This is a genomic window from Thermococcus paralvinellae, assembly GCF_000517445.1.
GTDB lineage: Archaea > Methanobacteriota_B > Thermococci > Thermococcales > Thermococcaceae > Thermococcus_B > Thermococcus_B paralvinellae.
Genome location: NZ_CP006965.1, coordinates 57,267 through 114,937 on the forward strand (window position 1 = coordinate 57,267; position 57,671 = coordinate 114,937).

Here is a 57,671-nt window from a genome sequence, read left to right on the forward strand (position 1 = left end):
ATTAGAGATGTGGACAAAAAAAGCTTGGAAGAACTTTTAAGTGATTATCAAGATTTGGTTGAGAGGGCCAAAAAGGGCATTCTCAAGGAGAAAGACTTTGTTGGAGGGACTTTTACAGTGACAAACCTTGGCATGTTTGGAATTGATTCTTTCACCCCAATAATTAATCCTCCACAGATAGCAATTTTAGGACTTAACAGAATTGTGAAAAAACCTGTAATAAAAGATGGGGAGATTAAGATTTGCAACGTCATGAATCTATCTTTAAGTTTTGATCATAGGGCAATAGATGGAGCTCCAGCGGCTAGATTTCTACAAAAGGTTAAGCACTACCTGGAAAACCCAGAGGAAGTGTTTGAAGTTGAATGAGTGGAAAAGATATGTCATAGAAATTGGTATGGGAATTGATCAGCATGGCCAAGACTCAACAAAGGCCGCTATAAAAGCAGTTAAAGACGCTATAAGTAGAGTTTGTACAGTTGGATTGCTTGAGTTGTTTGAGCTTGATTTTGAAAGAGATGTAAGAGTCGAGGTTATTATAGGCGGTCCATATCCAGAAAAAGTCGATGTTGAAAAAGTTCGTAAGGCTATTCCACTAAAATGTGAGAAGGTCATTAACGTTGTTAATGGCGGATTAAAAGGCCCAGGGATAGCCCTTGAAGAGTTTGGAGATAAGACGAACGAGATGTTAATAGCAGTAGCATTTATTACGATTTATGTAAGGGGAGAGCACAAATGAAAAAAGCGACCGTTGGGATTATTGCAAATCCGGAATCTGGAAGAGATATAAGAAGATTAATTGCTCATGCAAGTGTTTTTGACAACATGGAAAAGGTGAGCATAGTTAAAAGATTATTAATGATACTTCAAAGCTTTGGTGTTGAAAAAGTCTTAGCTATGCCAGAGACATTTGGGATTGTTCCAGCGGCAATGCACTTAATAGAAGAGCATTTGAATTTGGAAGTTGAGTTTCTTCCTATAAAGGTCTTTGGAACTTGGAGGGACACTTATGAAGCAACAAAGCTAATGAAAGATAAAGTGAGTGTCATAATTGTTATTGGAGGGGATGGGACTAATAGAGTAGTAGCAAAAGTCTGTGGGGATACACCAATAATGCCAATCTCAACAGGAACTAACAACGTTTTCCCATACATGATAGAAGCAACAATAGCAGCTGAAGCAGTTGTAGCAATAGCTACGGGTATCGTAAAGCCTGAGGAAGGAACTTACAAAGCTAAAAGGGTCGAAATTTTTGAAGAGGGTGAGCTAAAAGATATAGCGTTGATAGACGCTGCTGCAACCACACACTCTTTTGTTGGTTCGAGAGCTGTTTGGAAGCCTGAATATCTAAAGGAAATTGTTGTGAGCATATGTTCGCCTTCAAATATTGGACTAAGCTCAATTCCGGGGATAATAAAAGAGATACGTGAAGATGAGGATTTGGGTTTATATGCTGAGCTTGGAGAGGGAAAGAAGATAAGGGCACCAATAGCTCCTGGAGTTTTAAGAGAAGTTAGTATTAAGAGCTATAGAACCTTAGAGCTCGGAGAAGAAGTTGAAATAAAAACTACACCCTCTTTATTTGCTTTGGATGGTGAGAGAGAAGCTGAAGTAAAGGGAGAAGTTACAGCAAGAGTTACGAGAAATGGACCGAGGGTTATAGATTATCAGAAGACACTGAAGATTGCAGCTGAGAGGGGATTCTTTGACGGCTAACTTTCTAGAATCTCATTTATTTCCTTTTCAATTTCTTTTTCATCTATTTTAGGTGGCACTTTGAAGTTCCATTCGTCTTTCGAGTACTTTTCTTTGAGAAGAATATTGGCAATGTTGAGTTCCTCCTTTCTTGGCTCATCAAAATAGTAATCACTCATGAGTATTTTTGAATAGCTGGAGATTAAGGCATTCATAATTTCATCAACACTAACATTTCCAAGAAATGATGAAAGGTTGGCAACCCGGTATTTTACGGGATCTATTGACGGTTTAATAGTTTTTGGAATTTTCAAAAGAAGGTAAAGCATTTTTAAGTCTGAATTTACCAAAATTGAACCATGCAAAAACAATACAGCCCATTTTATGCTTGCTGCAGTGCCAGAAACTTTTCTTTCGTTCACTACGATGTCATTAGTGTTCCTCACATATGCATTAACTCCTAGCTTTTTTAGAGCAAGCAACGTGCCTTTTAGGAGTTCATTATAAAGATAAGAGATTGGGAACTTAACGTCTCTTTTTATTACCAAAGAATAATTGACACAGCCAATATCATGATAAACAGTTCCTCCTCCGCTGAAGCGTCGAACTATCGGGATTTTTCTCTCCCTAGCCACTAAAAGATTGATGTCTTCCTCGGGATTTCTAAAGTACCCTAAAATCAGAGCTTTTTCATTTTTCCATATCCTTAACGTATCATCAACTAAATCCTTTGACCTAGCTCTCGCTAAAGCTTCTTCAAAAGCCAAGTTTAGATAGGGATTCTTTGGAGTTTCATAAGTGAGTATTCTTAGCATGTTTTAGAGTTTGGGAGTTGTGGGTTAAATAGTTTGATGATCTCAGTTATGATAAATCAAAGCCTTAAAAGTGAAAATTTAGAATTCTCGAAAATGTAAACCATAAGGTTTTTAAAACTGCACTATTGTATAGAGAGATGGAGTGCGGGGGTTGCCGAGCCTGGTCAAAGGCGGTGGACTCAAGATCCACTCCCGTAGGGGTTCCGGGGTTCAAATCCCCGCCCCCGCACCACAACAAACTCTCAAACTCTTCTGAGAAAAATTTACTCTAATTAGCAGTTTTTCTGATATCTCCTTCGATAATCCTCTTCATCCAAGAGCCTTTGAAGAACCACAGCAACGCTACCCCAGAAGCTATAAAGTTACTCAATCCCATGCCCAAGAAAACACCTTTTGAAGACATGAAGATGTGGTATCCTAAAATATAGCTTAAAGGAATTCTAAGCCCCCAAAGCCTTAGAATTCCCAATATCATGCTCTTCTTTGTATGCCCTGAACTCCTAAAGACATTATCAACAACCATGAAAATGCCGTTGAAAAACGGCACTGAAATGAGGAAGTACTTCAGCACTATTGCGCTCTCCGATATTACCGCGGGATCATTTAGGAATACCCTAAAAACTTGAACCCTAAAAATCCCAATTAAAAGAATCGCAATGCTGGCAAGAGTAAAGTTAACCATCATGGTCCTTTCAGCGATTTTCTTTGCCCTCCCATACTTCTCTGCCCCAATATTTTGGGCAATCATCGTTCCCATTGCCATTGAAATTCCTCTTGAAATGCTCGTCAGAAAGTTCACCAAACGGGTTGTTATGGTGTAAGCGGCGTAAGTAACGTCTCCAAATCCAAAGATAATTCTAGTTAAAATTACAAATCCAAAGCTGTTGGCTGAGGATCCTATGCTTGAAGGCAGACCCACTCTGAATATTTTTGCGTAGAAGCTCCAGTCTGGTTTTAAATCTTCTTTTGTTAGGTGAATGCCCACTTTTCCAGCTAACAGAAGGTATGCTCCAATTATTGAGCCGGTAGTGTTTGAGATTATTGTAGCTAATGCAGCTCCCGCTACACCAAGTTCTGGGAAGCCGAACAAGCCGAAAATTAAGAGGGGGTCAAGAACTATATTCAAACCCACTGTGAAAAAGCTTATCTTAACAGGAGTTTTCGTGTCTCCAGTTGCTCTCATGAGGAAGCTGAATGACATGAAACTGAAGGCAAATGGTATTCCAGCAAAGATTATCCTCGTGTAGCTTAAGGAATACGGATATACGTTTTCGGTAACCTTCATGAACCTCAAGGCATAGGGGACTATCAGGTAGCCAACAACAGCGACGATGGAAGCAAAGATAAACATTAGCGAATACAGTGCTCCAGCAGCTCTTTCAGCTTTCTTGTATTCTTCTGCTCCTATGTACTGTCCCACAAATGCAAATCCCGCTGTTGCAAAGCCCATTCCGAGGCTCATGAGTGTTCCAATTAGAGGCCATGCAACACCCGGGGCAGATAGTGCTTCTCTCCCAATTCTGCCTAACCAAAAAGTGTCTGTTATATTATAAAGCACTTGGATTATGTTGTTCACTATTAAAGGCCAAGCTAGTCTAAAAAGGGTCTTTTCTATATTGCCTTCAACGATTTCTTGTCTCATCTTGTGTATTTTTGGTGCCGTCATTATTACTCAAATGACTATCGAAATGTTAAGATATAAGCTTTGTGGAACTTGAAAGTGGTAAAGTGATAGTATGGAAAAGCACGTCAATACTGCACTAAATGTTATATAGCAGAATCCAGAGAGAATCAAAATGTGGAAAAAAGAGAACAAAAATCAGAAGAGGTCTTCTTCGTCCTTAAAGATTTGCCTTCTTGCAGCCTCGAGCATTATCTTGCGCTCTTCTTGTGCAACGACCTTTCTGATTAATTCAACGGCATCTGGGTTGGCTGAGATGCTGTCAATTCCAAGTCTGACAAGGATTCTTGCCATCTTTGGATCACTTCCTGCCTGTCCACAGATGCTTGTCTCAACGCCGTACTTCTTACAGACCTTAATGACGTGCTTGATGAGCTTAAGCACAGCTGGGTGTGTCTCATCGTAGAGCTTTGCAACTCTCTCGTTGTCTCTATCAAGAGCGAGTGTGTACTGGGTGAGGTCGTTTGTACCGAAGCTTATGAAATCAATTCCCTCCTTGATAAGGTCCTCAATGATTATTGCAGCTGCTGGAACCTCAATCATGACACCAAAGGCAACATCCTTGTGTGGCTCAAGGCCGACTTCTCTTGCAATCCTCTTTGCTTCTCTGATCTGGTATGGATGGCTGACGAGTGGGAGCATTACACCGACGTTGTTGTAGCCTTCCTCAACGACCTTCTTGATTGCAGTGAACTCTGCCTTAAGGAGCTCTGGCTGGTCGAGGCTTCTTCTAATTCCTCTCCATCCGAGCATTGGGTTTCTCTCGTCTGGCTCGTCTTCTCCACCTGGCATCTCCTTGAACTCGTTTGTTGGAGCATCTAATGTTCTATACCAGACTGGTCTTGGATAGAATGCAGCTGCAACTGTTCTGATGCCATCAGCGAGCTTCTCAACGAGCTCGTCGAACTTTCCTTCCTTGATGAACTTGATTGGGTGCTGTCCGATTGTGAGGATCATGTGTTCAGCTCTAAGCAGTCCAACACCGTCTGCACCTGTTGCAGCAGCTCTCTCAGCGACCTCCGGCATTGAAACATTGACCTTGACCATTGTTCCTGTGACGAGTGGAGCGCCTGCAACGACAACCTTTCCTTCGGCCTTCTCTTCTTTCTCCTTCTTGACAAGGCTCTTGACGATTCCCTTGTAAACGAGACCTCTTGTACCATCAACTGTGACGTAATCACCAGTCTTGAGTTTCTTGGTCGCCTCCTTTGTACCAACAACACATGGAATTCCAAGCTCTCTTGAAACGATTGCAGCGTGGCTTGTTCTTCCACCTTCATCTGTTACAATTGCAGCAGCTCTCTTCATTGCTGGAACCATATCTGGGTTTGTCATGGTTGTAACAAGAATGTCTCCTTCTTTGACCTTGTCGATCTCACTGGCATCAAAGATTACGACAACTTTACCTGCACCAATTCCGGGTGAAGCGCCGAGACCCTTGAGAATAACCTCTGCCTCTTCAACTTCCTCAACTTCTTCTCCGCTGACTTCTTCTTTGAGTGTTGTAATTGGTCTTGATTGGACAATGTAGAGCTTTCCATCATCCTTGTCATAAGCCCACTCGATGTCCTGTGGCCATCCGTAGTGCTCCTCAATCTTTGCACCAATCTTAGCGACTTCAATTATCTGTTCGTCTGTGAGGACTTGCTTCTCAACCCACTCTGGGCCGAGGTACTCAGCAACCTTAACGTAAACGGTTCCTTTTTTAGTCTCTGGGTTTCTAACAACCATAACTTCCTTCTTTGCGATGAACTTCTCCTTAATCTTCCATGTTCCCTTCTCGACGATGTACTCGTCTGGTGTAACTGAACCGCTAACGACAGCTTCACCAAGTCCCCAAGAAGCGTTAATCATAATCTCATTTCTGTTGTTTGTAACTGGGTTAGCTGTGAACATAACACCGCTCTTCTCGCTGTTGACCATCTTCTGAACCACTGCTGAGAGGTAAACCTTCATGTGATCAAATCCTTGCTTCTCTCTATAGAAGGTAGCTCTTGCAGTCCAGAGTGAAGCCCAACACTTCTTAACTTTATCAATAACGTCATCAGCACCGAGAACGTCTAAGTATGTCTCCTGCTGACCAGCGAATGAAGCCTCAGGTAAGTCTTCAGCGGTAGCTGATGATCTGACAGCAACGTAAACCTCATCCTTACCAAATCTTTGACTAAGCTCTTTGTAAGCTTCTCTAATTTCCTTTTCAATTTCTTCTGGCATTGGAAGTGAAATGATCTTCTCTCTAATCTTGGCGGTGTTTTCTTGTAATTGCTTTGAGTCGTCAACGTTGGTCTTGCTGATTATGTCCATAATCCACTCTTGGAGTGTTCTTCCATCTTCGACCTTAACATTTTCAACAAAGTACTTGTATGCCTCAGCTGTAACACAGAACCCTGGTGGAACTGGAATTCCAGCCCTTGTCATTTCTCCAAGGTTTGCACCCTTTCCACCAACAAGTGGCACATCTTCCTTGCTCAGTTCCTCAAACCACTTTATGAATTTGTACGCCATTTCAATCCCTCCTTTTTAGAATAACCGATGGTGATATATGGAAGAAGCTATTTAAAATTAACTGTTCAGATGTGGCTTTTGGGTTTATAAAACAGCCGAGTAAGTTTCCTCTTGCAAAAACAAAACCAAAAAATTTTGGTTAAAAGACTAAAAAGGATGAAGTTCTAAAATGTTCTCGAGTATATTTAATGCACGTTCAAACCCATAGCTGTACTCTAATGCTCTTAATATGTCAAGAGTAGCTTGTAGAGGTCTCGGCTCTTTTTGCAAGTCATAGGTTTCTTCAATTATTTTGAGCATCTGCTCTTCTTTGTCTTTCATGCCAGCAACATGATATACAAAAAGAACATTTGCGTAGGTTGCTCTTGAGTATCCATAACCGCTCTCTCCTTTGAATCTTCCGTTTTCTTCTTGCCATGTTGATATCCACTCAGCGGCTTTCTTAATTGCTGGCAAAACTCTTTCATCCCCACTAAGTTGATAATATCTTGCTAATCCAAAGGCTGTAACAATAGTTCCACCCAGACTTTTCTTCCAGCTTCCATCATCTCTCTGCTCTTCAAGAATCTTTTCAACCAAGTTGTTTGTTGTGGTCTCATTTAGGACTCCAAGTTCGTAGAGAATTGGCAGCATCTGGGCCTCAGCAAATAAGTCTCCTTTCTTGTCTTTTGGTGTAGTCATTATATAGTCTCCCTTTATTCTACTTTTTAGATAGCTAAGGGTTTTATCTTTCCCCTCAAAAGGCAAATCTTTGAGAGGCTCCATCGTGAACGCTGTGTATAACGTGAAATCGTTTGGAGGAATACCTTCGGGAAAGCCTCCATTGTCTAACTGTTTGTATGCCAGCCAATTGAGTAACCATTCATATCTTTTCTTCAACTCATCATTGCTGGTTTTTTGGTAAAGATACGCATACAACTGGGCAATTCTTGCATTTAGGAAGAAGTCGGCTTTGTATCCATTGTCAAAGTCTGCATAGTTATATCCAGTCCAGAACTTCTCCAAAAAGTTAACAATTGCTGAATATTCTCCTGTATAGTTGAGTGGGTTTAGGTCATAGGGCTTTAGTGGTGGGTTTGGAATGAACTTGTAGATTTCGGAGTTTCCATTAACAAAGAGAGTTTTAAAATGTGTATCATAGGCTATGTATTCCATTAGGCCATATTTGATTAAACCTAAGCTTCTCATTCTCCTATCCGAATAAACATAGGTTGCATTGTACTTTTCCATGAGCTTATACACTCTTTCTCTCTGTACTGTTCCAAACATCGTTACAACGTCATTATATGCTTGTATGGCCTCTCTTGGATCGGGTGCTTTTTCAAAAAATCCTTGATAGACCTTCTTCCACATAACAATGTCCTTTCTGTGAGTGTTTCCAATTAGGAGATAACCGACATCCCACCATGTCAGGAATACTGCGTCTGGAGGTGTATTTTCCTTAATCCACTCGAAGGCTTCTCTATCCTTCACCGTTGGGGGGATTATGTATTTATATGAGGAATATGCTCCCTGAGCAATTGGAACAAGTATGAGTGCAGCAATAATCAACGCTCTTGTTTTCTTGCTCAAAACAATTCTCTTAAACAGCTCAGCACCTTTTCCACTTGCATCTTTGATTACAGCATTCAGCCAAGTGTTTAGATTTGGAAGGAACTCATCGTAGAAAAATTCAGCAGCCATAATTGAAAGTGGCAAGGAAGCGTATGGATCCCTGAACCTAAATGCTGTAGCTCCGGCAATCATGAAAGTCCAGGCCCAGAGTACAATTCCCTGTCTTATGGGATCGCTTTTAAGGTATTTTTTAGTTGCAAGTACCCCAAAGATTAACTGAACGACACCGATCCATTTAAGGTATCCCAGGGCTGTAACTTCCTCTTTTGGCATTCTCAGCAGGAGACCAGCGATAAAGTGGTTTATTGGGGGGATGAAGTATAGTACTACACCTATCAGCACAGCCAAGGCAAAGTAGTGGAGGTTTTTCTTTATCCAAGGAATTAGATGAATAAAGAGCATTATTACAGCAACTGCAACGAAGAAGACCCAACCTCTGTGGGTGACCATGTAAATTGGCAATAAAACCAATAATCCTATTATATATTTATAGTCCCAGCTTTTGAGAAATCTCACAAGAAGTATCATTCCGGTTATGAAAATCACAAGTCCAAGGTTTTCTGGGATATAGAGGCTTGTTCTATATACAAAATTTGGAGCAAAGGCTAGAAAAGTCGTGGCTAGGAGGGCTTTTTTGTTACTCCCAAAAATCTCCTTTGAGAGCAGATAGAAAAGACCTACACTTATCGTGCCATAAACTGCTGGAAGGATGAAGAACACATACTCAGTTGGAAAGAGCTTGTACACAAGGGCTCCGACTATATGGAAGAGAGGAGGATAGCTGTATGCTTTAAGCCCAAGGAGCGAGCCAATATCTTTTGAAATCACACCTATTCCTTCGTTGACGATCCTCAGGGTTATATCCCTATGTAGATATTCGTCATATACTGCCAGTAAGAGAGTCCTGTGAGGTATGAGCCTTATTATGAATGAGATTAGGAGCAATAGAATGAGGTATATTTTTTCCTTCTTCACTTCTTACACCCCTAACTCTTTTAACATAAAGTTTGCTTTATTAAATTGGTGGTGATATGAAATCCTTAAAACTCTTTAGCTTGGCGTTCTTTTCTTATCTCCTTCTAATGCTCTGCTCTCATTTAGCTCTTAAAGAGTATTCTGCTTCTCTAAATATGCTTCCGCTTTCCCTTGCAGTAATACTTATCTTTTACTGCTGTTTCGTGGTTGGATATCTTAGACCTTTATATTTGCCAAGTGAAGCTGTGTGGATTGCGATATTTTTGCTGGCAGTATATTTTGCACGATATGTTGTGTTGGCCCCAACTGCTGTAGTGTTTTTGTATATCCTTCTCAAATACGAGCCAGAGTTTTTTAAGAAGTTCTCTTGGTTTGTCTTTTTGCTAGGTGTTGGCGTCGTTAGTTCCACTTATCTCTTTGTTGGGGTTCCTTTATTTGAGTATCCCATTAGATTTGAACTAACGGAGGTGCTTACATTATCTTCATATCTGTTCTTAACGGCGATAGCCTTCGAGCAGAGGGGAAGAATTAGAAGCTTGTACTTCTTTGTATCTTCTATCTTGCTGTTCATGTCAACTTTTCGTTCTCTCTTGATTCTCGTGTTTTTGGCTTATGTAATCCCTTATTATCTATCTGGAAAAATTAGGATGCGGGAGATATTTCTAGGGGTTCTTGTTGGAATAGCTGTTTTAATTTTAAGCGGTAATCTTGAGAGTCTTTTGATAAGAGTGGGCTTTACCCTTCTTATTTTTGAAAATCTTGTTAAAATTTCACTTCCCTTTGGATTTTATCATGGTTCCTTACTTCTTAGCTATTCTCCCGGTAGGAAAATAGCATTTATGTTCACCCTCGCTAGAAATATATACTCGTCTTTTATTTTTGGACAAGCTGTTGCTGATTTTGGGATATTTGGAGTAGTTGAAGCCTATCTTTTGGGGGCTATACTTAAACGCTCTGAGAATGATTTGAGCTCTTTGACAGTTGTTCTGTCTCTTTTAATTTATCTCATCGAGGTAGGAATTGATGCTTTTGTTTTGGCTATTATGCTGTTTTTTGGCACAATTTATGTGGAGAAAATTGACAAGCTTGGTCCCCAATTCTTTTAATATGTGAAGTTGAATTTAGTAACTGGTGGTACTGTGAAGTCTCTAAAGCTCTTTAGCTTGGCATTTTTCACTTATATCATGCTCACTCTTTATGTCAATGTGTTTCTTAAGGATAAATTATATGCCGCTGAGCTAGACATATCCAGAATATGGACTGCTTCACTGGTTGCAATTTTATTCTTTGTTTTTCTTGTAGCTGGATATCTAAAGCCTGTTGAGCTTCCTGCTTGGGCTTACTGGTTGATACTTTTTGTGCTGTCTTTTGCTCTCCTGCCCTATGGTGTCATTGCAGTGGCGTTTATCTTCTTGTTCTCAATGAAATACAATCCGTTTGAAAAGCATGCGCACATTTGGTTGATTTTTTCAATAATTCTGATAGTTTCCATTTATCTGTTTAAAGGAGTCCCGCTTTTTAACTGGAATTTAAGATTTGAATTAAGCAAGATCCTTGTGTTTTTAGCTTTTCTAAGTGGGGTCTCGCTAGTTTATGTGAATTGGGATATTAGATTTAAAACTCTGGCTTTTTTGGTTCTTGAAATGTTGTTTTTCCTTGGAACCTTTAGATCGCTTATGCTCCTTATATTCCTAATGTACATTCTACCTTTTTATTTTGAAGAAAGGCTTACATTGGATAAAATCTGCCTCGCTATTCCAGTGTTTTTACTAATTCTTTACCTCAGCGGGAGCTTGGAGGGGTTATTAGTTAGAATTGGCTTTACGTTTTTAATTTTTCATAACTTAGTCCATGTGTCCATGCCCTTTGGATTTTTCCATGGGAAGCTTTTGTTTCACAGCGATCCAAGATGGAGGGTTGCTTTTATGTTTACCCTAAAGAATTGTTACACCTACTTCCTTTTCGGTCAGCCAATAGCAGATTTTGGGATTTTTGGAATAGTGGAAGCTTATTTCTTAGGAACATTACTTAAATTATCCGAAAGAAACGTCAAAACGGCAGTAATTGTTCTTGCAACTCTAATCTATGCCATTGAAAGTGGAATTGATGCATTTCTGCTTTCAGTCTTAGTTCTATTTGGTGCACTTTACTCTAAGACAAATATCGAAACATTAAAATAATTATTTTTGCTAAATTATTTTTGGTGATTTAAGATGAATCCCGTTGAAGAGGCCTTAAAAATTAAAGAACAGATTATAGCGTGGCGTAGAGATTTCCACATGTATCCGGAGCTCAAATATGAAGAGGAGAGAACTTCTAAGATTGTCGAAGAACATTTGAAAGAGTGGGGTTATAAGATTAAGCGCGTCGGGACAGGAATAATAGCCGATATTGGAGAGGATGATAAAAGAATAGCTCTTAGAGCAGATATGGACGCTCTGCCAGTTCAAGAGGAAAATGACGTCCCCTACAAGTCTAAAGTCCCAGGAAAGATGCATGCTTGTGGACACGACGCTCACACTGCCATGCTCTTGGGAGCTGCAAAAATCATAGCTGAACATGAAGACAAACTCCAAAATGGTGTTAGGTTGATATTCCAGCCAGCTGAAGAAGGAGGTAATGGAGCTTTAAATATGATTGAAGCTGGTGCTCTAGAAGGAGTTGATGCAATCTTTGGAATACATGTATGGATGGACTTGCCAAGCGGAGTTTTTGGAATTAGGGAGGGACCAGTCTTAGCAGGGGCTGGAACATTCAGCATTAAAATAAAAGGGAAAGGTGGTCACGGAGCTGCACCTCATGAGACTGTTGATCCTATTCCAATTGCTGCCCAAGCAATTTTAGCATTCCAAACAATTGTAAGCAGAAATCTCAATCCAATTGAGACGGGTGTTGTGAGTGTGTGCGCAGTCCAAGGGGGCACTGCTTTTAACGTTATTCCAGAAGAGGTCGAAATGAAAGGCACTCATCGCTTTTTCAGTGAGGAGGTTAGGAAGTTAATAGAGATAAGGATGGACGAAATTTTGAGAGGTTTAACTTCAGCTCATGGAGCAACATATGAGCTTGACATCAAAGAGCTTGTTCCACCGACGATAAATCATCCAAGAATGACGGAATTCGTGAGAAAAGTAGCTTTAAAATATGATATGAGGGTTGGAGAGGTTGCCAAATCTATGGGTGCAGAGGATTTCGCATATTATCTCCAAAAAGTTCCTGGAGTTTTCATACAATTGGGAATTAGAAACGAAAGGAAGGGTGTAATCTATCCACACCATCATCCAAAATTCGATGTTGACGAAGATGTTCTTCATTTAGGAACTGCGCTAGAAATTGCATTGGCTTTTGAATTTTCAAATTTATAAGGTTTATTTGGCTACTTTTTTGTTTAGTTTTTTGTTTTATTGTCTAAAATTTAAATTTTTTAAATTAAAGCTTGATTGCTAACAAAGTTTGTCAAATATACATGAATGTTTTACATTGATCGTTAAAGTATAATATATGAACTTTGCTCACAGAAACTTTTATATCTACGATATGGGTAGTATACTACTGAACAATTATATATGGAGGTGTCCCAAATGAATAAAAAGATATTAGGCATCCTTATAGTAGTCCTAATGGTTCTTTCAGTAGTCCCAATGGTTACAGTGGGTGCAATGAATACAACTAACGGGAATGAAAATTTATTAGTCCCAAAAGTTACTCACACAATCGAAAAAGTCCAAATAAATACTAAGCAACATCCACTACTTCCTCAAGAAGACATAAAGCCTGAAAACAAAATTGATCAAAAATTCCTAGAAATGCTGACTAATAAAAGCAAGCAGGAAACCCTTGCTGAGATTGGTGGGAAGAAGGTTATTCCCTCATTAATCATCAGTAAAGAAGAAGTTGAGCTACCATTTAAAGTTATCGGGTCTCGTAACATTGCTGGATATACGGTTTACTGGGTTCTAGTACCAGTTGAACAAAATACCATAATGTTACTGAATAAAGTTGCATCTAATGATGCAGTGCTCCAGATATTGCCAGCTAGCGTTGCTGAACCGGTAGGATTATTTAAGGAACCAGATGAGAAGCCCCAAAAAATTGAGAACTTTATACCTCTCCCCAATATACAAAGAACCCGGTACATTAAGGGTTATAATGTTCTGTCATTTGACAAAAATGCTCTCTTGAAAGAGAGTAGACTTGTAAATGTTAAGAGAGAAGGTGTAGCGTTTCCAAAAAACTTTGAACCTGCAGATATATTTGCAGTGTATCATCATAAAGCATTGCAGACATGGAAAGAACTCAATATTACTGGTGAAGGAGTAAGTGTTGCAGTACTTGATAGCGGTGTAGACTTTGGAAACCCTGACTTATTAGATGCATATGCTGTTGACCCAGTTAGCGGATGGCCAATAGCCTTTGACAGTAGTTCTCTGAATGCATATATGTTACTGAACTTGACTTTCATAAACTTTGCAACATTGTTGGGTGTTGATTACAAACCGTTTTATATTTACTCATGGTATGCCGACACATCATTTGAAGTTTCACCATTGACAATTAGTGGAAACATTACCATCGGATATAAGGGCAACTATACAGCAGTGTTTACAACGTTTGACCTAGCTAACATATTGGATGACAAGGAGAGGGCAATGTTTATCCAAGAAGTCATTGACTGGATTGGAGGAGCTGAAAGAGTGCTTCTCGTCGATGATGATGAAGGCACTTGGGGCAATGGAAACTTTGACTATTACCTTCCAGATGTTGAGGACTTTTATAAGAAGGCTCTTGATTCATTAAACATCACATATGACACAATTACTGTGCCATTTGGAAGTGATGGCCCGAGCTTAGATATTCTCCGGAACTATGACCTCGTAATATGGGTTACTGGAGGCTCATTTGAGCCTGGCCATGTTCTTACAGATAACGATGTCAACACTCTGGAGCAGTTCTTGGACAATGGTGGAAAGCTATGGCTTATCAGCCAAGATTACATCTATTCGAGAGGCATAGATGAGTTCGCCAGCGAGTACCTTCACGTTACGGATTACTATGCCTTAGACATTCCAGCACCAACATTCATTGTAACTAACGAGGGCATGTACCATGCAGGTCCAATTTATCATGGCATGTATCTAAGTCCGACTGATGGATTCATTGACATGATTATACCTGACAATGAAAGTGAAGTTCTTGCAGTTGGTATAGAAGCACTTGCGTACTCTGATTATGGTATCCTGCCATTCATAAAGCTTCCACTGAATGAGTCTCTCGAATATCCAACACAGAGTGGCAAGTTCTATATTGGTCCACACCCTGATTTAGCTCTATGGTTTGACTGGTTCGGTGCATTTGTTCTAGTAGCAGATCCAGAAGGGAAGTATGACACAGTCTATGTCGATTTCTCAAGTCCATATGTCATTGACTTTACTGATGATGATCCTCACACTAAAGACAATCCAGTCATTACATTAGACTTCTGGGATTCTCTTAATGGAACCTTTGGTAGCGACGGTTATCCAGACCTTTCAGGGGGCATGATTTACTACATTGCTGATGGAAACAGCACAATACCATATGCTGATGTTATATATAATGTCTGGAACATGGCCGACTATGGCATACAGCTTCCAGTTCCAGAGGAGGGTAAATTAGTTGCATTCATGATTGGAACTGCTTATACAGGAGGAGGTTATCATGGAACCCTCTGTGCAGCTGCAGTCGCCGCAAGGGGTAGAACTTTGGGCATAACATACGGAAATGCTCCGGGTTCAAAAATAATAGCCATTGGAAGCATCTACACAGGGATGGACAATTGGATTGATGAAGTATTCTTTGCCGTGGAGGGGTATGATGGCATTCCATACACTGGAGATGAAGCTCTTGTTGCCAGTAACAGCTATGGAATATCAAGTATAATAAACAAGGGAACTTCATGGAATGACGTGTTCTTAAGCTTTATAACCCAATATTATGCACCCTACACAACATTCCTCTTTGCTGCTGGAAATGGCGGTCCAGGATATGGTACAGTGACAACCCCAGGAGCATCTCCAGGAGTAATAACAGTTGGTGCTGCAGTTGAGTTTGGATATAGATTTATGTACGGATATGACGAAGGTCCATATGGTGGACCATTGGCAAACTATGGGGATGTCGTTGACTTCTCAAACAGAGGACCAAACGTTCTTGGACAGCCAAAGCCTGACGTCCTAGCAGTTGGTGCATTCGCTCATGGTAGTATTCCAGTGAACTGGATGACTTGGTGGGTATACTACCTATTTTATGGGAACTACTTTGGTGGATACTATGCATCTGAGCTGTGGGCAGGAACAAGCCTGGCGACTCCAATGGCTGCTGGTGTAACAGCACTTGTTTATCAGGCATATACTGAGGCACATGGTACTTATCCAACAAATGAGCTTGTAAAGACTATCTTAAAGAGCTCTGCCGATAATGTCAACGCCGATGTCTTCAGTCAAGGCGCTGGATTCCTTAACGCATACAGGGCTGTTAAGCTTGCTATGGGACTTGATGGCCTCATGGTCACTCCGAGTGAGGAATACACAGTAACAATTCCAGGAAGCGAGTTCTCTTGGGAGTTCACAATTTACAACGTCAATGCTTCAGCTGAAAAGAGTGCAAATGTCTCCGTTGAAGTATTCCAGAAAATTGACGAAGTAGAACTAGACACATACGCAGGCATGATAACAAGGATTGACCAATACATTCCAGAAGATGCTGATTTGATGAAGATAACCTTGTACTATCCATTCGATAGCTTTGATCCACTGATGAATTATTGGCCAGCAACATACGCTTGGTTCAGAGTTTATGACTGGACTGATGTTGATGGGGATGGTACAGTAGATGCCTATTGGGGGCTCTATGGAAACGAAACTAATTTGATTCATCAGGCCTACACATTTGGTACCTCCGCGTCACTGCTTCTCGGAAATCCAAAGACCAAGTATCATGATGGAATGTTCCTGTGGGTTAGAGAAGCAGGTGCTGGAGCAAAAATTAAGATTGAGTTCTACAAGAGGGTTCCATGGAACTGGGCAACAATTGATAAAAACAGTGTAACCCTAGCTCCAAGCAGTAGCGAGAACGTGACTGTTACAATAAGTGTTCCCGCCGATGCATTTGGAGTGTATGAAGCCGCGCTTTACGTTGCTTACGATAATACTGAGACTGTAGTTCCGCTCAGCGTTATTGTGGCAGCCTCAGAGCCAAACTTTGATTATGTTCCAAGTGACTACACGGGACTCTATGACAACGGCTATGTGTATGGATACTTCGACTGGTTCTGGAGGTATGAGAGCGGCGACTGGAGGCTTTATTATGTGAATGTTCCAGAGGTCGATAACGGAACATATCTTGTGACATCTGTTACTTGGGAGGGTTACCCACAGGACATCAATGTTCACATCTTAGGACCCAAGGATGGAGACTTTGTAGAACTTGCTAGAGGTATGGATGGATACATGGGAGCGGGAATGTTCAAGTTCATGACATCAAACGGGCCGCAGGGAGAGATTGTCGGAACAAAGGCATACAAACCAGGACTGTATGCGATATGGTTACACAATGTGTTATATGATGGAAAAGAAGCACAAAGAAAGATTAAAGAAATTAAAGTTGGCACTGTCAAAGTTACACCGGAAGTGCTCACTATTAACACATCAAAGGCTTTAAGTGGCGAACTCTCTCTGTCCCTCGAGAACAATATTGAGCTAACCCCGAACATCAATGTTTATGGACTCATAATGCCCGAGATACACAATGCAACCATAGCACCTCCAACTGGAGACTATGATGTGTACGAAGTTTATGTTGAGGATTCAGCAATGCTTAGTGTAGTCCTAGAGAGTATATATGACGATGTAGGTGGACTTGACCTAGACCTCTTTGTGTTCTATGATTACATAGACATGTATAGCTATAGCAGCCTCGTTGCATATTCGGCAGGACCAACAGCAGATGAAAGTGTGTCAATAACATTCCCTGTTCCGGGACACTACTACATAGTTGTTGAGTCTTACTCGAATCCAGTTCCAGGCAGTACTTATGACCTCAAGATATACAACTATGAAAAGAGCGACACCATAAAGATAAAGGACATTATAGTAAACAATACCATATACAACATAACCCTTGAATATGAGCTTCCAGAATCTGGTGAGTACTCTGGAATTGTAACAATAGGATTCGAGAACAACCCAGCAGTTATAGTAGTTCCAATAAATGTTGAAGAAGTTAAACCTGGAAGTACTAAGGGATACGACCTTGTAGTATATCCACTGACCTTAGAAACTCCGTACGATGTTCCGTATGTCAACATGACTTACAACGTCAGCACAATATTCTACATTGAGGGTAAATGGAGTGCAGAGAGAGTTAAAGCATATGTATACTGGAATGGTTATGTTGTGGATATCGTAGACATACCATTTGTAGAGCCGAATACCTACTACAAGCTGACATTTAGTATTCCAATAATGGACGATAGTCTCCAGAGAATTTGGGTTGAACTAAAGTCTGACAATGATATGGCAGAGTACAACAACTATGCTGGTACATTCTGCTTATTGCCAGTAACTCCAGACAAGCTCAGTGATTATGGTAAGGTTATTGGAGGTTACGCAATAGGTAGATACGCTCGCTGGGATGTACCAAAGACTGAGGGTGACCTAAATACCATTACAATTTACAGTGACGGTGAGAGTTATCCTGGATATGTTAGGACAGTGCTTGCACTATCACCATTGATTGACAATGAAAGCATACAAGTTGACTTCACATGGTTGAAGAGTATCCACCTTATCTCATTTAAAAATAAAAAGGACTTGATTGTTATTGACAGCGAAGGAAACGAGGTGTTCAATCCATTCGCTCTTAGAGAAGTTAGATACGCCTTGAACTATCTTATCAACAGGGAGGCAATGGTAAAAGAGGGCTTTGGAGGCAATGCTACCGCACTGTTTGGTCCGATATATCCAGCTCAGATAGAGTTCCACAAAGCTCAAGAAGTTTACACTGTCCTTAATCTGACTTCAGAGAGTTCTGTCGACTTAGCTGTTCAAATAATTGACATGGCTATGGCTAACGTAGCAGAACAGTACAGTTTGAACCTTACCAAGGTTAACGGTACCTGGTACTTCAATGATGAACCAATAGTAATCCGGAGCGCAGGCTGGGAGCCGGTCGACTATTACGTAAAAGAGGCACTAAGAAAGGCAGGATTTGAAGTTGTTGACAACTGGTCAAACTGGGACTATCACATTGAGAGCTGGGGATGGGGACTGACAATGCCGCTCTGGATAACAGAAGCAGTCTTCTATGATCCATCATGGGAAGACTACATACCAGAGGTTACAGTTGCAAACGTCACAGATCTTATCAGCAAACTTGATTTGATATACTACAACTCATCAGAGAAACTTGACGAGATAAAAGACTTTACAATTGAAGATATCTTGGAATTGCTCATGTATGGGGAAATCCCAGTGAACATTACAAAGAGAGATTATGGGCATGCAGCAATTTGGTTCACATGGCCATATGAAGTTACATACTACACAATCCAAAATGAAGATCAGAGATCTGATTTGGAGAAGATTGCACTGCTACTTGGAATTCTTGAGTCACCAAATGTGTTCCTTGTCCAAGAGTTTGACACGCCATATCAGTCAAGCTATAAGGTCGTTACACTTGAAGATGGGGTACTCGTGAGCATGGATTATGCATACTGGAGACCAGTAGTAATCAGGGTATCCTTCAAGGAGAAACCACAGGAGGAACTAGAGCAGGAAGTTGTTAAGATGATTAATAATATCTTAGAAGAGCTTCAAAAAGGTGTTGAAGTTTCTGAAGAATCCCAAGAGGACGTAGCAGTTGCAGAGAGTGAAACTACTGGAGATCAAGTTGTTGCGAAAATAATTCAGGAAGCTGGTGGGGATGCAAATGTTACAGTGGATGTAGATGTCGCAAGAGAGACAGGAACCAAGGAAGTGAAAGTTACAGCTGAAGTTAATGGGGATCATGGCACAGTCGTTACATTGGCTATAGTGCTTCCTGAGGAAGTTACGAAGTATGAAGTCCATGTGCAGGATGCAGATTTACTCGATGAGCCCTATGCAGTCTACGACCAAGGCAAAACAATAGTCATTGTCACAGTAAAACTCCATTCACCTGCCATTATAGAGGTTACAGGTGTGACAGAATACCCAGAGGAGATTATTGGAACCTATGTCGTGATTTGGGACATGTTATACACAAGATATACCCACAAATTCGATGAGCTCTACAACGAGAGCATTAAGCTTGGCATTGACAATGAAACAATTCAGGAGGCACTATACTATAAGCAACTCGCGGAGCAGTATTACGAACAGGCATCAAGCTTTGGTAGCCCACTCAGTAATCCAATAAGGTCATTAGCACCGATAAGAAAAGCATACCTTAACATCAAGAAGGCAGTAGAAATTCTAGAAAAGGCTATAGAAGAAGCCGAGAGTTCTTGAATCCTTTCTTTTCCCCTCTTTTGACTTTTTCTATCCTATATCATTTGATAGCATGTTTTTTGACTAACGAAAACTTTATATTAAGTTCTACTAATAAAAGTTTAAAACACTACATGGAGGTGTGGTAATGCCAGCAACTTTTGCCCTTGTAATATTAGGTGTCTTCCTCTTGTTGATGCTTGTTTTGAGCGTTAAAGTTATCAGGCCATATCAGAAAGGTCTTGTTGAAAGGCTTGGGAAGTTCAACAGAATCTTAGAGCCAGGAATACACTTTATTATACCCTTTATGGAAAGAGTAAGGATAATAGACATGAGAGAGCACGTCATTGATGTTCCGCCGCAAGAGGTTATCTGTAAGGATAACGTTGTTGTTACAGTTGATGCTGTTGTGTATTATCAAATATTGGATCCCGTAAAGGCTGCATACAACGTCAGCGACTTTCTCTTAGCTATCATAAAACTTGCACAAACAAACTTGAGAGCAATAATTGGTGAGATGGAGCTTGATGAGACGCTAAGCGGAAGAGATATCATAAACGCTCGCTTGAGAGAAGAGTTAGATAAAATCACTGATCGTTGGGGTGTTAAGATTACAAGAGTTGAAATCCAAAGAATTGATCCACCAAGGGACATACAAGAGGCCATGGCTAAGCAGATGACTGCTGAGAGAGAAAAGAGGGCTATGATATTGTTGGCTGAAGGTAAGAAGGAGAGTGCAATCAAGCAAGCTGAGGGTGAAAAACAGGCGAGAATTTTGAGAGCAGAAGGTATAAAGCAGGAACAAATCCTAATTGCCGAAGGTCAGGCTGAAGCTATAAAGAAAGTTCTTGAGGCCTTGAAATTAGCTGATGAAAAGTATCTCACGCTTCAATATATTGAGAGGCTTCCGGAGCTGGCCAAGTACGGCAACTTAATAGTCCCATATGATACAGAAGCATTAATTGGCTTGTTAAGAGTCCTTCAAAAAGTTAGCAAGACAAAGCTACCAGAGCCAAAAGAAAATCCACCTGAGGATTCATCAGAAAATACTCCAATGGAAACAGAAAATGATAAAACTGATGAAAAATTAAAGAAAGTCTGGGAGTGATGTGTGATGGACTATTTCCCTATTTTACTTTTAATTTTGGGCTTGTTGATCATAGTCCTTGACATGATGGTTGCAGCGTTTATAACACCGATTGGTATAGCATTTGCTGTTCTTGGTTTATTGCTTGGGTTTGGTGTAAATTTCAACGTAGCTTTTGTTATATCATTAGTTGCTGCTGTCATTAGTTACCAGCTCTTTGCTAGGTTAATAAAGAAAGAGACTGTAGATATTGGAAAGCCCAAATACACCTTTGAGCTTAAAGGAAAAAAAGGTAAAGTGAAAAAGATTAAAGGAGATGAAGTCTGGGTTGAGCTTGAAGGGGAAGAATGGCTCGCTAAACCTCTCGATAATATTAAAGAAGGAGATGACGTTGTTGTGGTTGATGTTGACGGTGTAAAGCTCATAGTTAGAAAAGCTTGATTAGATTTTTAAATCTCTTGTTCCTTTTCTATTAAGGTGGCTCAAATGAAAATATACGTGAAAGTTTATCGTGTTCAAGGCGAAATTCTGCTGGCAGCATGTGATGAGGAGCTAATTGGTAGGACATTCAGAGAAGGTGGGCTTAAGTTGGAAGTTAAGGAAAGGTTCTACAAAGGTGAGCTTAGAGATGTTGAAGAACTTGAACATCTCTTAAAGGAGGCAACAATAGCAAACCTAGTTGGAGAAAGATGCGTTGGTAAAGCCATTGAGCTTGGCTATGTCGACAAAGAGAGAGTGCTTTACATCCAAGGGGTTCCCCATGCTCAGATGGCCAAAATGCTATGGTGAGATACAGTAGGGAGAATACTCCGCAATAACAGTATTGTTCTTTATAAAGGCTTTATCTAATGCGAACAGCACATTCTTTCCTTGGAAGCTTTCCACTATTGATGCATTCACATAAATCTTAAATCTTAGAATTCCCTCATCACTTGGATAGTAAAGCTTTAGTGTCCAATTCTTTTTCTCAACAGTGGGAGTGCAGTAGTACAAAGCATTAACGCCGATTATGTATTCAGTTTCATTAATTTCAATTGGAGGAGGTGTTCTGACAATAAGTATAGGCATGTAATAAACAGTTGAATTTTTCGGAAGACTCCAGAGCTCTTTTAGAGAAGTATCAAAAACTTTACCATAAGCTCCATTAATGCATGCAAACTCTGGTTTACTTTTATTCGAAGAAACTATCTCAACAAACTCTTCCTTTGAACATAACATGGTGGTATTTTCAATATAGTCTTTAACTCGATAAATTCTGATTCGTTTGTACTTTAAAGGTGGAAGAGAAGTAATTTGTATGGTTCTCTTGGAGGGAATATCACCAATATAATATTTTCCATATAGGGACAAAGTACTTTCTGAAGAACTCGTGGATTGATGTTGTATGCATCCAGCAGTTAGTATGAAGACAATAAGTATCGAAATGAGAATGTTGACTTTCATGTTTTCCCTCATAATTAATTCTTTTTTGTGTTTAGTTTATATTTTTATAGAGGTTAAGTTTTTATTGAAGATAAGGCAGTTGATGATGGTGAGGGTTATGAGTGAGAGATTCTGCTATAGGTGTGGGATAAGTGAGAGTGAGGGCGGTCCTTTAATAGATGGGCTCTGTCAAGTCTGTTTTAGAAAAGAAAATCCTGTACTTTTAATAGAAAATGAAATTAACACTGAATTGTGCCAGAACTGTGGGAGTTATAAAAAGAGGGGGGCTTGGGTTGATCCTCAAAACTATGAACTTGACCAGCTTATCTTTGAAGTTGCTGAAAATGCTCTGCTTGAAAATCTTGCAATGGATGAGCGCATCAAAGAAATAAGAATAATCCCAAAGGAGGAACTTGATGAAATTGAAGGGCTCCCAGTTGGTGTTGCATACGTAAGTTACGAGCCGGTTAACTGGCACATTGACTACTTTCCAGCGATTGTAATCTATGAACTCGAAACAAAAGCTAGAATTCATGAAATGCAGAGAGAACTTCACCATGAAAAGAAGACTGTTACAGTTTATGTCAGGCAGACAGTTTGTCCGAGATGTCAAAAGTTTCTTGGAGGCTACTTCGAGGCTATTCTGCAAGTTAGAGCTGAGGACAGAGAGCTGACTAAGGAGGAGAGAGACGAAATTGTAAAGCTCGTCCAAGAGAAAGTGGATGAGATAATGAAGAAGGACAGGATGGGGTTTATTCAAGACACCGTTGAGCTTGATGAGGGTGTTGATTTCTACATGGGTTCAACTAGGTCGGCAAGAAAACTTGCTCAAGCAATAAGAGACAAATATGGTGGAACAATAAGTGAAGCCTATGAGCTCATTGGTCTTGACAGGCAGACGAGCAGAGAAGTTTATAGAACTAGTGTAAGTGTTAGACTTCCTAAGTTCAGAAAAGGGGACATCGTTAGTGACAGGAATGGGAACATATATCGTGTCGAAGAAGTTAATGGAAAAGGAATGAACCTCACAAACTTAGCAACCCATGAGAGTGAGCACAAAGACTGGAAGACTATAAAGAGAGAGGGTGTTGATTTAGTTGAACATGAAAAGAGGGAAGCGATGCTTACAAGCTTAACTCCTAAAGAAGCTCAATTCATGGATATGGAAAATTATGAAACATTTGAAATTGAAAGACCAGAGATTGATCTAAAGGAAGGAGAAATCTACAAGCTCGTGAAAATTAAAGGCAAATACTACATTGAGAGTAAAAAGGAATAATCTCACAACTTTTATAATTCTTGGCGTTTCTCTTTTTCTTGGGTGATAAAATGAGGGTTATAGGTGTTGATCCTGGAACAAGGAGCTTTGACGTTATTGGTCTCGAGGATGGAAAGATAAAGCTCGACTTAAGCTTTCCAAGTGAAGTTGTAGCTGAAGAGCCGAGTAAAATTGTAAGAGCCATTGAAGAGTTCAACGCTGACGTAATAATTGGGCCTTCTGGTTATGGAATTCCGCTGAAGCACATCAGTGAGCTAACTGAAAAAGACAGATTTGAGATGACCCTCGTTAGGGAAGAGGAGATGAAGCAAATCCCCGTTTTAATTGGTCTCCAGAAGATGGTTGATGAGATGAGAGAAAAAGAGATGAACGTTTGGTTTATTCCAGGAATAATACACCTCCCAACGGTGCCCGAATTTAGGAAATACAACAAGATTGACATGGGAACTGCAGATAAAATGGCAATAACTGTTTTAGCAATCTACGATCAAGCTAAGCGCTTAGGCATTCCCTATGAAGAGGTTTCATTCGCTTTGCTTGAGGTCGGCTTTGGCTACAACTTTGCTGGAGCAGTTGACAAAGGAAAGATAGTCGATGGAATTGGCGGAACTATCTTTCCCGGGCCGGCATTTGTCAACAGCGGCGCTTTGGATGGAGAGGTTGCTTATCTGATTGGTGAGATAAAGAAGTGGCACCTCTTCTACGGAGGTGCTTCAATAATAGCGACCGGTGAGATTTTATCTCCAGAAGAGTTTGTCAAGCGTCTAGATGAGGAAAACTTTGCAAAAGCCTGGGAGGCAATGAAAGACGGCTTTGTAAAGGCCATAGCAAGTGAATTGGCAATTATTGAAAAGCCGAAGGAGATAATCGTCTCTGGAAGGCTTATGCGCATCAAAGAGCTTAGAGAGGACGTTAAAGATCTCCTTGAGGAAAAGTTTGATTTGCCTGTGGTTAAGCAGAGAGGCTTGGAAGGAAAAGCTAAGGAAGCCGCCCAAGGAAGTGCAATAATCGGCGATGGTCTCTTGGGGGGTCAGTTTAAAGATTTAGTTGAACATGTTGAAATTAAAAAAGCTAGAGGAAGTGTTTTGGATTATGTGAAGTTTCCTTTGAATCTTTAGCTTTTCTACATTTTGCCCGTCAACTTTTTAACCATTGGTTTTGAACCTTTCATGGTGTAGAAAAATGAGTAAGAGAGTTGTTATCATCGGTGGTGGAGCTGCTGGAATGAGTGCTGCTTCAAGAATCAAACGTTTAAAGCCCGAATGGGATGTTAAAGTCTTTGAAGCAACGGAATGGGTCAGTCATGCTCCTTGTGGAGTTCCTTACGTTGTTGAGGGTATATCACCAAAAGAAAAGCTGATGCACTATCCACCAGAGTTTTTCATTAAAAAGCGTGGAATAGATTTGCACCTAAATGCAAGAGTTATCGAAGTTGAGCAAGGACAAGTTAGAGTTCAGGAGAAAGATGGAGAGAAGAGCTATGAGTGGGACTACTTGGTTTTCGCTAATGGAGCTTCACCAAAGCTTCCACCTATTGATGGAATTGACTTAAAGGGAGTTTTCACAGCCGATTTGCCTCCCGATGCAGTTGCGATAAGAGAGTATATGCAGAAATATGATGTTAAGGATGTAGTGGTTATTGGAACTGGATATATAGCACTGGAAATGGCTGAAGCTTTTGCTGTTCAAGGGAAAAACGTAACGCTTATTGGAAGGAGTGAGAGGGTTTTGAGAAAATCCTATGACAAAGAAATCACCGACATAGTTGAGACAAAACTTAGGGAGCATATAAACCTCCGTTTGCAAGAGCTAACAATAAGAATTGAAGGCAAAGAAAGAGTTGAGAAAGTCATCACGGATGCAAATGAGTACAAAGCTGATTTAGTAGTAATAGCAACAGGAATAAAGCCAAACATTGAACTAGCAAAGGAGCTTGGAGTTAGAATTGGAGAAACCGGTGCAATATGGACGAACGAAAAGATGCAGACGAGCATAGAGAATGTTTACGCGGCAGGTGATGTTGCTGAGACCAAACATTTAATTACTGGAAAAAGAGTCTGGGTTCCACTAGCTCCGCCAGGAAATAAGATGGGTTACGTTGCTGGTAGCAATATAGCCGGAAAAGAAATTCATTTCCCCGGTGTTCTGGGAACATCAATAACAAAGTTCATGGATCTAGAAATTGGAAAGACAGGCTTGACTGAAAGCGAGGCATTGAAAGAAGGCTACGAGGTCAAGACAGCTTTCATTGAAGCAAGGACAAAGCCCCATTACTACCCGGGTGGAAAGAAAATCTGGCTCAAGGCAGTGGCAGATAAAGAAACCAACAAGCTATTAGGACTTCAAGCGGTTGGTTCAGATATACTGCCAAGGATTGATGCATTTGCCGTAGCTCTGCAAGCTGGTTTTACGACAAAGGAGCTGTTCTTTGCTAACTTAGCCTACGCTCCACCATTTGCACCAGTGTGGGATCCACTAATAGTGCTGGCAAGGGTTTTGAAGTTTTGATTTTTTAAATCCTCACCTTTTTTAGGAACATTAAGCTCAAGAGAGCGAATAATGAAGATGCTCCAAAGTTTGCTGTAAATCCGCCTGCGTAAACTAAGAATCCACTTGAAAAGCTTCCTATTATGTAGCCAAGTGAGTTGATTAAGTTAAATGTCCCCATTGCTGTTCCTTTTTCCTTTTCCCCAGCAAGTTTCCCAACAATTGAAGTTGATGATATGCTTATGAATGACCATGAATAGCCAGCAAGGAAGTATGAAAGAAAGGCTAATGGTAGTAGATATGGGACTATAAATGCTCCTATAAGGATGGTTGTAATTCCGAGTAGTCTTAGTGCTATACCCTCCTTTAAAACCTTCAGCTTGTCTTTGTTTTCCAACATTAATCCAACTCTTAAATACATAAAAGCTGAAACTGCTGAATTTAGAATTGCTGCTAGGTATATGTACTCTCTTCCAAAACCGTTCTCTGCTAGTAGCACTGGGAATTGGGAGAAATACATCCCAGAGGATATCCAAAATAGAAACGATGCAAAGTAAAACTTTCCAAATTTTGGCTTTCTAAGGTTTATATGCAGCATGAAAGTTGGCACATAGCGGATTTTCTCGATTACATAATTACCAAAAATCATGATGCTCTTCCTATTCACATAGATTGGGATTTCTCTAATCGTTTTGGCCCCCAATATAAGTGATGGAATGTTAAGGAGAGCAAAGAGAAGTAAGAGTTGTCTTATTGTGAGGTACTTTGAAAGAACAAAACCCAATCCTAACCCAAAGACCCATCCCCAACCGCTTATCTCGTTGAACTTACCAATCCCATAATCCCAGCTGTGCTTCCTAACACTCCTGAGAACGAGAACTATTGGTACAGAAATCGTTGAAGCTAAGAAAAATGAGTAGACTGCGTTAAGCAGAATAAATTCAACTGGACTGTTTGTGAGAGAAAGGCCAGCTAAAAACACACTAACGCTGAAAAATCCGAAAAGTATAAAGACTTTTCTCCTTAACGTTTTATCGCTCAGCTTTCCCCAGAACAAGCTACCAATCATTGAAGATAGACTTGCGAGAGAGTTCATTATTCCAACCATCTGAGCATTTCCGCCGAGCTGAAGGAGATACAGAGGCATTAGGATTGAGCTCCCGCCAGTTGAGATTTTGAAGGGCACGAATGAGTAAAACCATGTGGGAATCTTTGATATTCCATAATACCTGTGAGAGACCTTCTTTGCATGCATTGTGGCGTTTATTCTTTGACTCATTCAAACCACCTTGAGGCGGGTAAAGGGCGATTTTGAGTTTATAAAGATTTGTGTCCTTAGAAGTAGCATGATGAACAGCTATGTGCCGAGAGCTGGTGCTAAAAATAATACTTTACCCCTACTAGTTGCGGGATAAGAGTGGTATCGTTTTTTTGTCGTGAAGCTTTTGTTTTGAGGCTTTCTTTAAGAAGACTATATTATGAACTTTTACTTGAATCGCTGAGAGACAACATCTGTAGCATATGTGAAGATGGAGGAGAAAATCTGATCTACTCTCCAGAAAACAACCTTTTAAGTTTCTCAGCCTCTGGAAATCTGTTTATAACCCCTTTAATCGTTTTTTCTATGTCTTCTTCGACATTCTCTGAAATCCATCCATGTCCCGGAAGCAGAAGTTTTATCTTGAGGGTGTTGAGCCTTCTCAAGGAGTTGAAATATTCTCCCAAGCTCCCGGAGTCGTAAATGTTCGATATAACTCCATTTGCAAAGAGAGTATCTCCAGAGAATAAAATTCTTTTCCTAGGCTCATAAAGACACATGCTGCCTGAGGTATGTCCCGGCGTGTGAATTACCTTCAAAAACCATCTTCCCGCATCGATGACATCTTCATGGTTCATCCAGAGATGAACTTTGTAACCAATTACTTCTTGTCCATGAGCCCTACAGTGGGTAACTTCATCGTCTCCATATACTATTTTCACAGCCGCATATTTATATGCTCCAGTTAAGGAATGCTTTTGCAAGTAAATGTTTCCACCAATGTGGTCAAAGTGCTCGTGAGTATTTATGACAATGTTGATATCCTCTGGCTTTACGCCAACATAGTTCAGTCCTTCTTTTAGTTTTGGAAAATCGCCAGCAGTTCCGGAATCGATTAGGATGTTTATGTCCCCCAAAATGAGATACACATGGCTTGAAAGCTTTCCAGGTTTGATCTGATATAAGTCTTTCATAATTTTCTTAACTATGGGAAAATCTGCCTGCATAAACGAGAAGGTTAATCAAAAGTTTATGAAGTTTGCGCATCTGTTTTTGTAAAATTGACAAGCTAAAGCTTTTATATCTTGAACTACCACAAAAATGGGGGATTAAGATGTGTCGCATACTCTTTGCGGTTGGAGAGGGAGAGAAAGTAAAATCGCTGGTTGATACATTAGTTAAAGCCTCTGAAAATGATCCATACAAAGCCAAAAGGAAATGGGGCGAAAAACATAAGGACGGCTGGGGATACCTTCTCTTGGTAAATAATAGTGTAGTCCACTACAAAAGTGAGAAACCAATTTTTGGGGATCTAGGTGAAGTAGAAAAGCTCAAGGAGAGATTGGAAGAATTTGTCGTGCTTTTAGCTCACACGAGGGCAGCAAGTCAAGGAGAAGTGAGGCTTTTTAACGTTCATCCTTATCACTTCTCGACAGAGAGGGGCTTTGAATTTTGGATTTTCCACAATGGTGACTTAAATAAAGAAAAACTGGTGGAGTTAGGAAAGTTCAATGGAGAAGTATTGAAAAACGCTTCAGACAGCTACACAATGGGTGTTTATCTTTCTAGAAAGCTTGAAGGAATTGAAAAAGAACAAATTTTAAGACGCTTTAGAGAGCTAAAAGGTACTGTAAATTCGGCATTAAACACAGCTTCTTTATTTATAGATGCCAATGGCAAGGTTCGAGGATTCATTACAGCATATATGAAAGATGATTTGCTGAAACATGAAACCGAGTACAATTATTACAGGCTCTTAAAGCTTAAAAAAGACCTCTTTGCAGTAGTTTCATCAACCTTTGAGCTTTACAGCGATTTGCCTTTTGAGCACGTTGAAAACGGCACTGCATTCTACATAAAAATCGAGCCAAAAGAAATGAAATTTGAGGTTGAAGAAATCAAACTTTGATTTCAATATAAAGAGTCCACAGCACAAAGATAAGAGTGGTTAGCACTGTGAGAGTGGGAGAAAAGTTAGACAAACGAACAGAGACTGCCAATGCTCCGTTGAGAATTAGCAAACCAATTAAAACTGTGAGGAAATCAAACTCCAGCCCTTTTCTTTCCAACGTCTTGAGGAAGTGAATCTGAGCTAAAAAAGGAAATATCGTCAAGATGCCAAGGACAGATACTGCAGCGTACGCTATGAACGTTATTATCTCCCAGTCTTTCTTTTCTTCACTCTTCATCTGTGATCCCCTTTTAAATTTCAATCACGTATTTTCTGCTTTCCTTTGAAAACCCCTTGAAACATCCCAATTTCAGCTTTTCTATTGCTTTTTCAATATCAACAACTTTCATGGATGCAACATGGGTTATCCTCGTTCCTTTAAAGAACTCTGGCAAAACCTGTCCAGTTGGTCCTGTAAGGAGAACGATTTTTGCCTTTTTTGCTCTTTCAGCTATCATATCAATGGTTCCGTTTACTATGCAAGTTGCGCTTGCAATGACAGCATCCACCTCTGGTAGAAGGCAGTATTCTAAAGAATCACTTAACGTTTCTCTATCCCATAACCTTGGATTGCGCTCGAAGATGTACAGCTTAAAATTCCTTTCGCGTAGTGCTTTAACTATTGGTGGCATGTTTCCGATAACTGCTATTTTTTCAATGTCATCAGAGAGAAGTTCTACAGCGTCGATCCACTTCGCATTGCTCAAATCGATGTAATACTGAGAAACTGCGTTTATTGCTGCCAAGGCTAGGGTTCTTTCAACGGCATTTAGACTATCAGCCTTTTTTATAAACTCTTCTAGGCTTGGCTCTTCGATTGAGTTCTCATATCTTTGGATTTCCTCCGGCAGAGTCATGGCAACTCCGAGGGCTTTGCTCTTCTCACCCTCAACAAGGACATAGGAATAGGGAAGACCAAAGGAAAAATCAATGAGTTCCAAGCCTTTTGCAAGCTTTAGCGCTTCTTTTTTGAATTTCTTTAATAGCATTTTATCACCCTCTTTCAACTCTAATTCCTTTTAGACCTTCTATTCCAAGCTCAGGAATTTTGAACTCGCCATTATCATAGGTAATCGTTGGATTTTTATCAAGCACTTCTTTGAGGGAATACTCAAATCTTCCATTTTTTGTTACAAAGACAACTTTCTTCGCAGTTTCCTTTAATATTGCCTTGTCAAGGACATCCTTAAGCTTTGCTGAATTGCTCTCGTTCTTTACGATTGCATCTATTCCTTTAAAGATGTTTAGGGTTCTTGGTGAGAAGTAGAGTATGTTGAAGACTTCTCCATAGACGGAAAAGCACTCTTTCTTTCTTACAAACTCTACAATCCTGATTTTCTTAATCCAGTTGCACCTGCAGCCATAGCTTAGGTCAACCACGAGCTTTATTGGAGCATCGCTTCCTTGAAGAGGCTTTCCGTCTACATAAAGAGCCAGAACCATCTTGGTGTAGTAGGGAATGCTCACCATGTATAAATCGTTGGAAATGAAGTTAATGACGTCCCCTTTTCCAAGCTTTTGAGGTGGACCTCCTTTCCACTTTAAAGTTCTCCCAACTGATAGGTCCTTGTCAAGCATTTCTTCCATCTGGATCTTTTTGAGCTCTTCCAGCGTATATTCCTTGACCTCATCATTGTTTATGACATAAACTGTCCAGTTTGAGTAGTCTTCGGTTGAAGCATTTAGAGGTATCATAGTTGGTGTTGTTGTCGCTTCGTGACCAATGCATCCAAGGGAAAAAATAATTCCAAGAAGAGTAAAAATAGCAAATATGCTTCGCTTCATGGAATCACCCTATTACAATCTCTTTCAAATCCTTAACCCACGTTTTAGTAGGCTCACCTGGAATTACCACCCTAAACTCTGTAGTGAGAATAGCTTTATCGTTCTCGTAGACTTTTTCAAATTCTAACGTTGCACTGTAGCCATCTTTTGCTATAAACGTTACCTTTGTTGCATCATCCTCTGGTCTGGCATTATCGAGCAGGAGTTTCAGAGGAATTCCGCTGAAAGTGACATTTTTCCCTTTAAGTTCAACTGTCACTGTTTCTCCAAAGGACTTCATGAGCTCTTCAATATCCTCTTTTGTCACTACAACAGTTACTTTTGTTTTCCCATGAATCACAACTGCATTTTCGTCTCCGATGAGCCTTATTTCCTTAAGCCACTTGACCCAAAGCTTTCCAGGCTGATCTGGAATGACTAGCTTTACTGGACCTCCATTGTCTGGGCCTAGCAGTTCCCCATTCTCCCACCAGCAGAGATAGCCGTTCTTTAAGTCCTCCATGCTCAGTGTAACATCATAACCATCTTCAGCTATGAACTTGACCCATTTAACTTTGCTTTTATCGACACCCACCTTCTCGAAAACTTTTGCGAGCGGAACACCTATGTATGTGTTGTTTATCTTTGCTCCTGTTGACTTTACTAGAGTGGCATTAAACTTGACGCCACCAAGTGCTTCCAGCTCCTCTAGGGTTATTCTACCAGTTGCGAGTCCACTGATCTCTATTGCAAATGTTTCTTGCTGAGTAGCACTCGTTGTCGATGAGTGAATGCTGGCTGTGGTGGATGAAACTGAGCTGATTGTGGGTGACGTGGCTGTCTCTTGACTTATACAGCCACAAATAAAGACCAATAGTACAAGTAAAGCAATTCCAAATCTTTTCACGGCAACCACCGTCAAATATGAAAACAAATTGATATATAACACTTCTGTTAAACAATCTTGCTAACTGTTAAATAGAAAAATTTATTAATTTGAGCTGTCACCAAGGAAATATGATAATTGGAATCACAGGTGAACGAGGAGTTGGAAAGACCACTGTGCTGAAAAAAGTCATCAAAGAGCTGAATGACGTATACGGTATCATAAGCGAGCGCTTTGACGGCGGATTCTATGTTGAGGACGTGAAAACTGGGAAGAAAATGGTATTGGCATCAGAAAGAGAGAAGATTGGTTTTAAGCTCAGAAAGTTCTATTTCAACCCAGAGGCTATTAAGTTCATGGAGCGGGCACTGCAGAGAGGCGGCAGAATTATGGTGTATGATGAGATTGGATATCTGGAATTGCTCGGCTACTTTGATGTTTTTAAATACATCAAAGAGGATTGCGTTTTAATAGTTAGAAAGGATTTTCTTGATGAAATATCCAAACAAATTCCATTTGATGTTGTTTTTGAGGTTACCGTAGAGAATAGAGATTGGATTTGGAGAAAAATTCTCGAGACCCTAAAGTCCTAGTTTATCAGGAACGACAATTTTCCTATCATCAATTTTCACTATGCGCGTCTTCAGCTCATACAACAGATTTAAATTTTCCTCATTAACCACTTCATCAATTCTGCCGTGCATCAGGATTTTCCCATCCTTCATTAAAAAGACTTCATCGCAGAAGGTAAGTGCCAGATTTGGATCGTGAAGGGACAAGAGAACGAGCTTTTCAAGCTTCTCTGCAATTTTCTCAATGACTGAAAGAACTAAAAGCTGATTCTTAAAGTCAAGGAAAGAGGTAGGTTCGTCAAATACCAGTAGCTTTCCATCTTGAGCAAGAGCCCTCGCTATGAGCACGAGCCTTTTTTGCCCTCCGCTTAGAGAGGTAAACGGTCTGTCTTTGAGATCATTTATACCAAGCATCTTTAAAGCTTTGAGTGCTTTGTCTTCATCTTCCCTCTTAGGACCTTCAAAGAGATTTACATAGGGATTTCTGCCCATGAGAACGACTTCAAAAACCGTGTAAGGAAAGTTTATTGAGAACTCTTGGGGAGCGTATGATACGAACTTTGCCCTCTCTTTGAAGCTCAGCTTAATCAAGTCAACCCCATCGAGCTCTACCCTTCCTGACTGTGGTCTTAAAATCCCCACGATGCATTTTAAAAGTGTGGACTTTCCAGCTCCGTTGGGTCCAAGTAGGCAGCCGACACCGCTTTTAAGTTCAAAACTAACTCCTTTCAGCACTTTTCCGTTGCGGTAAGCAAATTCTAAATTTTTAACCTTGAGCATTCCTATACCTCCTGGCGAGTATTGCAACTAGTATTGGAGCTCCAATTAATGATGTAACAACACCGAGAGGAAGTTCTGAAGGAGTCAGCGTTCTGGCTATATCATCGCATATTAAAAGAAGCGTTGCTCCTACGAATGCAGACGCTGGGACTAATTTTCTGTTATCATAACCCACAATGAGCCTTGCTATATGAGGTGAAACCAGACCAACCCAGCTTATCATCCCGCTTATCGCCGTTGTCGCTGAAACTGCCAACGCTGCCAAGCTTATGATAACCTTTCTGTAGAGCGAGACGTTCATTCCAAGGGCTTTCGCCTCGTCGTCTCCAAGGGAGAGCACATTAAATGCCCAGCGCATGGCTGTTAAACCAAAAATTCCAAGAAGAATAGGGATTGAGAAGAATTTCAAATCTTCCCATCTAATGCCTGCAAAACTTCCAAGCAGCCAGAAGACTATCGTTGGGAGCTTATCATAGGGATCAGCCAAGTATTTGGCTATTCCCACAAGAGCGGAGAAAAATGCAGAAACTGCTATTCCAGCAAGCAGAAGGCTGATTATTCCATCTCCAACAAGTCTGCTCATTTTATACGCTATAACAACTGCAACCAAGCCGAAGACGAATGAAAATGTTTGCACCAAATATGGGTTGAACGAAAACAGTAATATAGCGATGACAGCTCCAAAGGCAGCACCACTCGTAACGCCAAGGATGTTTGGTCCTGCAAGATGGTTTCTGAAAAGATTCTGAAAAGCCAGTCCAGCTAAGGAGAGTGCAGCCCCTGCCAGTGATGCAGCAATAATTCGAGGTAATCTTACATCAAGAATTATAGTTCTGGCTAGTTCAGTCATATGGACGGGATTGACGAATAACCTTCCAATGAGGAGCGAAATAAAGAAAACTGTGAAATAAAGCAAAGCAAAGCGCTTCAACTTATATCACCAACTATCTTAACTTTGTCGATGCTTATTCCGAAGAACTTCTGATAGAACTCATCCGCTTTCTTCTTAATGTTCAAGTCCTTGAAGAGGTCTGGATGCAGAACTTTGGCAGTCCAGTATAAGCCAAGAATCCACTTTGGCGCTGGGTAGTCCCAGCTCTCCCCATCGTTGGGCATTGCATAAACTTTGCCTTCCTTTACAGCTTTTATACTACTCCATGCTGGATCATTGAGTATGTCCTCTTTAACCTTGGTACTTGGATATTTTAGGGAATAGCTAACAACGAGTATAACATCTGGATCCCACCTTGCAACCTGTTCAACGTTTATTACATTCCATCCCCCTGGTAATTCTTTAGAAACGCTTATTCCTCCCGCCATTTCAATGAGAACATTCTGGAAATATTCCCTGCCTGGAGCTTTGAAGGCTTTGCTCTTTAGACTGTAATAAATAAGCAGAACCCTTGGCTTTTCACTTTCCGGTATTTTGGCTGTTCTTTCAGTCACAACTTTCATGGCGCTCTTGTAATATTCAATTGCTTCTCTTGCCTTGTCTTCCTTTCCGAGTGCTTTGCCCATTATCTCAAGACTCTTCAGGTAGTTTTCGACAGTTTCTAAGTCCAACGCAATTACTGGAATGCCGAGATTCTCAATCTGTTCGTTGAGCCTCTCATTACCCCATGCGGCTGTAAATACTACATCAGGGTTGAGCTTTTTGACTTCTTCAACGTTTGCACTTTTGGGACTACCAACGAATATCATCCTGTTTTTCATTCCTGGGTCGATTAGTTGAATAAAGGCATCGTTCATTGCTAGTGGTGTACTCCCAAGAACCTTTTCTCCTTCACCGAGCAGGTAAACCATTTGAGTTGCAAGGCCATAGAGTGAGACTATCCTTTCAACCGGCTGCTTTATTCTAACTGTTTTTCCTCTGAAGTCAGTAACTTCCACATATCCTGTTTTTGTTGTGGTTTCTTCATTTCCTTCAGCTGCTTTGATTACTTCTATTCTTATGACAGCCTTAACCCACAGGTTTCCAGGTGTTATGTAGCATCTGTCCTTATTTACGAGAGCAATCTGGAGAGGATAAATGTTCTCGTCGAGTTTGAATTCTATGGGTTTCCCATTGAACTCATAGGCTATTATTGGCACAACGCTCCCTTTAATGGGGTTGCCGTTCTCGTCCATTGTATCGATGCCCTTTCCAAGAACAAAATCATAGCTTACGGTAACTGAATATCCATCTGCTGCTGTTATAATGTAATTATAGTCAGGAGAAAGACCATTCACAAGCTTGAGGAGATCGGTAAGAAGAACGCCTTTGTAAGTCCCAACAGCTTTGATGGAGCCTGCTTTTGTCTTAAGTCCTCCTTTACCCTCAAACTGTGGCAGTTTTTTAATGTCTTCAAGAGTTAAGGCTTTTTCTTCACCATTAGGACCAATGAGCCTCAAAACTACTTCGTTCTTTTCCTGTGTTGAAGTTGAACTTGAAATTGTTGGTGAGATGCTCTTTTCAGGGGTGACTGTTTTTGTTCCAGTTATACACCCGCTTGAAATCACGCTAAACATCAGGACTCCAATCAAAAGCAGTATTAAGCACTTTTTCACGGTAACCACCGAGAAATACACATCTTTGTGGAATTTAAACATTTTGTGTAAACAAAAATGTTTATGTTAAATGTTTATATTTACAAGAATCTCGAGAGTATCGAAACACTTAAATTTAGTTTCATATTACATGTCTCTTGGGCGTTGAAAATATGGAACGTCGGTTAGTAATAGCATTCATAATTTGTGCAATCCTAATTGTGTTGCCTTTTGCCGTTAAGCTAGCTGAGAATAGTCTGCAGTCAGAGGTTTCCTTACCTCAGCAAAACACAACTTTAGTTTCAAATGGCATTTACTACTTAGGCTCCGCCGTTTCTCATGAAGGTTCTGACCTGCTTTGCGTTGTTCCCGCTAAAGCTTATGTTCCCGAAGCCGGTACTGAGGTTACAATCAACGTTACAGTTAAGTTTAAGCATGCTCAGCCATGTCCATATCCGGATTGGAAGATTCTAACTGAGAATCCAGTTAATGTTGAAGTTGTCAGCGAGAGTGAGACCAAGCTGGCTGATGCATACACAGCAGTTAAGCAGTATACAGTAAAAGTTCTTGGGAATGGAGCGCTTGATGTGGTGTTTAAATATGGAAGTGGATGTCCTTACGGTACGGAAGAAAGAGTCACAGTTTACTTTTACATTGGAACTCCATCAGAAGAGGAAATAGCAAATACTTCTGCTCAAGTTCCCGAACTTAATACAACTGAGAAGGTCATAGTGGGAGTCATTGAAGAGGTAAATCTTGGAGAACGCTATTTTGTTGTCAATTCAACTAAGATTGCAATCAGAGGAAAGTGGAGGAGCAATGAAGGAGCAGAATACAACTGGAAGGAAATGCTTGCCCTCCTTAAAGTTGGAGAAAGGGTTGAAGTTAAGGCCACTTATGAAGATGGTGAATGGAAAGCCTATTAGATAACGATAAACGGCAAAACGTTCGTTAAGGGGTGATAAAATGAGCTTTAAGCTTAGGATGTGGGTGTCTCTAACTCTCTTTGTTTTGTGGCTGATAACTGGGATAACAGGTATCTTTCTCCTCATAGGTCCTCTTTTTGCTAAGTGGGGGATTTCTCTGCCCATATCATTGATGGATACGATTCACATATATGTTGGCTTTGCTTTCTTTGGGCTATCAGTTGTCCATGTTGCCCTTAACTGGTCTGCAATGAAAAACTATTTCCGCAAGCTTATGCAGTGAGCTTTTTGCTTTTTCTTTGCTTCTCAATTTTTGAATTTCGAAATCTTTATACACCATTAGGCTCACCTAATTTCGGTGAAAGTCAATGATAGCATTTGGCCCTGTTCCATCTCGCAGATTAGGAAAGAGTCTAGGCATAAACAACATTCCGTATAAGGTATGTTCATATGCTTGTGTTTACTGCCAAATTGGAAGAACAATCAGGATGGAAGTTGAAAGGAGGGCATTTTATAACCCCGGGTTAATCCTCAAGGAAGCTAAAGAAAAAGTTGAGAAAGCAAGGGTAAAAGGAGAGCATGTTGATTATATCACATTCGTCCCAGATGGTGAACCAACTTTAGACATTAACCTTGGAAGAGAAGCTGAGCTTCTGAAAGAACTTGGAATCCCTTTGGCAATTTTAACTAACTCCTCTCTAATCTGGAGGGAGGATGTTAGGGAAGATTTGATAAAGTTTGATTTCGTCTCCCTAAAGCTTGATGTCGTAAGCGAGCAGCTGTGGAGAAAAATTGACAGACCGCACAAAAGCTTGAAGCTTGATGAAATCCTTGATGGAATGCTCAAATTCAGAAAAAGCTTCAAAGGAAAACTCGTAACAGAGACTATGCTCATTGATGGAATTAATTATGGAGACGAATTTGAGGAGATTGCTGAGTTTTTGAAGGAGCTTAAACCGGATATAGCTTATATAGCTATTCCAACGAGGCCCCCAGCGGAGAGGTGGGTTAAGCCAGCTAATGAGGAAACGATAAACGAGGCATTTCAGATTTTTGCCAAGGCTTTAGGAAGTGACAGAGTGGAGTATCTCATTGGCTATGAGGGGAATGCATTTGTTTTTACAGGAAATGTCGAGGAGGATTTGCTGAGCATAACGTCAGTTCATCCAATGCGAGAAGATGCTGTTAAAGATCTTCTCAAAAAGGCCAATGCAGAGTGGGATGTTGTTGAGAAGCTTTTGAAGGAAGGAAAGCTTATTGAGCTTGAATATGATGGAAAGAGGTTCTATATGAGGAAGCTCAGGAGTAGAAATCTTTAATTATGTTTCATTATGAGATAATTATCTGGAAGGTGATGCCCCCTGATAGCTCTCGTATCATTCCTATTAGTTATTCTCATTTCAATTATAATTGTTAGAATAGGAACTGTTGCACTAGAGATGACTGGACTTTCTAGGGATGTTGCAGCTTTTCAGGCTCAGTCAGCTTTTTCTGGAACTGGATTCACAACTTCGGAGTCAGAATATGTAGTTTCTCATCCAGTGCGAAGAAAAATAATCAGAATTCTTATCTTTTTAGGAAGTGCGGGTATAACTTCAGCTATAGCCACTCTTGTACTGACATTCATTGGCAAGAGTGCTGAAGAAGCTAAGCAGAATTTTATTTTACTCTTAGGTGGTTTGCTAGCTTTGTATCTTTTTGTTAGGTCTAAGTGGATAGATAGAATGATGAGGAAAATAATTAGAAAACTCCTTAACAAATTCTTTCCGTCACTTAAAATTTACGACTACAATCAGCTCTTAGGTATAAGCAAAGGGTATTCAATTGCACAGATAAAAGTCAGAAAGAACAGTTGGTTGTCAAATAAAACTTTAAGAGAGCTACAGCTTGATAAGGAGGGAGTCCTTGTCCTTGGAATTTACAGAAAAGTTGGAGAAAAAGAAGTCTATCTTGGTGCTCCAAGCGGTGATACAAAAATACTGCCTGGAGACTTGATTGTTCTCTATGGGCCTGAAGAGATTATACTGAATCTCTCAAAGAGAGTTAAAGGAATTAAGGGCAAGATTGAACATGAAGAAGCAGTTGAAAAAGCAAAAATTAGAGCAATGCAGGAAGAAATGGAACTTAAAGGTGAGTAAACATGTGCGAGTATGTGTATGAAAATGGGCAGAGATGCGGTACAAAAGCGTTGAAAGGTTCAAATTATTGCTCTCTCCATATATCATTTGAGGAAGGAGAGCTCCTCTATGGGGAGAAAATTAAAAAGATTAAAGAAAGAGCTTTTCAAAAAAAGTTGGAGAGGGGGATTACGTATTTTGAAGGAGTGTACCTATATGATGCCAGAATTTCGAACTTTAAAAGTGATAAGCCAATAGTTTTTAAAAATTCCCACATAAAAACTCTAATAATTGACAATTCTGAGCTCGCTGGTGTAACGCTCTACAACTGTACAATTGAGAATCTCATAATTTTTGAAACTACTTTAAAAACACTTCTTATAAGACATTCCACTATCTTCGGAGTGAATATCTTAAAAGTCCGATTTTACATTTCAATGTATTTAAGGGACAGTCAGATAAGGTACATAATGATGAACTCTTTTGAGTACATAAAAAGTGAAGAAAAACCAAGTGAAGAGGAATACGGAGAGAGAAGCCATCTTTATGGAAGGGTTGAGCTTTTTAATCTCCAAGGAGTCAGAAAAATAGGGATAAACTCAAGATATCCATTATTAAAAAAATTCTTAGAAGAAAAAGGTATTAAAGTTGCAGAAATAACGAAAAAGCATGCAAGAGCGGAAATTTTAGCTATAAGTAGTGTCAAATTTGATGAAAACCCAAGATTCAAACGCCAAGTTAGGATTTTGATAAAATACTTTAATGGACAGCTGTTAATGGAAAATCTCTCAATTCCCGGTCATGTTCAGATAGTTGGAGGTAGAATAAAGCTTCCAGAATTTGTTCATGTTGTTATTTATAATAACCTTGTCTTTAAGAAGGTTCATTTTTATAGTGATACCACCTGGAATTTGACAGTTCTACCCAACCTGGTAGCAGAACTTGCTGTTTATGGATATATTTTGATTGAAGACTGCTATTTTAACAACCCATATATCGAAGAGATTTTTTATCGCTTAGCAAGAACAAGCTGGGAAAAAAGTGGGGATAAAGAGAAGGCAGACAGTTATTACTACTATGAGATGATTGCAAGGAGAAAGCAGAAAACCGGGAGATATTCAATCGGTTTGCCAGTAAAGTTCAGATTTCCCTCGCTTGGAATAAAAAGCCGCTTAAAGCTGAACAAAACGCGGAGAAAAACAAGAAGAATCGTTCATTCCCTTGAAGCATTTTTGGAATGGTTGCTAGCGGATATAACCTGTAAATATGGAACTGATTGGAAAAGGCCAATTGTTATTTGGATTTTTATGGTTAACATAGTCTTTCCAACAGTATTTTACATCACTAAAAGCGTTGCAAGTAATGGTGTACCTCTCAAGAGCTTTTTGGATTATGAGTACTTCAGCATAGTAACTGCAACAACACTGGGATATGGAGATTTGCATCCAATAGGAATTGGCCGTATATTTGCTTCAGCGGAAGCAATCTTTGGAATGTTCATGTGGGCAGTCTTCCTGACAGTATTTGCTAGAAAATACATGAGATAACCTTTTACATCAAAATTATTAAATTCCCATGTGATCTTAAGCTGGAGGTACAGTGATGAAAGTTGGCTTAATAATAAATCCAATAGCTGGAATGGGAGGCAAAGTTGCCTTAAAAGGTACAGATGGAGTTGTTGAAGAAGCTATAAGAAGAGGAGCTAAGCCAATAGCATTAGATTTAGCTAAGCTCTTTTTAAGTGAGCTTTCCCAGTATGAGGAATCTAAGGGTATAAAATTTTTGACAGGTCCTAAAGAGCTCGGTGAATATGCTCTTAAGGATTTCAATTTTTCATATCAGATTATCAGGCACAGGGAAATTGGCTATAGAAATGTCCTTGGAGTTAGGATTCCTGATACCACAAGTGAAGACACAAAAACTTTAGCAAAGCTGATGGCAGATAAAGTCGATATTTTGATTTTTGCTGGAGGAGATGGAACTGCAAGGGACATATATTCTGTTGTAGATAAAAAAGTTCCAATCCTTGGAATCCCAACGGGAGTAAAAATGTTCTCTGGAGTTTTTGCTTCCTCCCCAGAAGATGCAGCCAAGCTTTTGATTGAATTCCTTAGGGGAGATGCGAAGATAGTGGAGCGCGAAATTTTAGATTTGGATGAAAATGCATACAGACATGATGAGGTAAAAGCCAAGCTTTATGGTATAGCATTAACTCCCTATCTTGAAATCTTAGTTCAAGGCTCCAAAGAGCCAACAAAAGTTGATGAAAGTGAAGAGCTTGAAGCTTTAGCTGAAGCGATCGTTGAAGAGCTGGAAGATGGAATTTACTTTTTAGGAGCAGGCTCGACAGTGAAGAGGATTAAAGATAAACTTGGGATTAATGGAACCCTTTTAGGGGTTGATATTGTTGAAATTAAAGACAGGAAAGCGAAGCTTTTAATTAAAGATGCTCAAGAAAAAGATCTCTTGAAGTTTATTGACAAAAATCCTAAAATAATTGTTACTGTTATTGGGGGTGTTAATTTTCTTTTTGGGAGAGGCAATCAGCAGTTTTCTGCAGAAGTCCTTAGATATATTCCAAAGGAAAACATCATTGTTGTTGCAGCTCCATCAAAAGTTGAAAAGCCAATAAGGGTGTATACAGGTGACAGGGAAGTTGATAAAAAGCTTCAAGGATATATAAGAGTTCGCATCGGCGCTTGGAGAGAAAGGATGGTTAAGGTAATTTGAACTTTCACAGTGCAAAAGTTAAAAATAAAAGTAACAGCTAGAATAGAGCACCATATTTGTAGAAAATGTGACATGTTCCTTCATATGAAACCATGCATGGTCCAACTGGATTTCTTGGGGTGCATGTCTTTCCAAAGTGGGGACACTGTGGTGGTAACGCTAATCCACGGAGTATTGCACCGCAGAGGCAGCCTTTTTCCAAGTCAGGGAGTTTTGGGACTTCAACGTCATAATAAGTCCTTATCTCCAAGTCTTTGTACTCTTCTCTAAGCTCAAGTCCGCTCTTTGGGATTATCCCCAAGGCTCTCCATTTTGCATCAACAACTTCAAAGAACTTGTTTATCAGCTTTTGGGCTTCAACATTTCCTTCATATTTTACAACCCTCGTATATTCGTTCTCTATTTTTACTTCTCCTTTTCTTATCATTCTCAGGAGTATTAGAATTCCCATCAACACATCGACAGGTTCAAAGCCAGCAATGACCTGAGGGATTCCATATTCTGTTGTGATGTACTCCCAGCCTCTAACTCCTATTATCGTGGAAACATGACCTGGGTCAATTAGTCCATCAAAGGCTGTGCCCTGCTTAACTAGTGCCTCAACGGCTGGGGGCGTTAAGCGGTGAACAGAATAAATTTTGAAGTTCTCAAGTTTTTCCTCAACAACTGCGTTGAGCATTCCAGCTGCTGGAGCTGTTGTGGTCTCGAAGCCGGGAGAGAAATGAACAACCATCCTGTCTGGATTGTTTTTGGAAATTTTATATGCGTCATAAATTGAGTAGACTACTCTAATGTCGTATCCTTCACTTTTCAAGTCGGAAAAACTCCCTCTTGGTGTAGGAATCTTGTACATATCGCCAAATGTTGTTAGAATAATTTTTTCTCCTTCTTCATAGGCTTTCCTCATTATTTCTTGCATCTTCACGATGTCCTCAACAGGGGTTATACAGACAGGACACCCAGGCCCACTGACGATTTTAACGTTTTCTGGCAAGAGCGAGCGGATTCCGCTCCTTGTTACTGTATCCTCATGAGTTCCACAGACGTGCATGATTTTAACTATCCTTCCTATTTTTTCAGCTTCCTTGTGAATGAGCCTTGTTATCTTTTGAGCGAGTTCTTTGTCTCTAAAAACACTAAGGGCTTCCATGCTCACTCCTCCCATGCTTTTAGGACTTCTTCCCATGCTTGTAGAATCTCTTTTGCAGTTCTCTCATCTAACTTTTCTATTGCAAAGCCCGTGTGCACAATCACATAATCGCCAACTTTAACGTCTGGGAGCAAATCTAAACGAGCCTCTCTCTTTACTCCTCCAAAATCAACAATCGCAACGTTTCCGTTGATTTCAAGAACTTTAGCTGGAACAGCCAGACACATATTTCTCACCTGTTCTTAAGTTTGATTGGGGGTTTTTAAATGTTGCATAAAGGGATATTTTTGTACCCTTTCCTAAGGCTTCTCATGGAATTACAAGTCTAAAATCCCAAACAAAAACATTTATAATATAATGACTTTGTTCTTTGGATCCATTTTGACTGCCGTAACTTTTTTATATCACGCTGATGACTAAGCAGTCAGTATAAATTGGGGAGTGCCGGGCATGGATACCAGAGAAAGAATTTTAAAAGCTGCAAGAGAGCTCTTTGCTGAAAAAGGCTACGATAAAACTACTGTCGATGAAATCGTTGAGCGAGCAGGAGTTGCTAAAGGTACTTTTTACAACTACTTCAGGAGCAAAGAGGAGCTTATAAAAATTGTTGCTCTTCAGTCTTTACCTTATTCTGCAATAAGAGAAGAGCTTGAGAAGGAACACGAGAGCTTTACAGAATTTCTATACAGTATTGCAAATGCATATATTGTATATTACCGTGATCCAGTCTTACGCTCCCTGTTCTTCTACACATTAGCCGTGAAGAACAAGATAAAGGAAGTTGAGGAAATTCATAGGACATTCTGTACGGAGGCTATTTCCAAGGGTGCTAAAAAGATCTCACAACTTGCAAATGTAGATGAAAAAACCGCTATGGTTGTTTTTAAGGCGTTCTATGGTGCTCTACTTTCAAGATTGATCTTTGTAGAGTATTTGTGTATTCCAGATGTTGATTATGTATCGGAAATTATTAGATTGATAGAGAGAAGTTTGAAAAACTAACAACATTAATTTTGCATAATCTCATTTTTTCTGAGCATATTCGTACATTTGAACATGGTTGCTAAAAGCTAGTAAACAGAATTACTAATAGATTTTTATAATGTTAATCAGTTTGTTTTAAGCAAACAATGCTCTTTTTTATACATCCCAATGTTGTGCTCCAAAGTGCAACTTCATGTACACGGAATGTTACTCATTTTAGCATTTTTATATTAGTTTGAATAGTATAATTTAAATTAAATTGCAAAATTTATAACTTATTGTCAGTAATTGACCATATGGTCATAAATTTACATCAAAAAATCAATTATGTGTATAACACAATATAAACTGACTAGTCAGTCACAGCTAGTTGGGTGGTGGGTATGGCAGAGAAGCTTGTGCCAGTAGTATGTCCATGGTGTTCTGTTGGTTGTAGGTTCTATATAGTAAGCGTCAATGGGTATCCTAAGAAAATTGAGTTCGACTACGAGCACGACACTAGGAACCACGGGAAGCTCTGTCCTAAAGGTGTTTCCTCATTCCAGTACCTCAGACATCCAGACAGGCTTAAGAAGCCCCTCAAGAGGGTTGGCGAAAGAGGTGAAGGCAAGTTCGTAGAGATAAGCTGGGAAGAGGCAATTAGGGAAATTGCGGAGAAGCTTAAAGAAATAAGGGAGAAATACGGTCCTGAGGCTCTTGCTTTTCTTGGAAGTGAGAGGTGCTCCATAGAGGAGAACTATGTTCTCCAGAAGCTGGCTAGAGCTTTAGGCACCAACAACCTTGACTACGTTTGTAGAATGTGTCAGTCAACGGCCGTTGCTGGCAAGGGAATGCTTCTTGGGCATCCTGGTCTTACGAATCCATTCGAGGACATCCTTAAAGCCAAGGTTATCGTTCTCTGGGGATATAATCCAGCCGCAACTAATCCAGTCTTCTTTGGCCAATACATTGAGAAGGCAATTCTCGACAACAATGCCACTCTCATTGTCGTTGACCCAAGGAAAACGAAGACCGCCAAGTACGCGGATATACACCTGCAGCCATATCCTGGAACCGACCTTGCCATTGCCTTGGCTATGCTCAATGTCATAATCACTGAGGAGCTTTATGACAAGGACTTCGTGGCGGAGCGCGTAGAAGGCCTTGAGGAGCTTGCCAAGACCGTTGAGAAATACACTCCAGAATGGGCCGAGAAAGTCAGCGGTGTTCCGGCTGAACTCATAAGGAAGGCCGCAATCATCTTTGCAACGGCTGGAACTGCCGCCTTGCTGACGAACGAGGGTGTTAACCAGCACGCCAACGGAACAAGAACAGTTATGGCCCTCACCGAGATGATGGTTCTCTGTGGCTACTTCGGAAAGGAGGGAGTTATGTCTGGAGCCATACCAGGTGCCCACAACGGTATGGGCGCTGGACTCATGGGTGTAGAACCAGATGCACTGCCAGGAAAGTTCCCACTTCACGCTGAAGAGCACAGGAGGAGAATTGAGGAAGTGTGGGGCTTCAAGATTCCGGAGAAGCCTGGAATAACTTACGTCGAGATGATTGACGCAATCCTTGAGGGTAAGCTCAAGGCTCTCTACGTTATGGGAACTAACCCAGCAAAGTCCCTCCCGAACCTAAAGAAGGTTGAAGAAGCGTTTAAGAATATCGAGTTCCTCGTTGTCCAGGACATCTTCCTCACTGAAACCGCGAGATACGCTGACATAGTCCTCCCAGCGGCTGCATGGTTTGAGAAAGATGGAACTGCTGTAAGCTTCGAGAGGAGGGTTCAGAGGAGCTTTAAGGCTGCTGATGCGCCAGGAGATGCTAAGCCAGATTGGGAGATTATCGTAATGCTCGCGAAGGAGCTTGGACTTGGGGAGTACTTCAACTACTCCGATGTGGACGATATACTGAGGGAGATAAACAGAACTATTCCATTCCTCACTGGTGCCACACCAGAGAGACTCAAAAAGAACCTTAAAGGCTGTATGACACCGTGTCCAGACGAGAGCACCGAAACACCGAGACTCTTTGTCCAAGGCTTCCTGACACCAAACGGAAAGGCCCAGCTCATTCCTGTGGAGTATAAAGAGCCTGGTGAAGTTCCCGATGAGGACTACCCATTCTGGCTCACCAACTACAGGTTTGTTGGTCAGTTCCACACTGGAACCATGAGCCACAGGAGCAAGAGCCTGAGCAAGAGATGGCCGGAGGAGTACATTGAGATCAACGAGAACGACGCGAAGAGGCTTGGCATAAAGGACGGCGACCTCGTGAAGGTCGAGACCAGAAGAGCAGCACTGGTTCTCAAGGCTAAGGTCACGCCGCACATTAGGGAGGGTGTCGTCGCTGTTCCATGGCACTGGAACTTCAACTACCTGACCACGGATGTCCTCGACGAATACGCCAAGATGCCCGAGCTGAAGACAGCTGCTTGTAGAATTTCTAAGGTTGAGGGGTGATTTAAATGAGCAAGAAGATATTTATCGATTTTAAGCGCTGTATCGCCTGTAAGGCCTGTGAAGTTGCCTGTGAAATGGAGCATGGAGAAGCTAGGATTAGAGTTTTTGAGTTTCCCGACTTGACCAGTGTCGCCTTCAACTGTCGCCACTGTGAAAAAGCCCCGTGTATGGAAGTCTGTCCTGTCAACGCGCTCTCCAAGGACGAAGATGGTGCAGTTATTCTCGATCCTCTCAAGTGTATCGGCTGTCTCATGTGCGGTCTGGCCTGTCCATTCGGCATTCCAAAGATAGACGAGTACAACAAGATAATGGATAAGTGCGACCTCTGTGCCCACAGGAGAGCGGAAGGCAAGCTTCCTGCCTGTGTCTCAGCGTGTCCAACTGAGGCCCTCAAGTACGGCGACATAAACGACGTTCTCTGGGCTAGAGAAGAAAGAATAGTAGCCGAGCTTAAGGATATCGGCGACAGAACTAATGTCCTTGAAGCGTACATCATCAGGTGATGGGGGTGCAGAGATGGACGCTTTTCCCTTCCTCGTATCTTTTTTAATTCCTCTGCTCTTTGGTCCCATCCTGTTTAAATTAGACGGTAGAAAAGCTGATGTGTTCATGCTCATCGCTGTTGTGTCTTCCTTCCTGGCTAATCTGATTGGAGTCCTTGAATACCTAAAGGTCGGTGGCGCTCATCACATCGTTTACCTCGAAACTTCTTCCCTCGGTGAGGTCTACGGCGTTATAATCGACCCGATGAGCGTTTTGGTCGGTTTTGTCGTGAGCTTGGCTGGCGTGCTGTTCCTTCTCTATGCGGTGGACTACATGAGCGAGAGGAACAAGCAGCACCCTGTCTACTCTGATAAGGGAAGGTTCTACGCCTGGATGGTTATCTTCGTTGGAGCAACGCTGGCATTCATATACTCCTCAACGATGCTTCAGTTGCTCATATTCTTCGAGATAATGGGGCTTGCGTGTTGGGGTGTTGTTGGTTATTATAAGAGTTCAAAGGCTGAGAGAGCTGCATACAAGGCTCTTCTCGTGCCGAATTTCGGTGCGATGGTTGGTCTCTATACTGCTGTTGGTATTGGTATCCTCAAACTCCATGATCTTAGTCTTTATGCTCTTCAGAACCTGAGCGACGACCTTAAGCTTCTGGTCTTCTTGGGCATAATGGTTGCTGCTTTCACCAAGAGTGCCCAGTTCCCACTCTATTCATGGCTTCCAGACGCGATGGCAGCGCCGACACCGGCAAGCGCCTTCCTTCATGGAGCAGCAATGGTTGAGATGGGAGTTTACCTGCTCGCTAGGGTTACCCAGTTCATGCAACCGATTCCGGAGACAGCTTTCTACGTTATGCTCGTCTTCGTGTCGCTAACTTTACTCATAACAATTCTCTACTACCCGCTCCAGAAAGACGCCAAGAGACTCCTTGCTTACTCCACCATAGCAGAGGCAGGGGTAATGTACGTCGGCGTGCTCTATGCCGTGCTCGGCTCGGCTTACGGCCTCCAGGCGGCCATGTTCCAGCTGGCCAACCACGCTTTCGTCAAGGGTCTTGCCTTCCTCACCGCAGGAACCTTCAGTTACGCTTTTGGAACGCTCGACATGGAGAAGATTAAGGGCCTCGGAAAGCTCGTTCCGGTCGTTGGTGCAAGCTGGTTCTTAGCCCTTCTCGGCCTGGCTGGAGTTCCTCCGCTCGGCCTGTTCTTCAGCAAGGCGTATCTCTTCATGAACGCGTCTTCAATAACTAGCTGGGTTGGGTGGATTCCGCTCTTCCTAGTGTTGGCCGATGCCACGGTTTTCCTTGCGGTATCTCTCGGATGGATTAAGAGGATGGTATTCAGCGAGCCCCTCCAGGAGAGTGCAGAAGTTTCCCCGCTGATGCGCTTTGTCCTCGTAGTCCTAATAGTCCTGTCCATCGTTGCGCCGTTCCTAAGCGTGAAACTCGTGACTCAGATAGGGTTCATGGGGTGATGCGGGATGATGGAAATTCCGATCGCGCTCTACTCACTCTCAGCGATTTCCGGTCTGGTTGGGGACTTTAAGCGGAGCATTAAGATTTCGAGCGTCTTATCAGCCATGGCATCCTTATCCCTCCTGGGCATAGCTGCCCATGCCCTATCCAAGGGGCTTCCCGTTCAGGAGAGCTTTTTGGGCATTCTCCTAATCATAGACAGCCTCTCCCTCCCGTTCCTGTTCATCATCGCACTGCTCAGCCTCGTGGTTTCAGTATACTCTATCTCTTATATGGAAGTCCACAGAGATACCGGAAGACCCCTAGCATATACCCTCCTCTACGGTACGTTTGTGATATCAATGATATTTGTGGCTCTGACGTCAAACCTGCTCTGGTTCGTCTTTTTCTGGGAGATGATGACTCTAACTTCCTTCGTCTTCGTGAGCTGGAGGGAGCAGGACGCTGGAATTAAATACCTCCTCACGATGCAGCTCGCCAACACGGTGCCCCTCTTCGTAGCCCTCGGCATAATCTACTCCGCCACTGGAAGCTTCAGCGTTGATTACGCCACGCTTAAGGAGGTTGCATCTTCCCTTTCTCCAGTCCAGCTCAAGCTGCTCTACGCTATGTTCCTCGTAACTTTCCTTGCGAAATCTGGAAGCGTGCCCTTCCAGTTCTGGGTACCTGATGCCTACGAGGCAGCTCCCAGCAATATAGCCTCGCTGATGGCCGGCGTCATGGAGAAGATGGCGGTTTACGGTCTGATAAGGCTCCTCTGCAACGCCCTGCCATGCAGTGAGAGCGTTGGCTACGTTCTCGTCATCGTCGGCATACTCACCATGGCCTTCGGAACCCTCTATGCCCTCAGAGAGACCCACGCGAAGAGACTCCTGGCGTACTCAAGCGTTGGACAAATGGGCTACATCTGGTTCGCGGTGGGCATGGGTATGGTCTTCTTAGCAAAGGGCATGGAGAGCCTGGCCTACTTGGCCTTCCTCGCCGGAGTCTTCCACTCCTTCAATCACACCCTCTTCAAGGGGCTGCTCTTCCTCATCTCAGGCAACTTCGAGTACTCTACCGGAACCGCTGACCTCAACGAGCTTGGTGGCTTGAGGAGGGCAATGCCGTACTCGTCGCTCTTCACCGTCATAGGTGCGCTTTCCCTCGCTGGAGTGCCCCTCTTCAGCGGCTTCCTCTCGAAGTGGATGATTTATCAGGCCGGCTACTACTCTGGGATTGGCCTCTTTGTCTTTGGCTCGGTGATGGCGGTGTTCATGAGCGCCGTAACCTTGGCGTACTCGCTCAAGTTCTACACTTCTGCCTTTGGAGGTGAACCGAACGAGAAGACTGAGAACGCTAGGGAAGTCCCGTCGGGCATGCTCCTCGGTGAGGGAATTCTGGCTTTAATCTCACTTGTCATTGGAGTGTTCCCTGTCATCGCTTATCCACTCTTGACGATTTCGGTGAAGAGAAGCGTTGCCGTTACAATGGGCTCGATATCCACTGACTTTGAGTATTTCTCTCCAATAGATCTGCTCCTTGCGGCTTCATTCTTTGCAGTTGCTTCGTACTTTATATTCAGACCAAAGACAGCCAATGTCAAACCCTGGAACGCTGGAGCGCTCTTCCTGCCGGAGGAGAGGTACGGAGCGAAGGCCAGAGACTATTACAGGCAGTACTTTACTGAGATGGGGAACCTTTACAAGCTTGGAAGTGCTGCTGGCAGGATCGGAAGGGCCTTTCTCTCTGCCCTGATGTCTATCTACCTCGTTCTTGCCAGGGGCCTCGTCTACACTGGCAGGGAGAAGAAGCGTTCCTTCACCCTCAGTGAGCTTCGTCATTACAGCGCTAGATACCTAGATGAAGCATTCTTCGCGCCGATAATGGATTTAGTCAAAAACATCGCAGTGCTGGCAGTGGGCATCTCGGTGTCCATGGACGAGCTCTTCCTAGCTTCAATGCTGACTACGGTGATAATACTCGCTCTCCTGGTGCTGTGAGGTGATGAGGATGGATTATGTAAGTTTAATTGCTGCTCCAATAGTCATTTTCCTCCTTCCTCCACTCCTTGATGGAATAGGACGAAAAATAAAGGCAAGGATTCAATACAGAAGAGGTCCACCAATAATGCAGACGTTCTACGACCTCGAAAAGCTGCTCAAGCTACCGTCGGTGCTTCCAACTGACAGCCCAATCTTCAGACTGGCCCCATACATAGCCTTGGCATTTGCCATTACTGGTGGCCTAATGCTTCCCTTCGGAAGTGAGCCTGTGTTAGCTTTTGGAAAGAGCCTCATAGTGTTCTTCTACGTCATGGCGATGGTCAGCGTAGTGATGATACTTGCTACTTTCTCCGTCCAGAACGCGTTTTCACACATAGGCGGACACAGAGAGGTCATGCTGATACTCTCGATTGAGCCAGTGCTGGCCGTCGTCTTCGGTGTCCTGGCATTCAAGCTTGGAACGCTCAACGTCGCTAAGATGCCCTTCAGTGCTAGCCTCTCGCTTTCTGTTGTCCTCGCTTACATCCTGCTGGCTTACGCAGTCTATGTTGAGGGTGGTTTTGTACCATTTGATATAGCCGAGGCAGAGACTGAGATAATTGGAGGGCCTCTCACTGAGTACAGTGGAAGACTCCTTGGAATATTCAAGTACTCTCTCCTAATAAAGAGGATAGTACTGCTCTGGCTACTATCTTCATTGGTTACGATTCCTGCTTTGGATTTCCTCGGTATAACCAGCTCTATAGTACTGTTTATTGCCCAACTTGTCATGGCTTTCTTGTTGTATTCACTTGCTGTGGTATTAGAGGCTGCAAATGCTCGTTTGAGAATTGACCAGGCAGTTTCCCTGAATAAGAAAGTTTTCCTCCTGTCCCTAGTTGTCCTGTTGATAGCATTGGTGGGGTGGTAAATCATGGAGTGTAGCGTGTGTGCGGGTGGATGCAAATCCGCGGAGGTTGAGGATGTTCTTGAGGATGGTCATCTGAGGAGGTTTGTGGAGAAATTCAAAGAATTTATTTTTGAATGTAAAAAGCTTACAAGAAACCAGTACTTGTTTGTAGTCGATAAGAACGCCCTTCCAGAAATGGTGCTCTACTGGCACAACAACTCTGAGCTAAAAGAGACTCACTTCTCGATGGGAATTGGAACTGACGAAAGGAGCATTGCTGGAAAATTTGCATACGCTCCGGTGATAAATGTTACCGTTGAGCCTGGGAATGGAGATAAGAACTACTGGGTTATCTTGAAGGCATATCTTGACGAAGACAACCCTGAATTTCCCTCAATAGCTGCAGAGCTTCCAGCTGCCCTCTGGGCAGAGAGGGAAGTTTACGATCTTCTTGGCTTAAACCCTAAAGGTCATCCTGACTTAAGGAGGCTTGTCCTGCCTGAAGACTGGCCTGAGGGTGTTTATCCACTCAGAAAAGATCACGACTACAAAGCATCTCCAATGGATACTCCCAAGTGCTATTACAAACCTGGACCACCAGACACTATGACAGTTCCGATAGGCCCTTATCATCTTGCACTAGATGAGCCAGCTCACTTTAGAATATTTGTCAAGGGAGAAACAGTAGTTGACGTTGATTACAGGGGATTCTATTCGCATAGAGGAGTTGAAAAGATAGGAGAGGGAAGACTGACCTACAATCAGGTGCTCTTCATAGCCGAGAGGATATGTGGAATTTGTGGCTTCCAGCACTCGACGAGCTATGCCCAGGCGGTTGAAAACATAGCCGGCGTTGAAATCCCCGAGAGGGCCATGTACATAAGGACGATAATGCTCGAGCTTGAGAGGATTCACTCACACATGCTCTGGGCTGGTGTTGCGGCTCACCTGACGGGCTTTGACACGGGATTCATGCACGCTTGGCGCGTCAGAGAGCCTGTTATGTGGCTCGCAGAGAGGCTCACAGGAAACAGGAAGACCTACGGAATCAACATCGTCGGAGGAGTTAGGAGGGACTTCCTCGACTACCGCAAGGAGATGATAATGGAGAAGATCAAGGAGCTCAGGAGGCAGGTCGAAGAGTTCATCGAAATAGCGACCGGTACGGCAACCTTCGTCAAGAGGGCTGAGGGAGTTGGAATTCTGCCGTACAAGGTGGCCAAGGCCTACTCAGTCCTTGGTCCGAACGGAAGAGCCAGCGGGAGGAACATTGACGTTAGGAGAGACCAGCCCTTCGCGGCATACAAGGATTTGGACTTCAAGGTTCCAGTCTACAAGGAGGGCGACGTCTTGGCAAGGTTCCTCATCAGGATGGACGAGGTGCTCGAGAGCATCTGGATAATCGAGCAGGCCATTGACCAGATGCCCGGAGGAGACGTCTTCGTGCCGATAGGAGAGCTCCCAGAGTATGAGGAGGGTCTTGGTTACAGTGAAGCTCCAAGGGGTGAAGTCATCCACTACGTCATGACTGACAAGAAGAACAAGGTCTACCGCTGGAAGGTTAGAGCCCCGACCTACAACAACCTTCCAGCTGTTCCGGAGATGCTCAAGGGCTACAGCGTTGCCGATGCCCCGCTCATCATAGCGAGCATAGATCCGTGCTACTCCTGTACGGAGAGGGTTCAGATAGTGGACGTTGAGACTGGGAAGGCAAAGATCCTGAACGAACAGCAGTTCAACATGCTCTCGATAGAGAAGGGCAAGGGGGTGGCCTGATGGCCCAGGCGATTTCGTTCACCGACAGGCTCAAGTTCTGGAAGCGACCAGAGGAAGACGTTAAGAAGGCTCCCGTCACGACTTCTTATCCTTTTGCTGATATCGAAAAGCCGCCGGAATATAGGGGCATACCCCACATAGACCCTTACCTCTGCATTGGCTGTGGCGCCTGTGTTAGGGCCTGTCCACCAGATGCGCTCACGATAGAGTGGGACTTCGAGAACGGGAGGAAGAGAATAGTCTTCAACGCCGCGCGCTGCATAAGGTGCCACCGCTGCGTCGAGGTTTGTCCAACCGGTGCGATGCAAGGCACAACGAGGTTCGAGATAGCGACGCCGAACAAGGAGGATCTCATTGAGGTCGTTGACCACAAGCTCTACAGATGCCCGCGCTGTGGGAAGTATGAGGAGTTCACCGAGAGGCAGATACAGAAGATGTTCCAGATTCTTCCAAAGGAAGTTATTGACCAGCACGGCATAGCCGAGAGGGCTTTTCTCTGCAGGGAGTGCAGGATGGAGGAGAGTGCTAAGACCTTAGCGGTTCAAGGGTCCTATGCGGATAGCCTTCTCCTTTCACTCTATCCGAGAGGCTCAAAGGTGATGGGTGAGAGGAGATGAGCAGGTTGAAGTCCGTTTGGGTCTTCCACGTTGACAGTGGGAGCTGCAACGGCTGCGACATTGAGATACTCGATGTGCTCACGCCGTACTACGACGCCGAGAGGCTCGGAATAAAGCTCGTGCCGAGTCCAAGACATGCTGATGCCCTCCTCGTTTCGGGCCCACTCACGAGGCAGACGTACTACGCCGTCAAAGCAGCCTACGAGGCGATGCCGCCGAAGCCGAGGATAGTTGTGGCTATAGGAACATGTGCATCGAGCGGTGGGATATTCTACAACGGCTATCCAATCTATAACCCGAATCCAGAGAGGGGAAGCGACAGGCTCAGGACTGGCGGAATAGAGGTTCTTTTGGCGGAGTACGGGAAAAAGCCCGACATGTACATACCAGGATGCCCACCGAGTCCGGAGGAGATACTATATGGACTGGCTCAGCTTCTCGGCCTGAAGGAGAAGAAGATGAAGGGCGAGTACTACTACGCAGACGAGATTGAGTTCGTTCTTCCAGAGAGACCGATCGAGGAGAGGATTTACCTGACGCTCAGAGAATCCCTGAGGCGCGTCGTGGGGTACTTCGACAGGGAGAAGGTTCTCGAGGACTTCATGGCCCTCGTGGAAAAGGCCCAGGAGAGCGAGAACCCGAGGGAGAGGCTCCACGAGCTAGTCATCGGCTACTTCCTGAGGGAGAAGGACTCCCGTGTGAAGTTCGCGATAAGGTTCCTCGAAAACGAGTACTGGAGGTTGAAGGATGCCTACGAAAAGAAGCACCTGGCACTTGTTAAAGCTGGTGTACGTTAATCCGCCTTACGTCTCGAAGGCGATGGCACACTTCGCCGGTGACATGGCTGTGCTGGAAGAGCTGGGGACGCTGAGGGAGAAAACTGTTGAGGTAATCAAGGAAAGCCTTGGGACAAAAAGAGACGAAATAGACCTATCGCTGAGCGACCTGATACTGATACCCATGGAAAAGCTGCCCGAGGACGACAGAGAGTTCTTGCTAAAGATTGTTCAGGAGCTTGAGGGAGATGCCAAACTCAAGATAGTGAGGAGGTGATAGTGTGAGTCTTGAGTCCCAGTTCTTTCTACTTATGAAGTTCGTGATACCAATTTACCTGTTGGCATTCATCCTCTACGCTGTTAGGGCATTTAAAGGCCCAACGATAGTAGACATAGTCCTTGCCGTTGACTGTCTGTCCTTTGATGTAGCTGCGTTCATGGCAATTCTTGCGGTTTACTTCAAGAGCGTTTACTTAGTGAGCGGGGCGATGATTCTAGCGCTCTGGGGCTATTTGCTGGACATTTACATAGCAAAACACTTGGTGAGCAGGGAGGTGGGAGCATGAGCGTTCTGTTCTACCTTGGGGCAGCCCTCATCGTCATAGGGGCGCTTTGTGACTTGTTTGGTGCTTTGGGTCTGCTCCGCTTCCCTAACTTCTATGTTAGGCTGCACGCCGCGACCGTGGGCATCATCGGCGGTGCAGCGGTTCCGCTCTTCGGCGTTGCTCTCCTCGCTCTCGGCGCGGACTTCCTGCCGAACAGATATGCTATAGCTGGAGCGAGCTTTGTCACTGGTGTCACAGTGCTTCTCGCTTCTCCAGCTGGAAGTCACGCTCTGGCCTACGCCGCTCACAAGGCTAAGCTTGTCCAGAGGCCAGAGATTGACCATTTGGCAGAGGTGAGAGATGATGATTGAAATTCATCTGTTAATCCTCAGCCTTGCTCTCATGCTCGGCTTTGTCGCCAGCTATCTAGCTGTGACTGAGAAGGATCTGCTCAAAGCGGTCGGATTTTCGGCAGTGCAGGCCATATCTTATGCTATAGTTTTCTACATCCTTATGGCTCCCGACATTATCCTCGCCTATATAGCGATAGCCGTGGGAATATATTCAGCTCTGCTCATCTTCGCTATCAGCAAGACCGGGAGGTACGAGGTGGTGTGAATGAGGGGCAAAAGCCTCATCACGGCGGTTATAATCCTGACCTTCGCCGCGCTCATGACTTACGCAGTGGTTTCTCTCCAAGTCTTCGGTGAGGGTATTGGAGTTAGACCCCTTGGCGAGTTCTACCTTGAAAACAGCTATTTCGGGGATTACTCTGCCAGGAGTCCTGAGGTTGTTACCTCAATTCTCTGGGACTACCGTGGCGTTGACACGCTCTTCGAGACTGCAGTGTTCTTCCTCGCAATAATAGGCAGCCTGACCGTCTTCAGGCTCACCAGGGAGCAGGAGAAGGAAGTCAAGAAGGCTGAAAGCACTCCAACCGAGTTGACGCCAATAGTGAAGGACGTTACTAAAGTTATCGTTGTTATGATTCTTGCTGTCTCGGCCTCGATTGCTTTGCATGGTCACTTAACTCCTGGAGGGGGCTTCCAGGGTGGTTCGGCATTGGCTGTGGCACCACTCCTCATAATAGCGGCATACTCAAAATACACCCTGGAAGGCCACGGTATGGACAAAACCAGAGCTTTAATCCTTCGTTCCATCGGACTGCTTGGCATAGCCCTGGTTGCTCTGGTTCCACTCCTCAGCGATGGCTTCATCATGCAGAATCAGCCAATTTTCCCAGCAGAAGTTAATGGTCAATTAATCGGTGGTTCTCTAATCTACTACAACTTTTTCGAGTTCCTCGCAGTTGGCGCTGGATTCACGGCGGTGTTCCTCCTCCTAAGCATACCAGAGGAGAAGTTCAAGAAAATCCTGGGGGTGAAGAAATGAGCACTTCAGAGTTTCTGTGGGCTTACCTCTGGGTCGTCTTACTGCTCACGCTGGCGGTATCGCTGTACGGCATAATCGCTAGACCAAACATGCTGAAGAAAATCATATCGCTCACGATACTCGGTGATGTTGTTAACGTCATGGTGGTCTTCATAGGCTACCGCTTCACTTATCCAGTGGCCCCGCCGATACTGCCGTCCCTTTCAAAGGAATCCCTCAGTCAGTTTGTGAACACTGCCGTTGACCCGCTTCCACAGGCCCTTGTCATAACCGCCGTAGTCATAGGAATGGCCGTGAACATGCTCTTGGCTGTGCTGACGATACAGCTCTACCGCCTCTACGGCACGCTCGATGTCAGAGAGATAGCCAAGAGAGGTGGTGAGGAATGAGGGGTGTCCTTCCAACTGCTTTACTTGTCTTTATCACTTACGTGCTCTTCACAGGTTCTGCCAGTCCCTACGACCTACTCACAGGTGTGATCGTTGCCATAGGTGTGGGACTGCTAATGGGTAAATACGTCGTCCAAAGCGACACTAAGGCTCTAAATCCAGTGAGGTGGCTCTGGGGAGTCATTTACTTCTTCTGGTACATGCTCGTAGCCGAGACCAAGTCCCACTTGGACGTTATACGCAGGATAATCACTGGCGACTACAATCCTGGAATAGTTAAGGTTCCCGTTGATGTCGAGACGAGCTACGCGAAAACGCTCATCGCCAACTCAATAACCAATACGCCGGGAACATATGTGGTTGACATGGATGAGAATTATCTCTACGTGCACTGGATTGACGTAGCAACTGAAGATCCCGAAAAGGCAAGAAAGGAAATATCCGCTGACTTTGAGAGATTTGCAAAGAGAATACTGGAGTGAGGTGAGAGGCATGGACGTGGTTGGACTAACTCCTGTGATTCCGGTCATCTTTGCCTTTGCACTCCCCCTGACTTCGATCATAGTTAAGGGCAACAGGAAGATAATCCAAGCCTATGCACTGCTCGGCACGGGTTTAACCTTAATCAGTGCGCTCAAGCTTTTCGAACTAGTGTACTCATCTGAAAAGCCGCTGATATATACTTTTGGCGGCTGGACTGCTCCAATTGGTATAATCTATGAGGTTGACAGAACTGGGGCACTTATAGCCCTGGTTACTGCCGCGTTGATGTTTCTTATTGCGATTTACAACTACCGTTATCTTGAACACGAAGAAGGTTTGGAGTGGTACTATACACTCTATTTAGGCTTGGAAGCTGGACTAATAGGTGTTTTACTCACTGGTGATGCTTTCAACCTCTTCGTCATGATAGAAGTCACCAGCATCGCAGCATACGCCCTCGTAGCTTTCTACAGGGGAAGGAAGGACGCAGTTCATGCTGCATTGAAGTATGCCTTCATAGGTGCGATAGGCACGACTATGTACTTCTTAGCGCTTGGAATTCTCTACGGGGCTTTTGGTACTGTGAATTTTGCTGATTTATCAGCAAAGGTTCATGGTTTGAGTTTTCCAGTGACTGGTTCACCAGTTGGGAATATTGTCATTGCCTCTGGTGTTGCTTTAGCCTTAGCCACTTGGG

The 57,671-nt window shown here is 42.6% G+C and carries 54 protein-coding genes and 1 tRNA gene (2 of these 55 cut by a window edge); 39 read left to right on the forward strand and 16 right to left on the reverse strand.

Going from position 1 to position 57,671, the window contains the following annotated elements; genetic code table 11:
- The 3 genes in view from TES1_RS00285 to TES1_RS00295 are tightly spaced (each overlapping or abutting the next) and all read left to right on the forward strand, a layout consistent with a single transcriptional unit that may run on beyond the window.
- Nucleotides 1-369, forward strand: the 3' end of a protein-coding gene (locus TES1_RS00285; protein WP_042679162.1) for a dihydrolipoamide acetyltransferase family protein. It extends 456 nt beyond the left edge of the window; only the last 369 of its 825 coding nucleotides appear in the window; its start codon lies off the left edge, out of view; it ends in the stop codon at nt 367-369.
- A complete protein-coding gene (locus TES1_RS00290) occupies nt 362-739 on the forward strand; it encodes a Lin0512 family protein (protein WP_042682612.1) in 378 nt (125 codons plus the stop codon). The genes TES1_RS00285 and TES1_RS00290 overlap by 8 nt, the downstream gene beginning before the upstream one ends.
- On the forward strand, nt 736-1,716 hold the full coding sequence (locus TES1_RS00295) for an ATP-NAD kinase family protein (protein WP_042679163.1): 981 nt from the start codon (nt 736-738) through the stop codon (nt 1,714-1,716). The genes TES1_RS00290 and TES1_RS00295 overlap by 4 nt, the downstream gene beginning before the upstream one ends.
- Here TES1_RS00295 and TES1_RS00300 read toward each other — a convergent pair.
- A complete protein-coding gene (locus TES1_RS00300) occupies nt 1,713-2,510 on the reverse strand; it encodes a lipoate--protein ligase family protein (RefSeq protein ID WP_042679165.1) in 798 nt (265 codons plus the stop codon). The genes TES1_RS00295 and TES1_RS00300 overlap by 4 nt on opposite strands.
- Before the next feature lie 144 nt (nt 2,511-2,654).
- Here TES1_RS00300 and TES1_RS00305 point away from each other — a divergent pair.
- Nucleotides 2,655-2,742, forward strand: a tRNA-Leu gene (locus tag TES1_RS00305).
- Between the two features lie 36 nt (nt 2,743-2,778).
- Here TES1_RS00305 and TES1_RS00310 read toward each other — a convergent pair.
- From TES1_RS00310 to TES1_RS00320, 3 genes are all read right to left on the reverse strand, one after another.
- On the reverse strand, nt 2,779-4,176 hold the full coding sequence (locus TES1_RS00310; protein WP_042679166.1) for an MATE family efflux transporter: 1,398 nt from the start codon (nt 4,174-4,176) through the stop codon (nt 2,779-2,781).
- A gap of 153 nt (nt 4,177-4,329) precedes the next feature.
- The gene (gene ppsA, locus TES1_RS00315; RefSeq protein WP_042679168.1) at nt 4,330-6,696 is read right to left on the reverse strand and encodes a phosphoenolpyruvate synthase; all 2,367 of its coding nucleotides are present in this window, start codon (nt 6,694-6,696) and stop codon (nt 4,330-4,332) included.
- 147 nt (nt 6,697-6,843) lie between these two features.
- Complete coding sequence (locus TES1_RS00320) at nt 6,844-9,285, reverse strand: DUF6798 domain-containing protein (RefSeq protein WP_042679170.1); 2,442 nt, start codon at nt 9,283-9,285, stop codon at nt 6,844-6,846.
- 56 nt (nt 9,286-9,341) lie between these two features.
- Here TES1_RS00320 and TES1_RS00325 point away from each other — a divergent pair, with 56 nt between their 5' ends.
- From TES1_RS00325 to TES1_RS00355, 7 genes are all read left to right on the forward strand, one after another.
- The gene (locus TES1_RS00325; protein ID WP_042679172.1) at nt 9,342-10,391 is read left to right on the forward strand and encodes a hypothetical protein; all 1,050 of its coding nucleotides are present in this window, start codon (nt 9,342-9,344) and stop codon (nt 10,389-10,391) included.
- A 78-nt stretch (nt 10,392-10,469) separates the two neighbouring features.
- Nucleotides 10,470-11,465 carry an oligosaccharide repeat unit polymerase family protein gene (locus TES1_RS00330; RefSeq protein ID WP_227738492.1) on the forward strand — a complete coding sequence of 332 codons (996 nt, stop codon included), beginning with the start codon at nt 10,470-10,472 and terminating at the stop codon, nt 11,463-11,465.
- Between the two features lie 33 nt (nt 11,466-11,498).
- On the forward strand, nt 11,499-12,647 hold the full coding sequence (locus tag TES1_RS00335) for a M20 metallopeptidase family protein (RefSeq protein ID WP_042679176.1): 1,149 nt from the start codon (nt 11,499-11,501) through the stop codon (nt 12,645-12,647).
- Nucleotides 12,648-12,863: 216 nt separating this feature from the next.
- A complete protein-coding gene (locus TES1_RS00340; protein ID WP_051408149.1) occupies nt 12,864-19,808 on the forward strand; it encodes a S8 family serine peptidase in 6,945 nt (2,314 codons plus the stop codon).
- Nucleotides 19,809-19,935: 127 nt separating this feature from the next.
- Nucleotides 19,936-20,895: an SPFH domain-containing protein gene (locus TES1_RS00345; protein WP_042679178.1), complete on the forward strand. Its 960-nt coding sequence runs from the start codon at nt 19,936-19,938 to the stop codon at nt 20,893-20,895.
- Between the two features lie 6 nt (nt 20,896-20,901).
- Nucleotides 20,902-21,315, forward strand: a complete 414-nt coding sequence (locus TES1_RS00350; RefSeq protein WP_042679180.1) for an NfeD family protein — start codon at nt 20,902-20,904, stop codon at nt 21,313-21,315.
- Nucleotides 21,316-21,360: 45 nt separating this feature from the next.
- On the forward strand, nt 21,361-21,663 hold the full coding sequence (locus TES1_RS00355; RefSeq protein ID WP_042679181.1) for a DUF424 domain-containing protein: 303 nt from the start codon (nt 21,361-21,363) through the stop codon (nt 21,661-21,663).
- On the opposite strand, the gene TES1_RS10895 is transcribed toward TES1_RS00355, so the two are convergent.
- Nucleotides 21,655-22,329 (reverse strand): hypothetical protein, encoded by a 675-nt coding sequence (locus TES1_RS10895; RefSeq protein ID WP_144080581.1) that lies wholly within the window; start codon nt 22,327-22,329, stop codon nt 21,655-21,657. The genes TES1_RS00355 and TES1_RS10895 overlap by 9 nt on opposite strands.
- 85 nt (nt 22,330-22,414) lie before the next feature.
- Here TES1_RS10895 and TES1_RS00365 point away from each other — a divergent pair, with 85 nt between their 5' ends.
- The 3 genes from TES1_RS00365 to cdr all read left to right on the forward strand — a co-directional run bounded on the left by TES1_RS00365 (nt 22,415) and on the right by cdr (nt 26,083).
- Nucleotides 22,415-23,575, forward strand: a complete 1,161-nt coding sequence (locus TES1_RS00365) for a 60S ribosomal export protein NMD3 (RefSeq protein ID WP_042679185.1) — start codon at nt 22,415-22,417, stop codon at nt 23,573-23,575.
- Between the two features lie 50 nt (nt 23,576-23,625).
- Nucleotides 23,626-24,693 carry a DUF1464 family protein gene (locus tag TES1_RS00370; protein ID WP_042679187.1) on the forward strand — a complete coding sequence of 356 codons (1,068 nt, stop codon included), beginning with the start codon at nt 23,626-23,628 and terminating at the stop codon, nt 24,691-24,693.
- A 64-nt stretch (nt 24,694-24,757) separates the two neighbouring features.
- The gene (gene cdr / locus TES1_RS00375) at nt 24,758-26,083 is read left to right on the forward strand and encodes a CoA-disulfide reductase (RefSeq protein ID WP_042679189.1); all 1,326 of its coding nucleotides are present in this window, start codon (nt 24,758-24,760) and stop codon (nt 26,081-26,083) included.
- Between the two features lie 4 nt (nt 26,084-26,087).
- Here the strand turns inward: cdr and TES1_RS00380 are convergent, their stop codons facing one another.
- Nucleotides 26,088-27,341, reverse strand: coding sequence for an MFS transporter (locus TES1_RS00380; protein WP_042679191.1), 1,254 nt, complete (start codon nt 27,339-27,341; stop codon nt 26,088-26,090).
- Between the two features lie 269 nt (nt 27,342-27,610).
- Entirely contained in the window at nt 27,611-28,327 is a 717-nt protein-coding gene (locus tag TES1_RS00385; protein ID WP_042679193.1) for an MBL fold metallo-hydrolase, read from the reverse strand.
- 107 nt (nt 28,328-28,434) lie between these two features.
- Between TES1_RS00385 and TES1_RS00390 the strand changes: the two genes are divergently transcribed.
- Complete coding sequence (locus TES1_RS00390; protein ID WP_042679194.1) at nt 28,435-29,229, forward strand: class II glutamine amidotransferase; 795 nt, start codon at nt 28,435-28,437, stop codon at nt 29,227-29,229.
- On the opposite strand, the gene TES1_RS00395 is transcribed toward TES1_RS00390, so the two are convergent.
- From TES1_RS00395 to TES1_RS00410, 4 genes are read right to left on the reverse strand one after another with little or no spacing between them, the layout of a single operon-like run.
- Nucleotides 29,219-29,509: a hypothetical protein gene (locus TES1_RS00395; protein ID WP_042679195.1), complete on the reverse strand. Its 291-nt coding sequence runs from the start codon at nt 29,507-29,509 to the stop codon at nt 29,219-29,221. The two genes, TES1_RS00390 and TES1_RS00395, sit on opposite strands and share 11 nt — an antisense overlap.
- A gap of 13 nt (nt 29,510-29,522) precedes the next feature.
- Entirely contained in the window at nt 29,523-30,260 is a 738-nt protein-coding gene (locus TES1_RS00400; protein WP_042679196.1) for a Rossmann-like domain-containing protein, read from the reverse strand.
- Nucleotides 30,261-30,264: 4 nt separating this feature from the next.
- Nucleotides 30,265-31,056: a hypothetical protein gene (locus TES1_RS00405; RefSeq protein WP_042679198.1), complete on the reverse strand. Its 792-nt coding sequence runs from the start codon at nt 31,054-31,056 to the stop codon at nt 30,265-30,267.
- Between the two features lie 4 nt (nt 31,057-31,060).
- The gene (locus TES1_RS00410) at nt 31,061-31,951 is read right to left on the reverse strand and encodes a molybdopterin-dependent oxidoreductase (protein ID WP_158505944.1); all 891 of its coding nucleotides are present in this window, start codon (nt 31,949-31,951) and stop codon (nt 31,061-31,063) included.
- A 101-nt stretch (nt 31,952-32,052) separates the two neighbouring features.
- Between TES1_RS00410 and TES1_RS00415 the strand changes: the two genes are divergently transcribed.
- A complete protein-coding gene (locus TES1_RS00415; RefSeq protein ID WP_042679202.1) occupies nt 32,053-32,514 on the forward strand; it encodes a nucleoside-triphosphatase in 462 nt (153 codons plus the stop codon).
- On the opposite strand, the gene TES1_RS00420 is transcribed toward TES1_RS00415, so the two are convergent.
- Genes TES1_RS00420 through TES1_RS00430 form a run of 3 tightly spaced genes read right to left on the reverse strand, consistent with a single transcriptional unit; the run spans nt 32,503 to nt 35,820 of the window.
- The gene (locus TES1_RS00420) at nt 32,503-33,273 is read right to left on the reverse strand and encodes an ABC transporter ATP-binding protein (protein WP_042679204.1); all 771 of its coding nucleotides are present in this window, start codon (nt 33,271-33,273) and stop codon (nt 32,503-32,505) included. The genes TES1_RS00415 and TES1_RS00420 overlap by 12 nt on opposite strands.
- Complete coding sequence (locus tag TES1_RS00425) at nt 33,260-34,204, reverse strand: FecCD family ABC transporter permease (protein ID WP_042679206.1); 945 nt, start codon at nt 34,202-34,204, stop codon at nt 33,260-33,262. Before TES1_RS00425 ends, TES1_RS00420 begins: the two co-directional genes overlap by 14 nt.
- Nucleotides 34,201-35,820 carry an ABC transporter substrate-binding protein gene (locus TES1_RS00430; protein ID WP_042679208.1) on the reverse strand — a complete coding sequence of 540 codons (1,620 nt, stop codon included), beginning with the start codon at nt 35,818-35,820 and terminating at the stop codon, nt 34,201-34,203. The genes TES1_RS00425 and TES1_RS00430 overlap by 4 nt, the downstream gene beginning before the upstream one ends.
- Nucleotides 35,821-35,957: 137 nt before the next feature.
- On the opposite strand from TES1_RS00430, the gene TES1_RS00435 reads away from it, so the two are divergent.
- The 6 genes from TES1_RS00435 (at nt 35,958) to TES1_RS00460 (ending at nt 41,572) form a co-directional block, all read left to right on the forward strand.
- Nucleotides 35,958-36,725, forward strand: a complete 768-nt coding sequence (locus TES1_RS00435; RefSeq protein ID WP_227738493.1) for a hypothetical protein — start codon at nt 35,958-35,960, stop codon at nt 36,723-36,725.
- Between the two features lie 40 nt (nt 36,726-36,765).
- Nucleotides 36,766-37,008 carry a DUF4405 domain-containing protein gene (locus TES1_RS00440; RefSeq protein WP_042679209.1) on the forward strand — a complete coding sequence of 81 codons (243 nt, stop codon included), beginning with the start codon at nt 36,766-36,768 and terminating at the stop codon, nt 37,006-37,008.
- 85 nt (nt 37,009-37,093) lie between these two features.
- A complete protein-coding gene (locus TES1_RS00445; protein WP_042679211.1) occupies nt 37,094-38,044 on the forward strand; it encodes a radical SAM protein in 951 nt (316 codons plus the stop codon).
- Between the two features lie 120 nt (nt 38,045-38,164).
- Nucleotides 38,165-38,863, forward strand: coding sequence for a potassium channel family protein (locus TES1_RS00450; protein WP_394296076.1), 699 nt, complete (start codon nt 38,165-38,167; stop codon nt 38,861-38,863).
- A 2-nt stretch (nt 38,864-38,865) separates the two neighbouring features.
- Entirely contained in the window at nt 38,866-40,389 is a 1,524-nt protein-coding gene (locus tag TES1_RS00455; RefSeq protein WP_042679215.1) for a potassium channel family protein, read from the forward strand.
- A gap of 55 nt (nt 40,390-40,444) precedes the next feature.
- Nucleotides 40,445-41,572 (forward strand): ATP-NAD kinase family protein, encoded by a 1,128-nt coding sequence (locus TES1_RS00460; protein ID WP_042679217.1) that lies wholly within the window; start codon nt 40,445-40,447, stop codon nt 41,570-41,572.
- A gap of 37 nt (nt 41,573-41,609) precedes the next feature.
- Here the strand turns inward: TES1_RS00460 and hypD are convergent, their stop codons facing one another.
- Nucleotides 41,610-42,722, reverse strand: coding sequence for a hydrogenase formation protein HypD (hypD, locus tag TES1_RS00465; protein WP_042679219.1), 1,113 nt, complete (start codon nt 42,720-42,722; stop codon nt 41,610-41,612).
- A 2-nt stretch (nt 42,723-42,724) separates the two neighbouring features.
- On the reverse strand, nt 42,725-42,949 hold the full coding sequence (locus TES1_RS00470; protein WP_042679221.1) for a HypC/HybG/HupF family hydrogenase formation chaperone: 225 nt from the start codon (nt 42,947-42,949) through the stop codon (nt 42,725-42,727).
- Between the two features lie 223 nt (nt 42,950-43,172).
- On the opposite strand from TES1_RS00470, the gene TES1_RS10700 reads away from it, so the two are divergent.
- From TES1_RS10700 to TES1_RS00555, 17 genes are all read left to right on the forward strand, one after another.
- Nucleotides 43,173-43,724, forward strand: a complete 552-nt coding sequence (locus tag TES1_RS10700; RefSeq protein WP_051408151.1) for a TetR/AcrR family transcriptional regulator — start codon at nt 43,173-43,175, stop codon at nt 43,722-43,724.
- Nucleotides 43,725-44,089: 365 nt separating this feature from the next.
- Nucleotides 44,090-46,153, forward strand: coding sequence for a formate dehydrogenase subunit alpha (fdhF, locus tag TES1_RS00480; RefSeq protein WP_042679223.1), 2,064 nt, complete (start codon nt 44,090-44,092; stop codon nt 46,151-46,153).
- A gap of 5 nt (nt 46,154-46,158) precedes the next feature.
- A complete protein-coding gene (locus TES1_RS00485; RefSeq protein ID WP_042679225.1) occupies nt 46,159-46,656 on the forward strand; it encodes a 4Fe-4S dicluster domain-containing protein in 498 nt (165 codons plus the stop codon).
- 13 nt (nt 46,657-46,669) lie between these two features.
- Nucleotides 46,670-48,121, forward strand: a complete 1,452-nt coding sequence (locus TES1_RS00490) for a hydrogenase 4 subunit D (protein ID WP_042679227.1) — start codon at nt 46,670-46,672, stop codon at nt 48,119-48,121.
- 6 nt (nt 48,122-48,127) lie between these two features.
- Nucleotides 48,128-50,104, forward strand: a complete 1,977-nt coding sequence (locus tag TES1_RS00495; protein WP_042679229.1) for a proton-conducting transporter transmembrane domain-containing protein — start codon at nt 48,128-48,130, stop codon at nt 50,102-50,104.
- Nucleotides 50,105-50,108: 4 nt separating this feature from the next.
- The gene (locus TES1_RS00500) at nt 50,109-51,017 is read left to right on the forward strand and encodes a respiratory chain complex I subunit 1 family protein (RefSeq protein ID WP_227738494.1); all 909 of its coding nucleotides are present in this window, start codon (nt 50,109-50,111) and stop codon (nt 51,015-51,017) included.
- A 3-nt stretch (nt 51,018-51,020) separates the two neighbouring features.
- A complete protein-coding gene (locus TES1_RS00505) occupies nt 51,021-52,772 on the forward strand; it encodes an NADH-quinone oxidoreductase subunit D-related protein (RefSeq protein WP_042679233.1) in 1,752 nt (583 codons plus the stop codon).
- The gene (locus tag TES1_RS00510) at nt 52,772-53,389 is read left to right on the forward strand and encodes an NADH-quinone oxidoreductase subunit I (RefSeq protein WP_042679235.1); all 618 of its coding nucleotides are present in this window, start codon (nt 52,772-52,774) and stop codon (nt 53,387-53,389) included. The genes TES1_RS00505 and TES1_RS00510 overlap by 1 nt, the downstream gene beginning before the upstream one ends.
- The gene (locus TES1_RS00515; RefSeq protein WP_042679237.1) at nt 53,386-54,186 is read left to right on the forward strand and encodes an NADH-quinone oxidoreductase subunit B family protein; all 801 of its coding nucleotides are present in this window, start codon (nt 53,386-53,388) and stop codon (nt 54,184-54,186) included. The genes TES1_RS00510 and TES1_RS00515 overlap by 4 nt, the downstream gene beginning before the upstream one ends.
- A gap of 22 nt (nt 54,187-54,208) precedes the next feature.
- On the forward strand, nt 54,209-54,442 hold the full coding sequence (locus tag TES1_RS00520; protein WP_042679239.1) for a hypothetical protein: 234 nt from the start codon (nt 54,209-54,211) through the stop codon (nt 54,440-54,442).
- 4 nt (nt 54,443-54,446) lie between these two features.
- Nucleotides 54,447-54,731 (forward strand): monovalent cation/H+ antiporter complex subunit F, encoded by a 285-nt coding sequence (locus tag TES1_RS00525; RefSeq protein WP_042679241.1) that lies wholly within the window; start codon nt 54,447-54,449, stop codon nt 54,729-54,731.
- Nucleotides 54,728-55,081, forward strand: a complete 354-nt coding sequence (gene mnhG, locus TES1_RS00530; protein WP_042679243.1) for a monovalent cation/H(+) antiporter subunit G — start codon at nt 54,728-54,730, stop codon at nt 55,079-55,081. Before TES1_RS00525 ends, mnhG begins: the two co-directional genes overlap by 4 nt.
- Entirely contained in the window at nt 55,074-55,328 is a 255-nt protein-coding gene (locus TES1_RS00535; protein WP_042679245.1) for a hydrogenase subunit MbhD domain-containing protein, read from the forward strand. The genes mnhG and TES1_RS00535 overlap by 8 nt, the downstream gene beginning before the upstream one ends.
- On the forward strand, nt 55,329-56,102 hold the full coding sequence (locus tag TES1_RS00540; protein WP_042679247.1) for an MnhB domain-containing protein: 774 nt from the start codon (nt 55,329-55,331) through the stop codon (nt 56,100-56,102).
- Entirely contained in the window at nt 56,099-56,491 is a 393-nt protein-coding gene (locus tag TES1_RS00545; RefSeq protein WP_042679249.1) for a sodium:proton antiporter, read from the forward strand. The genes TES1_RS00540 and TES1_RS00545 overlap by 4 nt, the downstream gene beginning before the upstream one ends.
- Nucleotides 56,488-56,973 (forward strand): Na+/H+ antiporter subunit E, encoded by a 486-nt coding sequence (locus TES1_RS00550; RefSeq protein WP_042679250.1) that lies wholly within the window; start codon nt 56,488-56,490, stop codon nt 56,971-56,973. Before TES1_RS00545 ends, TES1_RS00550 begins: the two co-directional genes overlap by 4 nt.
- A 10-nt stretch (nt 56,974-56,983) precedes the next feature.
- Nucleotides 56,984-57,671, forward strand: partial view of a proton-conducting transporter transmembrane domain-containing protein gene (locus TES1_RS00555; protein WP_042679252.1) — the 5' end (the start) only. 878 nt of this gene lie beyond the right edge of the window; only the first 688 of its 1,566 coding nucleotides appear in the window; the start codon lies at nt 56,984-56,986; its stop codon lies beyond the right edge, outside the window.

What these genes read in the sequence shown, in the direction of transcription:
- TES1_RS00400 (WP_042679196.1), bottom strand. Translation starts at nt 30,260, where the DNA reads ATGCTATTAAAGAAATTCAAAAAAGAAGCGCTAAAGCTTGCAAAAGGC.
- TES1_RS00495 (WP_042679229.1), top strand. Translation starts at nt 48,128, where the DNA reads ATGATGGAAATTCCGATCGCGCTCTACTCACTCTCAGCGATTTCCGGT.
- fdhF (WP_042679223.1), top strand. Translation starts at nt 44,090, where the DNA reads ATGGCAGAGAAGCTTGTGCCAGTAGTATGTCCATGGTGTTCTGTTGGT.
- TES1_RS00470 (WP_042679221.1), bottom strand. Translation starts at nt 42,949, where the DNA reads ATGTGTCTGGCTGTTCCAGCTAAAGTTCTTGAAATCAACGGAAACGTT.
- TES1_RS00295 (WP_042679163.1), top strand. Translation starts at nt 736, where the DNA reads ATGAAAAAAGCGACCGTTGGGATTATTGCAAATCCGGAATCTGGAAGA.
- TES1_RS00550 (WP_042679250.1), top strand. Translation starts at nt 56,488, where the DNA reads ATGAGGGGTGTCCTTCCAACTGCTTTACTTGTCTTTATCACTTACGTG.
- TES1_RS00415 (WP_042679202.1), top strand. Translation starts at nt 32,053, where the DNA reads ATGATAATTGGAATCACAGGTGAACGAGGAGTTGGAAAGACCACTGTG.
- cdr (WP_042679189.1), top strand. Translation starts at nt 24,758, where the DNA reads ATGAGTAAGAGAGTTGTTATCATCGGTGGTGGAGCTGCTGGAATGAGT.
- TES1_RS00510 (WP_042679235.1), top strand. Translation starts at nt 52,772, where the DNA reads ATGGCCCAGGCGATTTCGTTCACCGACAGGCTCAAGTTCTGGAAGCGA.
- TES1_RS00445 (WP_042679211.1), top strand. Translation starts at nt 37,094, where the DNA reads ATGATAGCATTTGGCCCTGTTCCATCTCGCAGATTAGGAAAGAGTCTA.
- TES1_RS00535 (WP_042679245.1), top strand. Translation starts at nt 55,074, where the DNA reads ATGATTGAAATTCATCTGTTAATCCTCAGCCTTGCTCTCATGCTCGGC.
- TES1_RS00325 (WP_042679172.1), top strand. Translation starts at nt 9,342, where the DNA reads ATGAAATCCTTAAAACTCTTTAGCTTGGCGTTCTTTTCTTATCTCCTT.
- TES1_RS00345 (WP_042679178.1), top strand. Translation starts at nt 19,936, where the DNA reads ATGCCAGCAACTTTTGCCCTTGTAATATTAGGTGTCTTCCTCTTGTTG.
- TES1_RS00440 (WP_042679209.1), top strand. Translation starts at nt 36,766, where the DNA reads ATGAGCTTTAAGCTTAGGATGTGGGTGTCTCTAACTCTCTTTGTTTTG.
- ppsA (WP_042679168.1), bottom strand. Translation starts at nt 6,696, where the DNA reads ATGGCGTACAAATTCATAAAGTGGTTTGAGGAACTGAGCAAGGAAGAT.
- TES1_RS00300 (WP_042679165.1), bottom strand. Translation starts at nt 2,510, where the DNA reads ATGCTAAGAATACTCACTTATGAAACTCCAAAGAATCCCTATCTAAAC.
- TES1_RS00420 (WP_042679204.1), bottom strand. Translation starts at nt 33,273, where the DNA reads ATGCTCAAGGTTAAAAATTTAGAATTTGCTTACCGCAACGGAAAAGTG.
- TES1_RS00310 (WP_042679166.1), bottom strand. Translation starts at nt 4,176, where the DNA reads ATGACGGCACCAAAAATACACAAGATGAGACAAGAAATCGTTGAAGGC.
- TES1_RS00455 (WP_042679215.1), top strand. Translation starts at nt 38,866, where the DNA reads ATGTGCGAGTATGTGTATGAAAATGGGCAGAGATGCGGTACAAAAGCG.
- TES1_RS10700 (WP_051408151.1), top strand. Translation starts at nt 43,173, where the DNA reads ATGGATACCAGAGAAAGAATTTTAAAAGCTGCAAGAGAGCTCTTTGCT.
- TES1_RS00380 (WP_042679191.1), bottom strand. Translation starts at nt 27,341, where the DNA reads ATGAGTCAAAGAATAAACGCCACAATGCATGCAAAGAAGGTCTCTCAC.
- TES1_RS00365 (WP_042679185.1), top strand. Translation starts at nt 22,415, where the DNA reads ATGAGTGAGAGATTCTGCTATAGGTGTGGGATAAGTGAGAGTGAGGGC.
- TES1_RS00460 (WP_042679217.1), top strand. Translation starts at nt 40,445, where the DNA reads ATGAAAGTTGGCTTAATAATAAATCCAATAGCTGGAATGGGAGGCAAA.
- TES1_RS00405 (WP_042679198.1), bottom strand. Translation starts at nt 31,056, where the DNA reads ATGAAGCGAAGCATATTTGCTATTTTTACTCTTCTTGGAATTATTTTT.
- hypD (WP_042679219.1), bottom strand. Translation starts at nt 42,722, where the DNA reads ATGGAAGCCCTTAGTGTTTTTAGAGACAAAGAACTCGCTCAAAAGATA.
- TES1_RS00540 (WP_042679247.1), top strand. Translation starts at nt 55,329, where the DNA reads ATGAGGGGCAAAAGCCTCATCACGGCGGTTATAATCCTGACCTTCGCC.
- TES1_RS00335 (WP_042679176.1), top strand. Translation starts at nt 11,499, where the DNA reads ATGAATCCCGTTGAAGAGGCCTTAAAAATTAAAGAACAGATTATAGCG.
- TES1_RS00340 (WP_051408149.1), top strand. Translation starts at nt 12,864, where the DNA reads ATGAATAAAAAGATATTAGGCATCCTTATAGTAGTCCTAATGGTTCTT.
- TES1_RS00390 (WP_042679194.1), top strand. Translation starts at nt 28,435, where the DNA reads ATGTGTCGCATACTCTTTGCGGTTGGAGAGGGAGAGAAAGTAAAATCG.
- TES1_RS00370 (WP_042679187.1), top strand. Translation starts at nt 23,626, where the DNA reads ATGAGGGTTATAGGTGTTGATCCTGGAACAAGGAGCTTTGACGTTATT.
- TES1_RS00330 (WP_227738492.1), top strand. Translation starts at nt 10,470, where the DNA reads ATGCTCACTCTTTATGTCAATGTGTTTCTTAAGGATAAATTATATGCC.
- TES1_RS00485 (WP_042679225.1), top strand. Translation starts at nt 46,159, where the DNA reads ATGAGCAAGAAGATATTTATCGATTTTAAGCGCTGTATCGCCTGTAAG.
- TES1_RS00450 (WP_394296076.1), top strand. Translation starts at nt 38,165, where the DNA reads ATGACTGGACTTTCTAGGGATGTTGCAGCTTTTCAGGCTCAGTCAGCT.
- TES1_RS00520 (WP_042679239.1), top strand. Translation starts at nt 54,209, where the DNA reads ATGGCACACTTCGCCGGTGACATGGCTGTGCTGGAAGAGCTGGGGACG.
- TES1_RS00515 (WP_042679237.1), top strand. Translation starts at nt 53,386, where the DNA reads ATGAGCAGGTTGAAGTCCGTTTGGGTCTTCCACGTTGACAGTGGGAGC.
- TES1_RS00385 (WP_042679193.1), bottom strand. Translation starts at nt 28,327, where the DNA reads ATGCAGGCAGATTTTCCCATAGTTAAGAAAATTATGAAAGACTTATAT.
- TES1_RS00505 (WP_042679233.1), top strand. Translation starts at nt 51,021, where the DNA reads ATGGAGTGTAGCGTGTGTGCGGGTGGATGCAAATCCGCGGAGGTTGAG.
- TES1_RS00355 (WP_042679181.1), top strand. Translation starts at nt 21,361, where the DNA reads ATGAAAATATACGTGAAAGTTTATCGTGTTCAAGGCGAAATTCTGCTG.
- TES1_RS00490 (WP_042679227.1), top strand. Translation starts at nt 46,670, where the DNA reads ATGGACGCTTTTCCCTTCCTCGTATCTTTTTTAATTCCTCTGCTCTTT.
- TES1_RS00395 (WP_042679195.1), bottom strand. Translation starts at nt 29,509, where the DNA reads ATGAAGAGTGAAGAAAAGAAAGACTGGGAGATAATAACGTTCATAGCG.
- TES1_RS10895 (WP_144080581.1), bottom strand. Translation starts at nt 22,329, where the DNA reads ATGAGGGAAAACATGAAAGTCAACATTCTCATTTCGATACTTATTGTC.
- TES1_RS00350 (WP_042679180.1), top strand. Translation starts at nt 20,902, where the DNA reads ATGGACTATTTCCCTATTTTACTTTTAATTTTGGGCTTGTTGATCATA.
- TES1_RS00500 (WP_227738494.1), top strand. Translation starts at nt 50,109, where the DNA reads ATGAGGATGGATTATGTAAGTTTAATTGCTGCTCCAATAGTCATTTTC.
- mnhG (WP_042679243.1), top strand. Translation starts at nt 54,728, where the DNA reads ATGAGCGTTCTGTTCTACCTTGGGGCAGCCCTCATCGTCATAGGGGCG.
- TES1_RS00545 (WP_042679249.1), top strand. Translation starts at nt 56,099, where the DNA reads ATGAGCACTTCAGAGTTTCTGTGGGCTTACCTCTGGGTCGTCTTACTG.